At 50.6% G+C, this 55,475-nt stretch carries 48 protein-coding genes; 28 read left to right on the top strand and 20 right to left on the bottom strand.

What is annotated here, in order from left to right; translation table 11 throughout:
• Window positions 1-240 precede the first annotated feature (240 nt).
• The 4 genes from QNJ26_20950 to QNJ26_20935 all read right to left on the bottom strand — a co-directional run bounded on the left by QNJ26_20950 (window position 241) and on the right by QNJ26_20935 (window position 4,433).
• Entirely contained in the window at window positions 241-423 is a 183-nt protein-coding gene (locus QNJ26_20950; GenBank protein ID MDJ0988024.1) for a ribbon-helix-helix domain-containing protein, read from the bottom strand.
• Between the two features lie 259 nt (window positions 424-682).
• Window positions 683-2,083, bottom strand: coding sequence for a penicillin-binding transpeptidase domain-containing protein (locus QNJ26_20945; protein ID MDJ0988023.1), 1,401 nt, complete (start codon window positions 2,081-2,083; stop codon window positions 683-685).
• 45 nt (window positions 2,084-2,128) lie between these two features.
• Window positions 2,129-3,136 carry a transposase gene (locus QNJ26_20940; GenBank protein MDJ0988022.1) on the bottom strand — a complete coding sequence of 336 codons (1,008 nt, stop codon included), beginning with the start codon at window positions 3,134-3,136 and terminating at the stop codon, window positions 2,129-2,131.
• A 97-nt stretch (window positions 3,137-3,233) separates the two neighbouring features.
• Window positions 3,234-4,433: a CapA family protein gene (locus tag QNJ26_20935; protein MDJ0988021.1), complete on the bottom strand. Its 1,200-nt coding sequence runs from the start codon at window positions 4,431-4,433 to the stop codon at window positions 3,234-3,236.
• Window positions 4,434-4,735: 302 nt separating this feature from the next.
• On the opposite strand from QNJ26_20935, the gene QNJ26_20930 reads away from it, so the two are divergent.
• Window positions 4,736-5,074, top strand: coding sequence for a P-II family nitrogen regulator (locus QNJ26_20930; GenBank protein ID MDJ0988020.1), 339 nt, complete (start codon window positions 4,736-4,738; stop codon window positions 5,072-5,074).
• Between the two features lie 39 nt (window positions 5,075-5,113).
• Complete coding sequence (locus QNJ26_20925) at window positions 5,114-6,526, top strand: ammonium transporter (protein ID MDJ0988019.1); 1,413 nt, start codon at window positions 5,114-5,116, stop codon at window positions 6,524-6,526.
• A gap of 99 nt (window positions 6,527-6,625) precedes the next feature.
• On the opposite strand, the gene QNJ26_20920 is transcribed toward QNJ26_20925, so the two are convergent.
• The 4 genes from QNJ26_20920 to QNJ26_20905 form a co-directional block, all read right to left on the bottom strand.
• On the bottom strand, window positions 6,626-7,450 hold the full coding sequence (locus QNJ26_20920) for a DUF3786 domain-containing protein (GenBank protein MDJ0988018.1): 825 nt from the start codon (window positions 7,448-7,450) through the stop codon (window positions 6,626-6,628).
• 209 nt (window positions 7,451-7,659) lie between these two features.
• A complete protein-coding gene (locus QNJ26_20915; protein ID MDJ0988017.1) occupies window positions 7,660-9,186 on the bottom strand; it encodes a hypothetical protein in 1,527 nt (508 codons plus the stop codon).
• Window positions 9,187-10,137 (bottom strand): hypothetical protein, encoded by a 951-nt coding sequence (locus QNJ26_20910; protein MDJ0988016.1) that lies wholly within the window; start codon window positions 10,135-10,137, stop codon window positions 9,187-9,189.
• Between the two features lie 91 nt (window positions 10,138-10,228).
• Complete coding sequence (locus QNJ26_20905) at window positions 10,229-11,629, bottom strand: hypothetical protein (protein ID MDJ0988015.1); 1,401 nt, start codon at window positions 11,627-11,629, stop codon at window positions 10,229-10,231.
• Between the two features lie 332 nt (window positions 11,630-11,961).
• Between QNJ26_20905 and QNJ26_20900 the strand changes: the two genes are divergently transcribed.
• Both QNJ26_20900 and QNJ26_20895 read left to right on the top strand, forming a co-directional pair.
• Window positions 11,962-12,099, top strand: a complete 138-nt coding sequence (locus QNJ26_20900) for a hypothetical protein (protein MDJ0988014.1) — start codon at window positions 11,962-11,964, stop codon at window positions 12,097-12,099.
• Between the two features lie 732 nt (window positions 12,100-12,831).
• Complete coding sequence (locus tag QNJ26_20895) at window positions 12,832-14,187, top strand: glycosyltransferase family 4 protein (GenBank protein MDJ0988013.1); 1,356 nt, start codon at window positions 12,832-12,834, stop codon at window positions 14,185-14,187.
• A 190-nt stretch (window positions 14,188-14,377) separates the two neighbouring features.
• On the opposite strand, the gene QNJ26_20890 is transcribed toward QNJ26_20895, so the two are convergent.
• Window positions 14,378-14,968: a YceI family protein gene (locus QNJ26_20890; GenBank protein MDJ0988012.1), complete on the bottom strand. Its 591-nt coding sequence runs from the start codon at window positions 14,966-14,968 to the stop codon at window positions 14,378-14,380.
• 139 nt (window positions 14,969-15,107) lie between these two features.
• The gene (locus tag QNJ26_20885) at window positions 15,108-16,406 is read right to left on the bottom strand and encodes a ferredoxin reductase family protein (protein ID MDJ0988011.1); all 1,299 of its coding nucleotides are present in this window, start codon (window positions 16,404-16,406) and stop codon (window positions 15,108-15,110) included.
• Window positions 16,407-16,617: 211 nt separating this feature from the next.
• Between QNJ26_20885 and QNJ26_20880 the strand changes: the two genes are divergently transcribed.
• Complete coding sequence (locus tag QNJ26_20880; protein ID MDJ0988010.1) at window positions 16,618-16,998, top strand: VOC family protein; 381 nt, start codon at window positions 16,618-16,620, stop codon at window positions 16,996-16,998.
• Between the two features lie 175 nt (window positions 16,999-17,173).
• Here QNJ26_20880 and QNJ26_20875 read toward each other — a convergent pair whose 3' ends face one another.
• Window positions 17,174-18,172, bottom strand: coding sequence for an AraC family transcriptional regulator (locus tag QNJ26_20875; protein ID MDJ0988009.1), 999 nt, complete (start codon window positions 18,170-18,172; stop codon window positions 17,174-17,176).
• Window positions 18,173-18,350: 178 nt separating this feature from the next.
• Between QNJ26_20875 and QNJ26_20870 the strand changes: the two genes are divergently transcribed.
• Window positions 18,351-20,756 carry a tetratricopeptide repeat protein gene (locus tag QNJ26_20870; protein ID MDJ0988008.1) on the top strand — a complete coding sequence of 802 codons (2,406 nt, stop codon included), beginning with the start codon at window positions 18,351-18,353 and terminating at the stop codon, window positions 20,754-20,756.
• Between the two features lie 393 nt (window positions 20,757-21,149).
• Here the strand turns inward: QNJ26_20870 and QNJ26_20865 are convergent, their stop codons facing one another.
• The 3 genes from QNJ26_20865 to ppdK all read right to left on the bottom strand — a co-directional run bounded on the left by QNJ26_20865 (window position 21,150) and on the right by ppdK (window position 25,401).
• On the bottom strand, window positions 21,150-21,359 hold the full coding sequence (locus tag QNJ26_20865) for a hypothetical protein (GenBank protein MDJ0988007.1): 210 nt from the start codon (window positions 21,357-21,359) through the stop codon (window positions 21,150-21,152).
• Between the two features lie 72 nt (window positions 21,360-21,431).
• Window positions 21,432-21,926 (bottom strand): rubrerythrin family protein, encoded by a 495-nt coding sequence (locus QNJ26_20860; GenBank protein MDJ0988006.1) that lies wholly within the window; start codon window positions 21,924-21,926, stop codon window positions 21,432-21,434.
• Window positions 21,927-22,638: 712 nt separating this feature from the next.
• Complete coding sequence (ppdK, locus tag QNJ26_20855; protein MDJ0988005.1) at window positions 22,639-25,401, bottom strand: pyruvate, phosphate dikinase; 2,763 nt, start codon at window positions 25,399-25,401, stop codon at window positions 22,639-22,641.
• A gap of 582 nt (window positions 25,402-25,983) precedes the next feature.
• Between ppdK and QNJ26_20850 the strand changes: the two genes are divergently transcribed.
• From QNJ26_20850 to QNJ26_20835, 4 genes are all read left to right on the top strand, one after another.
• Window positions 25,984-26,247: a hypothetical protein gene (locus QNJ26_20850; GenBank protein MDJ0988004.1), complete on the top strand. Its 264-nt coding sequence runs from the start codon at window positions 25,984-25,986 to the stop codon at window positions 26,245-26,247.
• Window positions 26,248-26,347: 100 nt separating this feature from the next.
• A complete protein-coding gene (locus QNJ26_20845; protein MDJ0988003.1) occupies window positions 26,348-27,439 on the top strand; it encodes a PAS domain S-box protein in 1,092 nt (363 codons plus the stop codon).
• A gap of 156 nt (window positions 27,440-27,595) precedes the next feature.
• Window positions 27,596-29,449: an acyl-CoA dehydrogenase gene (locus tag QNJ26_20840; GenBank protein MDJ0988002.1), complete on the top strand. Its 1,854-nt coding sequence runs from the start codon at window positions 27,596-27,598 to the stop codon at window positions 29,447-29,449.
• 171 nt (window positions 29,450-29,620) lie between these two features.
• Window positions 29,621-30,871, top strand: coding sequence for an acetyl-CoA C-acyltransferase (locus QNJ26_20835; GenBank protein ID MDJ0988001.1), 1,251 nt, complete (start codon window positions 29,621-29,623; stop codon window positions 30,869-30,871).
• Between the two features lie 73 nt (window positions 30,872-30,944).
• Here QNJ26_20835 and QNJ26_20830 read toward each other — a convergent pair whose 3' ends face one another.
• Entirely contained in the window at window positions 30,945-32,084 is a 1,140-nt protein-coding gene (locus tag QNJ26_20830) for a GGDEF domain-containing protein (GenBank protein MDJ0988000.1), read from the bottom strand.
• 401 nt (window positions 32,085-32,485) lie between these two features.
• Between QNJ26_20830 and QNJ26_20825 the strand changes: the two genes are divergently transcribed.
• Window positions 32,486-32,821, top strand: coding sequence for a PilZ domain-containing protein (locus tag QNJ26_20825; protein ID MDJ0987999.1), 336 nt, complete (start codon window positions 32,486-32,488; stop codon window positions 32,819-32,821).
• Window positions 32,822-33,020: 199 nt separating this feature from the next.
• Here QNJ26_20825 and miaA read toward each other — a convergent pair whose 3' ends face one another.
• Both miaA and QNJ26_20815 read right to left on the bottom strand, forming a co-directional pair.
• Window positions 33,021-33,989: a tRNA (adenosine(37)-N6)-dimethylallyltransferase MiaA gene (miaA, locus tag QNJ26_20820; protein MDJ0987998.1), complete on the bottom strand. Its 969-nt coding sequence runs from the start codon at window positions 33,987-33,989 to the stop codon at window positions 33,021-33,023.
• Window positions 33,990-34,081: 92 nt separating this feature from the next.
• Window positions 34,082-34,465 (bottom strand): cytochrome c3 family protein, encoded by a 384-nt coding sequence (locus QNJ26_20815; protein MDJ0987997.1) that lies wholly within the window; start codon window positions 34,463-34,465, stop codon window positions 34,082-34,084.
• 469 nt (window positions 34,466-34,934) lie between these two features.
• Here QNJ26_20815 and QNJ26_20810 point away from each other — a divergent pair, with 469 nt between their 5' ends.
• The 14 genes from QNJ26_20810 (at window position 34,935) to QNJ26_20745 (ending at window position 49,938) form a co-directional block, all read left to right on the top strand.
• Complete coding sequence (locus QNJ26_20810; protein ID MDJ0987996.1) at window positions 34,935-37,979, top strand: CoB--CoM heterodisulfide reductase iron-sulfur subunit A family protein; 3,045 nt, start codon at window positions 34,935-34,937, stop codon at window positions 37,977-37,979.
• A 159-nt stretch (window positions 37,980-38,138) separates the two neighbouring features.
• Window positions 38,139-38,570, top strand: a complete 432-nt coding sequence (locus QNJ26_20805; protein MDJ0987995.1) for a hydrogenase iron-sulfur subunit — start codon at window positions 38,139-38,141, stop codon at window positions 38,568-38,570.
• Window position 38,571: 1 nt separating this feature from the next.
• Window positions 38,572-39,519, top strand: a complete 948-nt coding sequence (locus tag QNJ26_20800) for a 4Fe-4S dicluster domain-containing protein (GenBank protein ID MDJ0987994.1) — start codon at window positions 38,572-38,574, stop codon at window positions 39,517-39,519.
• 79 nt (window positions 39,520-39,598) lie between these two features.
• Window positions 39,599-40,666 carry a 4Fe-4S dicluster domain-containing protein gene (locus QNJ26_20795; GenBank protein MDJ0987993.1) on the top strand — a complete coding sequence of 356 codons (1,068 nt, stop codon included), beginning with the start codon at window positions 39,599-39,601 and terminating at the stop codon, window positions 40,664-40,666.
• A 27-nt stretch (window positions 40,667-40,693) separates the two neighbouring features.
• The gene (locus QNJ26_20790) at window positions 40,694-41,539 is read left to right on the top strand and encodes an FAD/NAD(P)-binding protein (protein MDJ0987992.1); all 846 of its coding nucleotides are present in this window, start codon (window positions 40,694-40,696) and stop codon (window positions 41,537-41,539) included.
• A gap of 229 nt (window positions 41,540-41,768) precedes the next feature.
• The gene (locus QNJ26_20785) at window positions 41,769-42,086 is read left to right on the top strand and encodes a TusE/DsrC/DsvC family sulfur relay protein (GenBank protein MDJ0987991.1); all 318 of its coding nucleotides are present in this window, start codon (window positions 41,769-41,771) and stop codon (window positions 42,084-42,086) included.
• A 78-nt stretch (window positions 42,087-42,164) separates the two neighbouring features.
• Entirely contained in the window at window positions 42,165-42,569 is a 405-nt protein-coding gene (locus tag QNJ26_20780; protein ID MDJ0987990.1) for a secondary thiamine-phosphate synthase enzyme YjbQ, read from the top strand.
• Between the two features lie 322 nt (window positions 42,570-42,891).
• Window positions 42,892-43,362 (top strand): AsnC family transcriptional regulator, encoded by a 471-nt coding sequence (locus QNJ26_20775; GenBank protein MDJ0987989.1) that lies wholly within the window; start codon window positions 42,892-42,894, stop codon window positions 43,360-43,362.
• Between the two features lie 141 nt (window positions 43,363-43,503).
• Complete coding sequence (locus tag QNJ26_20770) at window positions 43,504-44,307, top strand: nitrilase-related carbon-nitrogen hydrolase (GenBank protein ID MDJ0987988.1); 804 nt, start codon at window positions 43,504-43,506, stop codon at window positions 44,305-44,307.
• 405 nt (window positions 44,308-44,712) lie between these two features.
• Window positions 44,713-46,116 carry an ABC transporter substrate-binding protein gene (locus QNJ26_20765; protein ID MDJ0987987.1) on the top strand — a complete coding sequence of 468 codons (1,404 nt, stop codon included), beginning with the start codon at window positions 44,713-44,715 and terminating at the stop codon, window positions 46,114-46,116.
• Window positions 46,117-46,149: 33 nt separating this feature from the next.
• Window positions 46,150-47,067: an ABC transporter permease gene (locus QNJ26_20760; protein MDJ0987986.1), complete on the top strand. Its 918-nt coding sequence runs from the start codon at window positions 46,150-46,152 to the stop codon at window positions 47,065-47,067.
• Window positions 47,068-47,075: 8 nt separating this feature from the next.
• Complete coding sequence (locus tag QNJ26_20755; protein MDJ0987985.1) at window positions 47,076-47,975, top strand: ABC transporter permease; 900 nt, start codon at window positions 47,076-47,078, stop codon at window positions 47,973-47,975.
• Window positions 47,972-48,979 (top strand): ABC transporter ATP-binding protein, encoded by a 1,008-nt coding sequence (locus QNJ26_20750; protein ID MDJ0987984.1) that lies wholly within the window; start codon window positions 47,972-47,974, stop codon window positions 48,977-48,979. The genes QNJ26_20755 and QNJ26_20750 overlap by 4 nt, the downstream gene beginning before the upstream one ends.
• The gene (locus tag QNJ26_20745; protein MDJ0987983.1) at window positions 48,976-49,938 is read left to right on the top strand and encodes an ATP-binding cassette domain-containing protein; all 963 of its coding nucleotides are present in this window, start codon (window positions 48,976-48,978) and stop codon (window positions 49,936-49,938) included. The genes QNJ26_20750 and QNJ26_20745 overlap by 4 nt, the downstream gene beginning before the upstream one ends.
• Window positions 49,939-49,963: 25 nt before the next feature.
• Here the strand turns inward: QNJ26_20745 and QNJ26_20740 are convergent, their stop codons facing one another.
• From QNJ26_20740 to rarD, 3 genes are read right to left on the bottom strand one after another with little or no spacing between them, the layout of a single operon-like run.
• Window positions 49,964-50,281 carry an XdhC family protein gene (locus tag QNJ26_20740; GenBank protein MDJ0987982.1) on the bottom strand — a complete coding sequence of 106 codons (318 nt, stop codon included), beginning with the start codon at window positions 50,279-50,281 and terminating at the stop codon, window positions 49,964-49,966.
• Window positions 50,281-51,045 carry an XdhC/CoxI family protein gene (locus tag QNJ26_20735; GenBank protein MDJ0987981.1) on the bottom strand — a complete coding sequence of 255 codons (765 nt, stop codon included), beginning with the start codon at window positions 51,043-51,045 and terminating at the stop codon, window positions 50,281-50,283. The genes QNJ26_20740 and QNJ26_20735 overlap by 1 nt, the downstream gene beginning before the upstream one ends.
• 49 nt (window positions 51,046-51,094) lie before the next feature.
• The gene (rarD, locus tag QNJ26_20730) at window positions 51,095-52,015 is read right to left on the bottom strand and encodes an EamA family transporter RarD (protein ID MDJ0987980.1); all 921 of its coding nucleotides are present in this window, start codon (window positions 52,013-52,015) and stop codon (window positions 51,095-51,097) included.
• A 236-nt stretch (window positions 52,016-52,251) separates the two neighbouring features.
• Between rarD and QNJ26_20725 the strand changes: the two genes are divergently transcribed.
• From QNJ26_20725 to QNJ26_20715, 3 genes are all read left to right on the top strand, one after another.
• The gene (locus tag QNJ26_20725; GenBank protein MDJ0987979.1) at window positions 52,252-53,217 is read left to right on the top strand and encodes a nitronate monooxygenase; all 966 of its coding nucleotides are present in this window, start codon (window positions 52,252-52,254) and stop codon (window positions 53,215-53,217) included.
• A gap of 175 nt (window positions 53,218-53,392) precedes the next feature.
• Window positions 53,393-54,199, top strand: coding sequence for a crotonase/enoyl-CoA hydratase family protein (locus tag QNJ26_20720; GenBank protein ID MDJ0987978.1), 807 nt, complete (start codon window positions 53,393-53,395; stop codon window positions 54,197-54,199).
• Between the two features lie 151 nt (window positions 54,200-54,350).
• Window positions 54,351-55,475, top strand: a 1,125-nt coding sequence (locus tag QNJ26_20715) for a CaiB/BaiF CoA-transferase family protein (GenBank protein MDJ0987977.1), incomplete at its 3' end; no start/stop codon positions are given.

Here is a 55,475-nt window from a genome sequence, read left to right as displayed (position 1 = left end):
TCCTTTTAATCATCATTTTCCGGCTTGCCGGACAGCAGCATATAGATGAAAAATGCTAAACCGAAACCAATCAAGCCAAAGCCAATAAATACCATATTATCCAAACCATGACCTCCACAATGATCTCAGACGGGTGCCCTTGCAGGCACCACAGGTCATCCACCACAGACCACCCGATCCACCCATCGTCCACAATCCCCGGCTATCGAAGCAGTTTTCCCGGTTATCAATGGACAGCGCTTAATGCGCCACGGATTCATTGGGCATTTCCAGCGAATCCTGGGATCTGTATTTTTTCAGCAAATCCTGAATTGCCTCTTCAAGGATATCATTCTGGCGCTTGTCCAGCCTGGCGGCCAGCACCTTGATTTCCCTGATGAGCTTGGTATCCAGGGTGGTGTTATACATTTTTCTTGTACCCATAACATTTATCCTCTTATAGAAATATCGGTAACTATAATGGGAACTTTAATAAAAAAATGGGCAACGTCATAAAAATGTTGCCCATATTAGAAAAAGTACTATTAAAATCTTACGCGAGCCCTATTAAAATCCCTTTGAGAGCAGTGAGGCGACATCCAACTGGCGAGTCGGAGGCTTACATATACAAGACACTTAAGGGCGAGGCTATAGTAAACTATGCCTTGCCCTTAATAACGCAGTAGATGAAAGTCTCCGGCCGTCAGCCCGGATTGGCCGCTGCCGGGGATGTCACTTTTGCAAACTCGGATTTGAAATACTTTTTAAATGCCATAATGGCGTACTGGGGTGCGCGGATTCCGATGTATTTTTGATGGGCCACCAGCACCGACAAAATAATCTTGGCGTCACTGTTTTTGTCCTGTGCGTATCCGACAAACCATTCATATTTGATGTCGTCGGTTTTGTTGTTAATCGTGCCTGTTTTGCCGCCGATTTCCAGCCGGGAGATGATTTTATCGCGGTGATATTTGCGAAATGTGCCGCGTACCGTGCCCGATCGAATGGTGGTTTTCATCAGCTCGCGCATGGCGGCCGATGTGTGCGGGGCAAAAGCCTGGGTGACCACAGCAGGCCGGCTTTGGTACAGTTGCGCGCCCTTTTCATCGCTGATGTGATCCACAATGGTGGGCTCAATTAGTTTTCCGCTGTTAAAAACCGTGGCCGATATCAACGCACCGTGAACCGGTGACATCAGGGTCTGGCGGTTAAACCCACAGGCAATCTCCGCCCATTGATAGGGCTCATCGGTAATGACCGTCTGACTGGGTGCCAGATAAACTTCAAAATTAATCTCGCGGTTGAATCCAAAAGACGCGGCATAGGTTTCCAGTTGTGTTTTTCCCAGGTACAGAGTCCCCAGTTTGCCAAAAACCGGATTTACCGATTTGGCAAAAGCCTCTTTTAGGGTAACGGTGTTGGTATATTTGTTTCTTTTTTCCTTGAGTTGCGACTTGTAGAGGGTGTATTTGCGGCCGTTATAGCGCAGTTTGGAATTCAGCCCTAAATTCCCTTTTTCAAGGGCGGCAGCCGCAGTTACGATTTTAAATATGCTGGCGGCCGGAAAAGAGCTGTTCAGACAGGGATTGTTTGACGGATCGGCCTTGTTAAATCCCACTAACGATAAAATCCGGCCATTATCGGGATCCATGACAACGATTCCGATGTGGCTGGAGTTTTTACGATCCAGCTTCTTGGTCAGGTAGCTTTGCAGCGCAAGATCAATGCTGGTTTGCACCCGCAGGCGTTGGTCGTTATTTTCAATTTCAAAAACATTGTCCTGCAAATCTGCAAAACGGCGGCTGTCGATTATCTGATGAATCTGGTCTTTGTCAAAAGACGGCGGCGCAGCCGCTTTGGGGGACTTTACTGGCTGTTTGACATTTTTCGGGGGCGGCGTCGTTTCAGTTTCGTCGAAAAGAGAGCCAAAAGACCCTGTGATGGCAACATAGACGGCCAGACAGCCCACCACAAACGGCATGATATATTTAACATACCGGCGCACATTTTTTTTGCGCTGCTCGCTTCTTTGTGCCCTTTGCAGCCGGTCCTGATAGTCTCGCCAACTCGCCTTTTTAATCTTAGTAATTTTAGGGACGCCCATGAAATTATTACTTTCCACCCGAATCTCGAATGCAAAATTCAGGTACTAGCCTTCGATCAGTTTCAGGTTATGTTCAGAGGCAATCGTTTCGCCGCGCTTGGCGGATTTGCTCACCGACGACTGTGAACAGCCCAGTTTTTCGGCCACGGCCGTGCCGTTCATCCCCAGCTCCCGCACGGCCCAATAACAAAGCACGCTGCGGGCTTTAACGATGGGCGGGTGTTTGCCGGCAGCCAGGACCTGGTCTGATTCTATACCAAAAACGGCTGCAACCCGCTCGACGACCTTTTCAAAATCAAAGCCCTTGGCAGCCAGTTGATATTTTTGCGCCAGCTGCTCCTGCGCTGCCTCCAAAACGGCATAGACAAAATCATTATCTCCCAGGATGCGTTCATCGCCTTTGAGACGCGCATTTGCCCGTCGCAGACCTTTGACGGCGGTCCATCCACCGGCGCTGCGGATCAGCCCGCCACCGATCAGATCCGGCCGGCGTCCGTGTTCGATCCCCTTTTGCACATAAGCCCGGTATTTTTTGCGCGCGACTGAATGGTTTTGACCGAATAAAGCCAGGATCGAGTCGGTATCCTGAAACGCATGCTGTTTATGGCCCAAAAGAATGGTGTGTCCGCCGTAAGCAAACTTGTCCAGCGCTTTATAATTGGGAACAACTCCGGCCCGCAGCGGATTGAGGTGAATATAGCGCACCAGCTCCAGCAAGTATGGTTCCTGCTGGCAAAGGATGGATTTGTAACGATTTTGAAACAGCTGCCCGTGGCGGCGATGGCGCCGATTAAAGGATACCGCATACCCGGTCAGCAAGCGCCGCATCACCGTTGAGATGGGGACATTGCCGCTGCACAGCAGCAAATGAAAATGATTGGGGATCAAAGCCCAGGCGTAGCAACGCGCCGTGCTTTCAGGCAGGACCGTGGTCAACCGGGCCACAAAATTGTCGCGATCGTGGTCATCAATAAAGATGCTTTTGCGTTCGATGCCTCTGACAATGATGTGCTGCAGCGCACCCGGGGCGTCTATGCGCGCTTGGCGTGGCATATACTAATCGTACCACGATATATGATGAAAGAAAAGTTATAATTTCATGGACGTCCCTTAAATAATAAATTTCCCAGAAAACGATTGATGGTCAAATTTATTCCCATTGCAGGATCAAGCGATTATCGGATTCGATTTTCACCCGTGTGTCGAACGATTGCCCTACCCGGTTTAAGGTCTCGCTCAGCCAACGGGTGTCGGCTTGCGAGGCCCGACGAAGTTGAAACTGCTTGATCTGCATCGGTATCATTTGAAGATCCAAAAGATGACCGTTAGACGCATCTAAGGTGGCAAAGTACATCATGGTTAGATCCGCCCTGAATTCCTCATAGCCGCCAATGCCCTCATAATCGTTTAAAAAATCCCCGCAGCCGTAAAGAATAAGCTTCTTGTTATAGACTTCAATCGCTTTGACATGATGCGACGAATGCCCGTGGACGATGTCCACCCCGCCTAAATCAATCAGGCGCTGGGCAAATCTTCTTTGTCGACGGGATATATCATGACCCCAGTTACCGCCCCAATGGATGGAAACGATCACGATGTCACCGCTGCGCTGGTGGACTTGCACCATTTTTTGAATGTGGCGTACGGATTCAGCGCTCAAATCCGGCAGCAGGTTGACGCCCGCCCGGCTGGAAGTAGCGGCCCAACTAGCGGGTATCCCGCTGTCGGGCAGGCCAACTGAAAAGACCTTTACCCTTTGCCGGTCGTTGATGCGGATCTCCGCCGGTGCAGCGGCAGAAATCGCATTTGGTCCGGCACCGGTGGTCTTGATGTGCGCCTTTTTCAGCGCTGCCAAAGTATCCAAAAGGCCGGCAAATCCCCAGTCTAAAACATGGTTGTTGGCCAGGGCACAAACATCGATGCCGGCGGCGCTTAAAGTGGCCGTATTTTGCGGGCTCATGCGGTAGTGGATGCCCTTGCCCTGCCAGTAATCATCACTGGTGGTAATGCTGGTTTCAAGGTTGATCATCCTTACGTGGGGCGCCGCATGCTCAAGCTCCGCCAGCGCATCTCCCCAGATGTAGGCAAAGCTGACCGGCTGCCGGATAGGGCCGTTTGTCCGTTCAGCCAGCTTGACATAACCCCTGGCGTTTTTCATATAGGACTCATGGATCAGCGGATCGACCGGGTGCGGTAACACCTGATCGATTCCCCTGCCGGTCATCACATCCCCGCACATAAATATTTTAATATTGGGCGTCATTTTCTTTTCGTCGGCCATGGAGGGACCGCTGGCGCAAAGCAAACTTGCGGCCAAAATATAACCAAGCACTTTGATGAGCATATCCATTAATAATACCGCATAACAAAATCGCAATCCGTTTTATCGCAGCGGCTGATCGATAAAAAATACATATTTGTCATTACCGTATATTTATATACAAATTTGTAATTATATAAATAATATTATACAATTATGTTATAAATAAAATGCAGCTTCTCTTATTCTTTATGAAAATAAAATATATATTTTCAGTACTTTAGAATTTAAATACCCTTTTATGAATAGTGGCATAAAGGTTGCTCACCTATAAGCCCAATATGAAATTTTCTGTAAATCCAGAACCCAAACCTGTCAAAGGAGGCATTTGCATGAAAGAGATCAAGGCCATTATCAAACCCTTCAAGCTTGAAAGCGTGAAGGACGCCCTGAACGGCATCGGCGTTAATGGGATGACAGTCAGCGAAGTCAAAGGCTTCGGGCGCCAGCGCGGTCACAGTGAGGTTTTTCGCGGCGCTGAGTATCAGGTGGACTTTGTGCCCAAGATCCAGATTGATGTGGTTGTCGATGATAATCTGTGCGCCAAAGTCATCGATATCATCAAAGACAAGGCCAAAACCGGCAAAATCGGCGATGGCAAAATCTTTATCCGCTCGCTGGAGGAAGCCATTCGAATCCGCACCGGTGAGACCGGTTTGAACGCAGTTTAAATGAAAACATTTTCTAATTGAAGGAGGAGTCAGATCGTGATGAAAAAATTATACCTTACATTTTTGTTTGTCGTCATTTCAATAAGCCGTGTATGGTCCGGAGACGAAGCGCCCACCGTTGAATCCAACAAAAACCTGATCGACCTGGTGCAAACCCATGCCGATTATGTCTGGACATTGGTGGCCGCGGCCCTCGTGTTTTTCATGCAGGCTGGTTTTGCCATGGTGGAAGCCGGTTTTACCCGCGCTAAAAATGCCGTCAACATCCTGATGAAAAACCTGATGGATTTTTCGATGGGCTCGCTGGCGTTCTGGGCTGTCGGCTTTGGCCTCATGTTTGGTGCCTCTTCGACCGGCTGGTTTGGAACCTCGGGCTTTTTTCTGTCCGATTTTGAGGTCGGCGGCGATCCGTGGGTGCTGGCGTTTTGGATGTTTCAGGCCGTATTTTGCGCCACTGCCGCCACCATCGTTTCCGGTTCCATGGCCGAAAGAACCAAATTTTCCGTTTACCTGATTTACAGCGTCGTGCTCAGCGCCCTGATCTATCCGGTTTTCGGCAGCTGGGCCTGGGGCAGCCTTTTCAACGGCAGCGGCTGGCTCGAAAACCTCGGGTTTATTGATTTTGCCGGATCGACCGTGGTGCACTCGGTGGGCGGCTGGGCAGCCCTGGCCGGCACCCTGGTGCTCGGTCCCCGCCTGGGAAAATATACCAAAGACGGCCGCACCAAACCAATTCTGGGCCATAACTTGCCGTTGGCGGCGCTGGGTGTTTTCATCCTATGGCTGGGTTGGTTCGGGTTCAATCCCGGGTCAACCACCGCGGCCAACAAAGATATTGCGCTCATATTCGTCAATACCAACCTGGCTGCAGCAGCCGGTGCTGTCCTGGCCATGGTGATGTCCTGGATCCGGTTCGGCAAACCGGAAGTCGGCATGAGTTTAAACGGTGCCCTGGCCGGTCTGGTGGCCATTACCAGTCCATGTGCCACAGTCACCCCGCTAAGTGCTGTCATTATTGGTGCCGCTGCCGGAATCCTTGTGGTGCTGTCGGTGCTGTTCTGGGATAAAATCAAAGTCGATGACCCGGTGGGCGCTATATCGGTTCATGGGGTTTGCGGTGCCTGGGGCACCCTGGCAGCCGGTATTTTTAATATCGGCGGCACCTCGTTGAAAATCATTGGTGTGCAGCTTTTGGGCATCGGGGCCTGCTTTTTGTGGGTATTTCCAACCGCATTTTTGATGTTCAAACTCATCGATAAAGCTGTCGGACTCAGGGTCGCGCCTGAAGATGAATTGGAAGGGCTCGATCTGGTGGAGCACGGCGGCAATGCCTATCCGGATTTTGGCATCTCTTCAACCAGGGGAGTCGGGTATGCAGGTCGACCGCCGGGGCCACCTGACGGCCTCGCCGGTGATTCGGTCGGTCAGCTCAAACCGCTTGAGCAAACTTAAATACCGGTTTTCCTATAACCGCAGAAAAAAAGCCCGCTGATCAGATTCAGCGGGTTTTTCACGTTGTGCAAATGTTGCACGGATGGTTGCTAAAGGGGTCTATTTTATCGATCTGGCCTCGTCAAAACCGTGGCGCAAGGACAGCTTGGAAAACATCTGGGCCAGTCCCACGCCGAGGGTGAAGACCGCATCGGCATTCAGGTTTTGATCGGCGGTCTGGTCAAAAAATACATTCAAACTGGATTCAAGCCCATCTTCAGGCTGCCAGTAACAGATCATCATGGGCACTTTGGGCAGCGGATGCAGCACCACCGAAATGTCGGATTCAAATTGCTCTTCCACCTGTTGGGCGCTGAAAATATGGACCAGGTCGTCAAAGAGTGCGGTGTAGCTGTCAGCCACCTGTTTCATGGCGTCCTCGCAGCGCTTTTTAAAAAGGGCATAGCGTTCCTTGCCGTCTTTTAACTCGCGAAACGAAACCCAGTTGCCGGAGACCGGCAGCCCTTTGCCGGCCAGGATATAAATCAGAAACGGAACCGCCACCCAGGGATTGATGTGGATCTGGGTATACAGATTTCCGTCGGTATCGACGCTAAAATCTTTGCCCAGCACCTTCAGCGTCAGTTTGTTGCCCATAAAATCGGCGCCCACTCTCTGAGCCGCCTCGGGCAAATCAGCAGCGGTAATTTCCTTTTTAAGCTGCTCCAGAAAATCGGCCCCTTCCACAAAACCGGAATTGGCTTCTTCATCCGACCCGGAAAAGCGCGCAATGATTTCGCGATCCAGCTTGGGGCAATCGGCGATATGGCGTTTGCCCTGGAATACGGCGCCGGCAAAGGCCAGGCATGTTTTCTCACCGCACTCCCGGCAGTTGGATTTGTCGAGCAGCTGAAATACCTCCATGGCGTTTTTGGGTTTTGGCATACCAAGCCTCTCCTGCGCCAATCCTCGATTTGCAATAGCAATGGACTGACCAAAGACTTATTCATACGCATGATCTTTTTAGATGTCAATCCATGAGCGGTCGGATCGGCGAACGCCAGCGATCCTATACCAGCGGCCGGGTCTCATTGCCTCCCTGCGCTGCCATCGGTTGAATGGTTCAATCATCGGGCTCAACCGGCAGGCAGATCTTACGGTCTTGCCAGCTCAATCCCCATAAACAGTTCGCCCGGAATCGGCTCATTAGGAGGTGGCGAACCAATTTCCCGTGTGGCCAGCGAGTCGTTTTCAAAGCCAACTTTAAGATCAATACCGGTTTCGTTGATCTGGTGGGCCACAAAATGGCTGAGTTGAAAAGTACCGAACAGGGTCGCATCGGTTTTCACCTTTAGGGTGGCCTCGCTCAGACCGCCCAGCCCCAGTGAGGCCCCGCCGGACAGCTGAACACGAAGTTTTTTAAACGTCACTGTGAGCTCACCGCCACCAACGTTATCCTCCCACTCAAGGGGCAGCAGTTTATCCACGGCAACATTGAGCAACTGGCTTAATACCGGCAGGAAGATGATCATAAACGGCTGCATGGCAACCATCAAAACCGCTGCCAGCACGCTGTCGATACTGACCTGGGCAACCAGCGTCGCGGTGGCCACGAAATCCACCTGCGCCGCAAGAGTTACGGGATCTTTTTTAACGCCGGCATCCAGCTTGACAGCGGCACTGGCATGGATGGTGACTTTTTTCTTTTTACCGAACAAAGCGCCCAAAAACCCGCCCTTGTCGACTTTGATGCGCGCGGAGGCATCGGCATATACGCCGATTAGCGCTGGATTGCCAGTAGGTGTAATTGGGTTAAGAAATTCAACTGCCGCACGCCAGACACCAAAGGTGGCACCGGGAGTCGGTATCGTATTTCTGATTTGATTCTGGGCCAAAAGCAGCGGTATCAGCTGGTTCAGCGGCCGGTTGCTCAACACCACCGCCACGTTAAACGGGCTGCTCGACGGGATGATATCCAGCACGGTCGCAATGTCGGAGGGCGATTGGTTGGCGGCTGCAAAATCAGCCGCCAGATACAAACCGTCGCCGGCTTCGTTGGTGCCCAGATAGGGGGAATCCGTATCAAACAGCAGGGCAAATTTGGCAAAGGCATCGGCAAACTGCAGAATGGGTATCGGAATCAGCTTCAGCGGCGTCAGCACCGTGCGGACCCCTAGACCGATGAAATCTGCCACCAGATTCAGCACCGGATTCAGGCCCCGCAAGGTGTTTAGGCCCCCGGCATCCAGATCAAAATTGGCAAAACCCAGCGAAACCCCCAGCGGCAAGCCGCCGGGTGATACCGGCAGGCTGATGGCCAAATCGTTGATGCTCACAAAAAACGTCTCTCTTAATAAAGTGGTTCCAGGCGGCAACCCCATCAGACTGACATTGACCTCCAGCTCGGCATCGACCCGAAAGCTGGCCAACGTGTTGCCTTCTTTGAAGCGCTGGTTGATGTCAGCGCTGCTAATTTCCGGGATGCTCAGATCGGTTATTTCGACTTCTATGTTGACCCCGGTTGAGGAGCTGCCACTGCCGCTGCCGCCGCCGCCGATCTGATGGGTAAATTTGGTTTTGTTGTCTTTTCTGAGCTGCTCCAGGATGACATCCACAATCACATCCAGGGCTGCGGTTTCTATCTGGGCGATGATATCAAATGCTCCGGGTGTAAAAGCCATTTAGACCACCTCCTTTAAAAGCGTTGCCAGCTCAATCGGGTTGTTGACCTGAACGGCCATGCGCTCCTTGTCGACACAGGGCTCTTCGGGGCCGTCGCTTTCCAGGCAAATGCGGCGCATACCCGCCAAATGTCTTCCCCATTGCAGTTGGACCAGACGGTCGTCGGGGGCCGGCAGGTCGCGCGGCAGGTCTTCGCAATACGCAATTTCCCGCTTGGTCTCTTTGGACAACCGTACCCGCAGCAGTTGTTCGGCAAAATAAATCGGGTGCACAAACCAGATCCTGCCATTTTTGGTTGACAGGTTGACCGCATCAACCAGCAGCTCGGCAATGTCCTCTACTCCCGGCGCTGGAAAAGCGCTCCTAGGTTTGTTGTAGACGACCACGTACTCTACCCAATGAATTTTGGGAGCCTCTGCTTCATACGGTCTGGCGGGCTGAAAACCGCTATCCACTTCAAACACATAAGCGCCCTCTTCGTCTGATGCCGTAAATTCAAAGCCAATGGCCTCTACGGCGGCACTTTTAGGCATTTTTTGGGGTTTCTCCGCTTGCAGCAGATACTGCCAGCCTTTCTGCCAGCGGCCGGGTTGGCTGTCGTCGATGGCAACTTTTTCTTTTTTTGGCGCGCTTTTTAACCGCATGGCTGAAAATTTTTTCGCAAAATCAGGCGGCACAGCCGGGGCGTTCGGGCTGCATTGTATAAATTCATCAAATCGCGCCTTGGGGACAAAGCGTACCTTAAGTTTGGGCCTTTTACCCACATTGTGCGGCCATATGAGGCGATAGGCCGCCTTTTCACCGGGGCTGACAGCCAGCGGCCCGGTCAACACGGTCATTTCGCGCGCTCCCGCATGCGGAAAAGTGTGCACAATATCGTTGCGCAGCTCATGTGCCTTGTAAACGGTTTTATCGCGCTTTATGGTTTTGGATTTGCCTTTTTTGGGCATCGGATTTTCCTTTCTTTTGGTCGGGCCACCTGGCCATTCCATCAAAAATAAGGGCCCACGGGATTAAAAACGGCTCAACAGGCGTCTGGCTCTAGTTGTCAAAATATCGTTTCACCACCTGGATGCTAGATTCATACCAGTATTTTCCGGTAATATTTTCATACGTTTCGCTGTCATATATTGCAGGCTTAAGGATTACATCGGGTGTGCTAAAGTAATGACTCGGGTGCAGGATGCCGGCACCTGTCTTGGGATTATCATCTTTCGGTTCGGCGGGGCGGTTGTACCGGCTATTACCAAACGCATAATGGCGAACTTCCCATTTGGGGGTTTTGACCCCGTTGAGCACCACCCAGCGGATCAGAGCTGCGGTAAACCAGGTATCGAAAATGATATTGCTCTTGATACCGATGCTGGAAATCAGGTCGTAAATGGTGTCATAAACCTTTTTGCCTGCTTTATTCAGCAAATCATTGGACAAATGGTTGGTCAGCCCATCCAGTGCGGCTCCGGCCACTGCTGTGCCCGTGCCGAGTCCGAGCGCAACCCCACTGGCTGCGCCGCTGAACGCGCTGCTTAATTGAGAGAAAGGGTTGCTGACGGCGTTTGACAGGAATCCGGCAAGGATTTCGGCCAGCTCCGTCCATTGATCGGATTCGGTGATCAGGTGGGTGGAAATGTACAGGCTGGTCCCCTCATCAATAAGCACGATCGGCCGTTTGCCAGTGTGCGGCACTGTATTGGGCGGGCGCAGGTAAAAGTGCGAATCGCCCTGGCCGTAATCCACTTCGGCCGGACTTATTTTCAAGCTCTCGGGGCCAATACCGCGGTAGACAAAAGTTCCCTGCAGGATAATATCATCTTTGCCTAATTCGGGTGTTTCCTCTTCGCAATAGAGCCGTTTTACAATTTCGGTAAGATGCCAATCAAATCCAGAGTCGTCGATTTGCTCGCCAAAAATCTCGGCCGGAACGCCTTTTTCAGGTTGTTTGCCGCCATCTGCTTCGCCCGGGTCCACTACAATGATGTTTTCGTTGGACGTTTTGTATTTCTCAAGGGCTTTATCTTTTGAATCAACATCTTCGCCGACGACTACCAGCCCGGCCCCTTTTTGATGCGCAACCACCTCACCGATGCGACCTTTCAAATCGCTGAGGATCTGCCCGACGGCCTCGGTTATATCGTTTTCATCAGCTGGCGGGCTTTCCAGCGTTTGCGCTCTGACAGCCAGGTAACGGTCAAAAAAATCAGATACCTTCTGCGCCGGGATTTTATTTTTATCGTTCCGGGCTTTGGCAATCAGGCTTTTTTTAAATTTATCCAGGGACTCGATTAAGCGGTCATCGTCTGAATCGCCGCGCAACGCTGCCGCAATACGGTTGCTGGCATTATCAACTAGGGCTTTTGAGAGATGCTCAAATCCTTTGGCAAGCGGGATTTCATTGTGAATGGTTTCGCGTAAAAAATCGTGGCTAATAAGGGTAACAGGCATGCCGACCTCCTTTCAATTTGACCACAACACGCTGTGAAGGGCTTTCAAGTTAAATGGAAGTGCGATTATCGTTCCACGGGGTGTTGGACGATAATATTCAAAATGGGAGTATGGATGGCACTTCAGTCGGACGGCATTTGAGCAGGGCTTAGATTATACCACAATGTGGTATATGTCAATAGAAAAATAAATATAAATTTAATAGGTTACAAATTTACAGATGTTTAACACAAGAACCACAGGGGTGATTTAACCGCCCGATTGAAAACCGCGACACGCGGCCGGCGCTGGGGGGATTTTGTATCAAAAGGGCGCTCAAAGGTTGACCGCCCATGATGATTCAAAAGAGATTCAAAGATTTGTTTTGGGGTGGCTTCCCGCGCGGAAGCCACCCCTGGACCGATACCATGAGCTTCTGGGTTGGTGATCATGGCCGAACCCATCTCCACTCCATATCGGCTGGAGAGTAAATTGTCTTATTTACAAAACCTATCTCAAAAATAGTAGATCACGTCCCCCGCATGAATGTGGGATTTCACATCTGATCTAAGCACATTAAGGTGTTCAACAAAGCAAGGCGTATACCGATTCGTAAGTGGCGTCCGCCTCCGGCGGAATAATATTCGAGCATTTCGAATCGGTTTAATGCACACCATACTTTTCATAAAATAGACGTGTAATCCATTTATCCTGGATAACGCAGCCATTGAGCATTAGATACATTTTTGAGATAGGTCTAAAAACAGTTTCGGGGTGGCTCCTGAGAACCACCCCGATCGTGTGAGTACGTCGCACCATCGTGAGACCATACTCAATCAAGGTTATCGGTATGTCAGGCATTAACTTAAGGATTATATGAAACTCTGGGGCCAGCATAGTTGGGAAATGAATTACATAATTTCAGGAAAAACCTTACCGTGCGCGCATCATTATGCATCTGGTGCCATTATAAATAATTGTTTTCATTATATTATTTTTTTAACTTAAACAAACTACTTTAGCATGAATTTTGCAAAGATTAGCGCCAGGGGGGTGATACGGGTGTTCCTTTGCGTCCACAACATCTCCTTTGAGGAATTACATCATCACATTGCATCATTGATGCAAACAATCCCGCCAATTGTTTCACAGGAACACATTCTTGTGGATCATCTAACCCGTATCACAGGCAAATTCATAAATAAGGTCGGAGGAAATGCGGAATGGTTAAGAACATCGGTTTTGTATCGACCCGTTTTGCGGGTTTAGACGGGGTTTCTCTGGAAGCGGGCAAGTGGGGCGATGTGCTGGAAAGCGAGGGATTCAACTGCTTTTGGTTTGCCGGCGAGCTGGATAAAGATCCGGAAAAAAGCTATTTAGCACCAGAGGCGCATTTTAAGCATCCCTACAATTTATGGATAAACCGGCAGGTTTTCGGAAAAACAAATCGAGCAGCATCGGTCACCGGATCGATAGAAAACCTGAAAAAGGTTTTAAAGACCCGGCTGCAGGATTTTATCGATCAATTCCATATCGACCTGCTCATTGTTGAAAATGCGCTGGCCATTCCCTTGAACATTCCCCTCGGTTTGGCCCTAACAGAACTGATAGCCGAATCTCAGGTACCCACCATTGCTCATCATCATGATTTTTACTGGGAGCGAAAGCGTTTGCAGACCAATGCCGTCGGCAAATACCTACAAGCGTGCTTTCCACCCAAACACGCCAGCATCCAGCATGTCGTCATCAATTCGGTTGCACAAAAGGCGCTTGCCCGCCGGTGCGGCATTGCGGCCGCCATTATTCCCAATGTGCTCGATTTTGATAACCCCCCACCCAGCCGCCGTAGGGGTTATACCAGTTTTCTGGCATCCTTTGGACTAAAACCGAATCAGAAAACAATTTTGCAACCCACCCGCATTATTGAGCGCAAGGGTATCGAGCATGCCATCGATCTGGTCAAGGGTTTGCAAAGTCCGCGGTATAAACTGCTTATCTCCCACGAAGCCGGAGATGAGGGCTGGGATTATGCGGCTCGCATTAAACATTATGCCCTCGACAGCGGTGTCGATCTGCGCCTGGCCCAAAAACCGATTGCCAGCCCCTGGCAGCATGCCAGACAGCGCGTAAATGGGCATAGCCTCTGGAACATCTACGCCCATGCTGACTTTGTGACGTTTCCCAGCCTGAATGAAGGTTTTGGCAATGCCCTTTTAGAAGCCATCTATTTTAAAAAGCCGATGCTGGTTAACCGTTACGCCACCTTTGTCAGCGATATTGAGCCCAAAGGATTTGATTTGCTGACCATGGACGGGAACTTAGGCGCAGAAACCGTGCAGGCCGTCAGAGACATTTTGGAATCGCCCCACAGAGAAGCAGAAATGGTGGCCCACAATTATGCGGTTGCCAGAAAACACTTTTCCTACGGAGTTCTCAAAGATCGGTTGGTTTCGGTGATGGAACAGACATTGGGACAACAGCATGTGATGCAGGCAGCGGCCGTTTCGGCACAACGACCGCAAACAGACAAGTTCAAGATCTGGCCTCAGGTGGTTCAATTTGCCTATTTGAAAAATTAACACCAGCGTACTGAGTGCCAGTACGCAGTACAGCGCTCTCCATGCAAGGGGGGATGGGATATGGTCATAAAACTTTATCGTTTCATGATATTCGTTGCCTGGTCTGCGATGTTGACCTGGGTGGCACTTGAACTTGATAAGATGCAATTTTTTAAATTTTAACAGCGATCTTATGTGGGGTGATATGCGGTTATCTGACCACCTCCAGGGTAACCAGAATATCAACCTGATTGCCGATGGTGCCCATCTCAACGTATTTGCCCGGTCCCACCCCGTAATCCAGCCGGTTGATGGAAAAGCGGGCTTCAAATCCGGCAACCTGCTGCCCCTTTTTTAAGGGGTTTTCCCGCGAGCCAAAAAACGTAAACGGCATCGCGACTTTCCGGGTTTTGCCCTTAATGGTCAGATCCCCCTCTACAAGGTACTGGTTGCCCTCCTTCTGTTTGACCCCGCTGGACACAAAGGTCATGGTCGGGTATTTTTTGACGCCAAAAAACTCATCGGCGCGCAGATGATTGTCCCGATTGGCAATCCCGGTGTTGACGCTTTTGGTGCGCACCTCAAGGCTGATGTTGCCCATTTCCATGTTGTCGGCATCAAACTGCACCGATCCGGAGTAATCCTCAAATTTCCCCCTGACCATTGCATAGGTGTGGCGGACATCAAAATAGACGTTTGAATGGCCTTTATCGATGTCCCATTTTTGAAGTTCAGCCGCTGCATCACTGACAGTAAATGAAATGGCCATGACCGTAATAATCGCATAAAGCATCGGTTTCATGTTTTTCTCCTCTTTTCAGGCGTCGCTTCGGTCTTCATACCGGTTGGATCGGTTGCTGTTCCTTATGTTGAAACCCAGGTTTATCTGGCATTAATAAAAAAATGATAAGGATCGCGGTGGCGGTGTCAACGATGGGGACTTAAAGACTGAAGCTTTCCATGAAAACGACGCGCCGCTCAAATCCCAGCGACACCAGAAAAGAGCGCACGGCTTTCATCATTTGATCGGGGCCGCAAACGAATACGGCTGCGTTGCGGCTGCAATCGGAAAGGAACCTTTTGAGCATGGGCCGATCCAGACGCCCTTGTTCACCTTCAAATTCAGCAACCCGGGTCATCACATGCACGATACGCAGCCCGTTCAATCGTGCTGCCAGCTTTTCAAACGTATGCGGCAAAACGATATGCTCCGGGCTTTGATTGCTCCAGATCAGCGTTATCGTGCGCGGGTCATTGTGGTCGGCCATATAGCGCAACATGCTGAGCATCGGAGTGATGCCGATGCCGCCGGCAATCATAATGAGTTCTGTTGAGTCGGCAACCCGCAGATGACTGAACAGCCCGTAGGGGCCGTCGAGGTAAACCCGGTCCTGGGGCTGTAAGTGTTTTAATTGAGCGGTCCAATCTCCGCTGGTGCGCACAATGAATTCAAGGCCATCGGCTTTGGTTGGGCTGGAAACGATGGTAAAGGGGTGCGCCTCGCTTGAAACTGCAGCGGATGAAAGGGTGATGAAACCAAACTGTCCGGGCAGATGAGCCGGCAGGTGCGGGTCATCTGCAACCAGCTTCAGACGCAGCGCATCCGCAGCAGCGTCTTCAACAGCTGCTACCTGCAGCGGTTTGCGCCGGTTTCTGAGGGTACGGGTTCGGATCCACAAAAAGATCAGCCCGCACAAAATAAGGGCTGCAATCGCCAGCATCTGCGGCAGCCTTTGCTTGAAGGTATCGTTGACCGACAGCACATGCACCCCGAATGCAATCACAGCGATGATCGCCGCCCAGCGGTGAATCGGCCACCAGCGGTGAAAAGCAAGCCCCAGCCCAATTCGCCAAACACTGGTCACTACCATGATTATGATCAGCAGCATCAGAAACAGGCCCACAAACTCCGGCCAGTAGCGCCATTGCAGGGGGATGGAAATGCGGTCATCGGCAATAAATATCGTTATCGGGTGGATGATCACCATAACGGCAATGATGATTCCGCTCAAGCGATGATATCGAAACAAGCGGTCGAGACCCAAAACCCGGTCCAAAAATTTTAAGCGTGCGGCCAGGATCACCTGGATCAGCAGCAGACAGCCCGCAACCAGCCCCAGCACTTGCCCCGTGAGCAACAGAACGCGGTCAACACCGAATTTGTAAAGAATCGATGAGGATTCAAAAAAGAAGGGAATGGAAGCCGCCCCTGCGATCACCAGCAAAAAAATGAGCGCCATCAGGAAACCGAAAATTCTGCGATGTCCGTACGATAGTATTTTTAGAGGATCTTTGCGGCTATTCGGCTGCATCTTGTATGGTTTAATTCAGTTTCTTTAGGGGTTGCTTGCCGTCCCGATAGAAATTATATAAAAAGAAGCCCTGCTGCAACGAATATTCCCGTTTCTTTATTTTTTAACTTGTGGTCGATTACAATTTGGGGGGTTGCTTATGTCTTATCGCTTTCATCATGTTCATATCATCTGCAAGGATCTTGAAGGAATGATTGCCTTTTTCACGGAAGTCCTGGCGGCCCGGTTGATCGATCGCCGAAAATTCGGCACCGCCGACGGGGCATCACTTGAGCTTGACGGCGCCACCATTAACCTCCGCGTGGCCAGAGAAGACGAACAAATGGCGGGAGACGCTTCTCAATCGGCATATGGCTTTGACCATATCGGTCTTGAGGTGGAAGATGTCCAAAAGGCCTTTGAAGACCTCACAGCGAAGGGCTATTCCTTTTTTATGCCGCCCAAAGAAATACCCAATATGAAAATCGCCTTCTTCAAGGGTCCTGAGGACATTACCATCGAGCTGTGCCAGCCGCTTTAAATTCACCAATATAATGAGAATGATGTATGATGGGGTAGGAACATGATAAGTATTTGATTTTATATTAAAAAATTATTAAAACCAAGCCATTTTGGGTCTTATTTTTAGCTCTTTTATAAAATTATTAATTACTTACCGTGGCCCGACCCCATTTAGTTTTTAGTTTAGTTAGAAGTCACGAAGCCTTGCGATATTTGTACGGAGATACCCCCATCCAGCGCTTGAACGCCCTGGAAAAGGCGCTGGATTCTGAAAAGCCCAGCAAAAAGGCAATTTCAGTCATGCTGGAATCTTTTTCTCTTAAATATTTTTGCGCCAGATCCTGACGTATCTCATTCAAAAGCGTATTAAAAGTCGTGCCGGCACTTTGAAGTTCGCGCTGCAAACTGCGGGAACTCATATTCAATGCCCGGGCCACAGTTTCATTGGTGACGCCCCCCGAAGGAAGCTGGTCGATGATCATTGCTTTGACCTTATGGGCAATTTCATCTTGATCCAGCTTTGCAAGGTACTCGATCATGACCTGATCATTGAGCTCGGCAAGTTGCGGGTTTGAACCCGGCAGAATTTTATCAACCGCTTCCATAGGTAATGTTAAGCTGTAAGCGGGCCCTTCAAATAAAACCGGCGAGCGGAAATATTCAAAGTACCTGGCCGAACAGGAAGGCTTGGGATGTACCAGGGTCACCGACACCGGTGCCAGATCTTCGATATAGTTCATCCGGCACATGCTCAATGTAACCGCCAGCGCAGCGTCATTTTGCTCAGGCTTCTCAATATTTGTATGGCCCATGACCAAAGTGAGCCTGAGTCCTTCTTCAGTCTCATCTAACACCACGAAATCTTCATCCGAGATAAAACCGATATAACGAACCATCCGATCAAGTGATGTCCTTAAAGTGTTGCTGGCCAGCATGGCATACCCCAGGGCGTCGAAATTAGAAGGATGCCATACCTCAGCGGCTTTGAGGCCAAAACACGGATCGTCAATAACCTCAGACGCCTTACGCCATACTTTATCGATATTGTCTATTTTGTATTTCCCCCCGGGTTTTCGCATCAGCGCAGGGTTTAAGGCCGCTTCCTGAAACAGCGGTTTAGGATCGATTTTATAGGCTTCCAGTATATTCCACAAAACGTGCATTATACTGGCCTTATTTGCGGGGTAAATCATGTGGCCATCCCTCCTGTGGGCAAATCCTCTGTGTGTAAAAGCGGTCTGGTCTTGCCGATCTATCAATTTTGGCGCTTTAAGTCAAAACATTGTCGTTGACAGTCAAGCATTTAATGGTCTTGTCAGCTATTTTCTCTCCAAATTCGTTTGATAAATAAATATTGTCGGAGATGAAGATATGCGTAAAGCTTTTATCAGCTACAGTCGGATAAATGAAGATTTCGTCAAAAAGCTCTACCGCAAGCTTGCCGGGGAGGGTGTGGATTGTTTTTTTGATAAAGAATCTATTGCCTGGGGTACCGAGCGGATAGTCGATCTTGAAACGGGTCTTGCGGAATGCGAGGTGGTGGTTCTGGTTTTGTCACCCGATTTCTGTTACACCGAATGGCCCAGAATCGAGTTCACGATGGAAATGGTGGGCAATGCGGCGCACTTCAGCCAGAAGCTGCAGCTGCTGCTTCTGGAGCCATGCGAAGAAGATTTAACCCGCTTTCTTAGAAATTGCCAGCACATAGATATCTCGACAGACGAAAAATTTAAAGAGGCCTATCCCGGAATTTGCCGCGCCCTTGGCGGCACCGTTACAAAAAAAGACCAGACCGTTGATCTCGACAGCCTTCCTCCCGTGCGCAAACTTCCAAAACGGCACAGGATGCCTTACCGATCCCTTGGCAATAACTTTGCGGGCAGGATAAGCGCTCTTTGGAATGTGCATGATATTTTGCAGCACCACAAGACCGCTTTGGTCGAGGGGGTGGGGATTGTCATGGGCGCTGGCGGAATCGGTAAAACCCAGCTGGCCATTGAATACACACACCGCTTTGGTGCCGATTATCCGGGCGGCGTTTTTTGGATAGACGCCGAGCAGGGGTTGTCTGAGCTCATTCTCCAGGTGACGCAAAGCGCCAAAATCGAGGTCGATGGCACCCTCCGGGAAGACCGCCAATTGGCACAGATGTGGCGCAAAATGAGTGGTTTGGGGCCTGTGCTGATCGTGCTTGATAATTTCCCTGCAGGTGAAATACTTCAAACCTGGCTGCCTCCCGTTGGCGCGATCCACGTGCTAGCCACCACCCGGCGGCGCGATCTCGCATACTCGCGAATTTCGCTGGATTTTATGACAGAGGCGGAAGCGCTTGAACTGCTCAATTCAGGAGAAAAAGATTTTGACCACGAGGCATACCAGCATATGGATGCTTTGGGAGGGCTGCCTTTGGCGCTTGAGCTCGCCAGAGACGTTTTAAACCAAGAGGCTGCCCTGACCATCGAAGATCTTTTGCAGAAGATAAAGAAGGCCGAAGAAACCACGACCGTGCGCAATTTTGCCGATAAATATGCCGATCAGCTTCCAATGGGCTGCAGCAAACAAATTGCTGCCATGTTCAAGGTCAGCTGGGATTTTGCCCCGTCAACTGCAAAAGAAGTGCTCCAGTCGCTATCGTTTCTTGCTTCCGTGCCTGCTCCCAGAAGATTGCTAGGTAAAATTCTGGCCATACCTGCCGACAGTGCCGACCAAGATCCGCTTGATGAGGCCATCGATGTACTGGAAAATAAGCTTTCGCTGGTAAAACTGGATAAGGACAACGATCCTTGGGCGCACAGAATCATATCAGCTTTCGTACGAGAGACAACCGATGCCCCCGCCAACCTCTGTGTGAGTGTTTGCAAAGCGGTGGCCGAAGAGATGGAACGGGTCAACGAGGAATGCGACATTCTCTCCTATGAGCGGCTGGAAAAGATCTTACCGCATGCAGAGCTGTTGACCTGCTCTGAAGCCAAACAGGCAGAGCAAGCCATAGATCTTACAAACTGCCTTTGCGTGGAATTTTGGAAACGGGGAAGATTCAGAGTAGCTGAAAAACATGGCCGCAAGGCAGTTAACATCTCCAAGAAATATCTTAAGCCCGGTCACCCGAAAACCGCTACCAGTCAATCGAACCTGGCGGCGGTGCTCAGAGATTTAGGCGAGCTTAAAAACGCTCGTGATCTTTTACGCACTGCCCTGGAAGCAGATAAACAATGCTTTGAGCACGGGCACCCGATACTTGCCATCAGGCAATCGGTGCTGGCTTTGGTGCTCCAGGATCTGGGAGAGCTTGAAGAAGCACGGGATCTTTTGCGCAAAGCCCTGGAGGCGGATGAAAAATTTTTTGAGCCCGGCCATTCGAATATTATCACAAGGCAATCGAATTTGGCGGCCGTGCTTCATGATCTGGGAGAGCTTGAAGAAGCACGGGATCTTCTGCGTATGGCGCTGGAAGCTGCTGAAAAAAACCTGGCGCCCGGGCACCCTAAAATTGCCATCAGTCAATCGAACCTGGCGGCAGTGCTCCATGATCTGGGAGAGCTTGAAGAAGCACTGGATCTTTTGCGCAAGGCCCTGGAAGCGGATGAAAAAAACTATGCGTCCGGGCACCCTAAAATTGCCTTAAGTCAGTCAAACCTTAGTGAGGTGCTTAAAGTGCTGGGAGAGATAGAAGAGGCAAAGGATTTAGCCGGGCAAGCTTACAGGAATTTTCTGGACAAGTTCGGTCCGGGGCATCCGTATACAAAAACGGCCAAAAGAAACTGGGAGTCCTTTTGACTTAACAGTAGCAATGGGCAACCCCATTTGCCTTTCAACAGCTCATGGCTAAAAATGACAACTCATGGAAGCGCCTGTGGGGGTGAGAATGAGAAGCCCTATGAATAAGGGTATTTGATTATATTAACTAGCGGGAGCATATGGACGTCCGTAACTTAACAAAGTTTGACAGCATTTGACAGTTTCGGGGAGGAAATTAAGTCATTGAAGTGATGATGGGCCTCACGCAAAGACGCAAAGTTTTGTTTAGATAAAAAAGAAAACAAAAGTATAAAAATTAGAGGCTGGCTGGCTTGATGTGTGACGAGACAGGTGAGAGAGAGAAAAAAAATTGCCGCGGGGGTGCTCTTGGGGCACCGCCGCGGCGATTTGCAATACGGGGGGTGCTATGGTCTAGCTGTTTTTGAGCTCCTGAAACTTATCGTGCCAGGAGCATTTTTCGCAAAAGACTTCGGTGTCGCTTTTGACCTCAGCGCTGTCGGATTCAGCGACCTCGGGATCAAAGACGACACCCTCCCCTTTCAACTCAAATTCATAGGTTTCATATTCATCGTCGGGGTCTTTGACGAAAAAATTCAGACTGCCGCATACGGGACATTTCATAATAAATAAGGTTCCAAGGTTCAGGGTTCAAGGTTCAGGGTTCGATGAATTTTTGATACAAATTCATCAATCCTAATCAACTTTGAAAAAGGCTTTCTTTTTGGCTTTACACACCGGGCACTCATCCGGAGCTTCATCTTCGCAGGTGTAGCCGCAAACTTCGCAAACCCAGTAATCGGTGGCGGCCATGCCGTCCATATTGGCCAGCGCTTTTTCGTAAAGGTCGGCATGAACTTGTTCAACGGCATTGGCATACTCAAAGCTTCGCAGCGCAGCTTTGTTGTCTTCGGCCTTGGCGTCTTCGATCATTTCCGGGTACATGTTTTTAAATTCGTGGGTCTCACCGGCAATGGCCTCTTTCAGATTGTCAGCCGTGCTGTTAATGCCCTTCAGGGTCCGCAAGTGGGCATGGGCATGCACGGTTTCAGCGGCCGCTGCCGCACGAAACAGTTTGGCCACTTGGGCGTAGCCTTCCTGGTCCGCTTTTTTGGCAAAAGCCAGATATTTACGGTTGGCCTGTGATTCACCTGCGAATGCTTCTTGTAGATTTTGTTCGGACTTACTCATACGGTTCCTCCTTTTTTTATTTTAGAAGCTATCTAAAATGGTTGAGCCCGTTACCCGTTTGCCGGTTGAGCCCGTTAAGGATAACAGCTGGTGACCGTTATTTGGACAGCTTCCAGTTAATTAGAAAACCATTTTCTATATGATTTTGGGGTTTATTAAAGGCATTTCGTTTTGTATCAGGTTCATTGATAAAACAAGTTTTATGCCAACTGTTGGGCAATAATGCAATTAAATAAAAATCCTATTAATACCGACATGTTACTAATTCAACAGCCTATCTTGGATACGATTGCTGACTGCATCTTGTGCCCCATATTGAGACAATCTGTCTCATTACCCCGTATAACTGGCACAGAGATCGCTATTACTTTTAACAGGCTAAACCGGCTCAACGGGCTCAACGGGCGCAACCTGATAACCGAATGACACCTGATCCAATAGTGTCTCATGGAACACGACAAGCCCATGTAATATTCATTAGGCAATTCCCAATACAGACGGCGATCCATTCACTCTTATAGAACTAAAATTCAGTAGATCAAATCCCAAATCCCAATGAATCAAATTCCAAACATGTTTGCGTCATTGATCATTTGAATTTGAGGATTGTTTGTGATTTGTTTATTGGTGCTTGGAATTTTCTCAATTAAAAACTTAGTTGATTTATATTTCCCACCCGACTGTAGTGTTATAACTCTAGAAGACATACCCCTTAGGCTACTTTTTGGTCCTGCTCGGCTGCCTGTTTCTCACGTAAAGCAGCATGAGCCGCCGCCAGGCGGGCGATCGGCACCCGGAACGGCGAGCAGGAGACATAGGTCAACCCCAGCTCATGGCACAGCTGAATTGAAGTCGGATCCCCGCCATGCTCACCGCAGATACCGCATTCCAGATCGGGGTTTTCAGCACGCCCTTTGGTCACTGCGATACGCATCAATTCCCCCACCCCATTGCGATCGATGGTGGCAAAGGGGTTGTCCGGCAAAACACCGGTGGAGATGTACTCTATTAAAAAACCGGCTTCAGCGTCGTCCCGGGATATACCATAGGTGGTCTGGGTCAGGTCGTTGGTGCCAAAAGAAATAAATTCTGCATAATCGGCGATTTCGTCCATGGTCACGGCCGCGCGGGGGATCTCAATCATGGTGCCAAATTTATAATCAATTCTCATATCCTGTTCCTTCATCACCTTTTTGGCCTCGCTTTCCAAGGCCTGGCGCTGAATCTTGAGCTCGTTGACATGGCTGGTCAGTGGAATCATGACTTCCGGGTTGACATCGACCCCATCTTTGGCCACCGCGCAGGCAGCCTCAAATATGGCCCGCACCTGCATGGTGGTCAGCTCCGGAATCTGGATGCCCAACCGTACCCCGCGCAAACCCAGCATAGGATTGGCCTCATGCAGGCTTTCCACCCGTTTGAGGATGGTCTCTTTGAGGCGAATTTGTTCGAGCAAATCATCCACCTGGGCCAGGTTGGCGGCCTGCTGCAGCCGAATCTTCAGATCTGAAAGCTCGTGCATCAGATCAAAGCGATCGGGTAAAAACTCATGCAAAGGCGGATCGATCAGGCGAATGATCACCGGCAGCCCGTCCATGGCCCTGAAAAGCCCGGCAAAATCCTCGCGCTGGAACGGCAAGATGGCATCCAGGGCCTCCTGCCGTTCGCGCGCCAGATCGGTCATGATCATTTTCTGAACGTGCGGCAGGCGCTCGGCCTCGAAAAACATGTGCTCGGTGCGACAAAGCCCGATCCCCTGGGCACCGTATTCACGCGCCCTTTCAGCGTCCTTGGGATAATCCGCATTGGCCCAGACGCCCAGGCGCCGGAATTCATCGGCCCAGGACAGCAGCTTCAGCAGCCAGGGATCGTTGATATCCGGCACCATGGTCTCCAGCTGACCCAGGAAGACCTCGCCGGCGGTGCCATCAATGGAAATCCAATCGCCTTCTTTTATTTCATGAATCCCCACGTCCATTTTTCGATTGGCCAGATCAATTTCGAGGGTAGCAACCCCCACAACCGCCGGTGTACCAAACTGCCTGGCCACCAAAGCCGCATGACTGGTGCGCCCGCCGCGGCTTGTCAGGATGCCTTCGGCGGCCAGCATGCCGTGGACATCGTCAGGCTTGGTCTCGGGTCGCACCATGATGACATCTTTGCCCCCCTCCTTGGCCCACTGTTCGGCGCGATCGGCGTCAAAGGCCACAATACCGACTGCAGCGCCCGGCGACACATTCAGCCCTTTGGCCAAAAATTTTCCTCCGCTATGGGCGTTTTGTTTGGCCTGGACATCAAATTGGGGATGCAAAAAGAAATCAACTTGATCCGGAGTGACACGCATGACCGCTTCTTCTTTGCTGATCAGGCCTTCTTCGACCATATCCACCGCAATACGCACAGCTGCCTGGGCTGTGCGCTTGCCATCACGGGTTTGCAGCATCCAAAGCTTGCTGTTTTCAATGGTAAACTCCACATCCTGCATCTCGCGGTAATGCTTTTCCAGTTTTTGACAGATATCCTCAAACTCCTGGTAGGCCGACGGCATCTCATCTTTTAATTTTTGAATATCGTCGGTGATGCGGATGCCGGCAACCACGTCCTCTCCCTGGGCGTTGGTCAGATAATCGCCTTCAATTTGCTTCTCGCCAGTGGAGGCATTGCGGGTCATGGCCACCCCGGTGGCGCTGGTGTTGCCCATATTGCCAAATACCATAGTGACGATATTCACCGCTGTGCCCAGGTCATGAGCGATACCGGCGGCATTGCGGTAGTCAATAGCCCGCTTGCCGTTCCAGCTTTTAAATACTGCTTCGGTGGCCTTGCGCAACTGGGCCAGCGGATCGGAGGGAAAATCATGGCGGGTATACCGTTTGTATATGTTTTTAAATTCCGTTGTAACCGCCTGCCAGTCATCCGCGGTTAGATCGGCATCGTTTTTGACACCCGCTTTGCGGCGCGCATGGGTGATGACTTCTTCAAAAGGCTCATCGGGAATCCCGATAACCACACAGCCAAACATCTGCACCAATCGCCTGTAAGCATCATAGACAAAACGTTCATCCTTGGTTAGCTTGATCATGCCTTGGACAGTGTCATCGTTGAGCCCGATATTGAGAACCGTATCCATCATGCCGGGCATCGAAAACTTGCCCCCCGAACGGCAGGAAACCAGCAGGGGGTTTTGGGCATCACCAAATTTCTTGCCGGTGTCCGCTTCGATTTTTTGCATGGCCTCCAGCACCTGCTCCCACATGCCGGCGGGAAAGCTTTCGCCGGCGGACAGATAGGCATTGCAGGCTTCGGTGGTCACCGTAAATCCGGGCGGCACCGGTATGCCGATGCGCACCATTTCAGCCAGGTTGGCGCCTTTGCCGCCCAGAAGCCCGCGTACCGCCTCCCAGTCTCCGCCGACATATTTTTCAGCTTGATCGACTTCGTCAAAATCATAAACCCATTTGCTCGAGCTGCTCATCGTTACACCCCCAGTCGTAAAAGGTGATTGGTAAGATCAATCAATAGACATTTTAAAAGTGGTTAACAGACTCCCAGCTTAGGGCTTACCTGGGACGCTTGCGTGTTAGATCACTGCTGTGGATCGAAGTGAGTCGGATGCCGGATTGGTATCGGGTAATTTTGCGCAGAAAGTTTCAATGCAGGCGGGTATACAGCCATTGGAAACCATCGCAAAGGATTCCACCTGCTTGAACAATCGATGTGCGGATTCACACTGGCGGCATCCTATCTGATAAAAGCCATTAACCCCGTGTGAAGTCAAGTATTTTCTTAACGGCGGGACGCATCAAAAATGCACGGGCCGGGGCGCAAAATTGATCTAAAAATATCGCTCCAGCATGAGCCCTTGATTCGGCTGAATCGGGTATTATATTAAAATAATTGAATTAATGGCCATTGTGCGTTACCATAAGATGAGTTACAGCATTGTTCACAGAGCATTCATATCAACCGCTGCAAAGGTTGGAATTCATCATCGCAGGTGGGCATCTGACCACAAACCGCTACTGCCAAAACGCATATTCACGTTTGGAGTTAAATTATGGAGAACTGGGAAAAGCAGCTTTCATGTGCTGAAGCGTGCAGCCGGTGCAACAGATCGTTGAAAAATAAGGAGCGCAGGATCTTATCGGTAGTCGATCATCAACCGATCTGTATCGATTGTAAAAAAGAAGAAGAGAAACAATCGGACTATGAAGATGCCTCCCGGCAAATGATGGCCGAGTGTATGGAGGAAACCGGCCGGCCCTATGGGGATACGGCCAGTTATTGTTTTCATCATTTCATACCCTTCAAGTGTACCTGAATCTTGCATGAAAAGTAGAAGCTATCTCATAAATGCATCTATCGCAATGATCGCCGCATACAGCGTTTAATCTCAGCCTGAGTTAGCCGAAACAAATCCCATGGCCGCAGACACTGACCATAAAGCGCTTCTGGAAAAAATCAAAGCGCTGGAAAACGAGGCTGCTGCCCGCAAAGAAGCAGAGGCACAGCTGAAAAAGCAATCCGCCTTCTTGAATTCGGTGCTGGAGTCCCTGGATCATCCGTTTTATGTGGTTGATGCCAAAGATTACACGATCAAACTGGCCAACACAGCCGCATTGAAAAGCGGTGCATCCGGTGCATCCACCTGCCATGCGCTTTCCCATAATCGGAGCACACCCTGTGACTCCAGCGAACACACCTGCCCCCTGGAAATCATCAAAAAATCGAAAAAGCCGGTGCAGGTCGAGCATGTTCATTATGACAGCCAGGGCCGTCCCAGAAATGTTGAAGTGCATGGCCATCCGATTTTTGATAGAAACGGTCATGTCACCCAGATGATCGAATACAGTTTTGATATCACCGAGCGCAAACAGATTGAAGCAACGATCAGGGAATCGGAAACCAAGTTTCGGCGGGTGGCTGAATCGGCCAAAGATGCCATCATCACTGCAGATCGAAATGGTAAAATTGTCTTCTGTAATAGCGCGGCTGCGGAAATGTTCGGCCACCCGGCTGACAGCCTCATCGGGCAGTCCATCAGCATTTTAATGCCGCAACGATTTCGTGAAGCCCATGAGCGCGGTATGGCCAAAGTGGTGGCCAGCGGAACCTCAAAACTGATTGGCGAAACCGTCGAGCTGTTTGGCATCACCAAAGACGGCAAAGAATTTCCTGTCGAGCTGTCATTGTCAACCTGGCAATCAGGTGCTGAGCAGTTCTACACCGGTATGATTCGCGACATTTCCGAGCGCAAGCTGCATGAAAAGGAGCTGAATTCCTTGATCAGCAGTCTAAAAGAATCCCTGGCCCAGGTCCGGCAACTCAGCGGCATGCTGCCCATTTGCGCATCATGCAAAAAGATCAGAGACGACAAGGGCTACTGGAATCAAATCGAAGAATATATTCGAAGCCACTCGGAAGCTGAGTTCAGCCACGGCATCTGCCCGGAATGCTCCCAAAAACTCTATCCGCAATATCACCAGCAATTAAAAGCCAACAAAGACCAATGATTCACATTGTCTAAAGACCAACCATCCGCATTGCATGGCCTTCCAAAAAGCATTTGCTTGACAAAGGCTGAGCATATCTCTTACAAAACCAATCTGCATCCATGATAACCGGCCGTAACCGGTACATTGCGAATATCGTATTTGAGAGGATAACCAATGGCTCAGCTTCTTTCCGACCGCAGGGACATCGACTTTGTGTTGTATGAACAATTGCAGGTCGCAGATCTCGCTAAATCGGAAAAATATAGCGATTTGAATCGTAAAATGTTTGATATGGTCATCACCGAGGCCCGTAATTTGGGCATCAAAGAAATACTGCCGACCTACTCCCAGGGCGACCGCGAGGGCGTCAAATTTGAAAATGGCCGGGTAACCGTACCGCAGTGTTTTCATCGCCCGTATAAACTATTTGCCGAAGGCGAATGGATAGCCATGGCAGAAGACCTGGAAGTCGGCGGCCAGGGGTTTCCCTGGGTCATCCGGCAGGCGGCCTTCGAATATATTATCGGAGCCAATTTTGCCATCGCCGGTTTTGGCAACCTGGCCCATGGCACTGCCAAAATGATCGAGCTTTTCGGCACCCAACTGCAAAAGGAGCTGTTTTTAGAAAAGGTCTATTCGGGCCAGTGGGGTGGCACCATGCTGCTCACAGAGCCTGAAGCCGGTTCGGATGTAGGTGCTTTGACCACAACGGCAGTCAAGAATCCGGACGGCACCTATTCCCTTAGCGGCAACAAAATCTTTATCACCTGCGGCGAGCACGATCTGACCGAAAATATCATCCACCCGGTTTTAGCTCGTATTGAAGGCGCCCCTGACGGAACCAAGGGCATTTCATTGTTTATCGTCCCCAAGATCTGGGTCAATGATGACGGCAGCTTGGGAGAGCCAAACGATATCGTTTGCAGCGGTGTGGAAGAAAAAATGGGCATCCACGGCAGCCCAACCTGCAGCATGGCGCTGGGCGGCAAGGGTAAATGCCGCGGTCTTTTGCTTGGAGAGGAAAACAAAGGGCTGATGGTCATGTTTCATATGATGAACGAGGCCCGCCTGGATGTCGGCACCCAGGGATTTTTAAACGGTTCAGCCGCTTATTTGTATGCGGTCAACTACGCCCGTGATCGCTTACAGGGCAAAGATGTCGCCAGCGGCAAAGACCCACAGGCACCCCAGGTGCCCATCATCCGCCACCCGGATGTGCGGCGCATGCTGCTGCAGATGAAAGCCTATGTGGATGGTATGCGCAGCTTTGTATACTATGTCGCTTATTGTTTTGACAAAAAAAGAACCGCCGAAACCGCCGAGGAAAAGGCGCACTACAATGATTTTATTGAATTGCTGACACCGGTGATCAAGGCCTACTGCAGCGAACGCGGCCAATTTGTCTGCGAGCAGGCCATTCAGGTATATGGCGGCTACGGCTATACCAAAGAATATCCGGTCGAGCAGCTTTACCGCGACTGTAAGATCACGAGCATATACGAAGGGACCAATGGCATTCAGGCCATGGATCTGCTCGGGCGCAAGCTGGGCATGAAAAAAGGGACGGTTTTTATCAATTTTTTAAATGAGATCAAAACCAGCATTGATCAGGCGGCCGAAAATCCGCACCTGGCGGATCTTGCCGATCGGGTTGCCAAAGCGTTAAATCGCCTCAGTGAAATCGCGCTGCAGATCGGCAAAACCGCTTATTCAAAAGACCTGAAGCTGGCACTGGCTTACGCCCACCCGTTTATGGAAGTCGTCGGTGATGTGGCCATGGCTTGGATGCTGCTTTGGCGGGCGACAGTGGCCGCGCCAAAACTGGAAAAACTGGTCGGCAGCAGCGACGCAGCGGCCATTCAGTCAAAAGTCGCCAAGCACAAAGACGCCGCTTTTTATGACGGCCAGCTAAAGGCCGCTGAATTTTTCATTCATGCGATCCTGCCGGCCACTATCGGGAAGATGAATGCTATCGCCCTTCCCAACCCAGCTGCCATCGATATTCATGAAAGATCATTTGGGGGGTAATGGGAAATAGGTGTCAGGTGTCAGGTGTCAGGGCATAACGTGTCTTGCACTAATCAAAAATCTCTCCGAGGCAGTATAAACATTATAGCCTTTAGAGAAAAGGAAGGCCCCTCGGGCCTTAAGCTGACACCTGACACCTATAATTAGAAACTCGCAACAAAGGAGCCAAAAATGAAAGACGTTGTGATCGCTTCCGCCTGCCGTACTGCCATTGGTGCTTTTGGTGCCACCTTAAAAGACAGCCATGCCGCCACCATCGCCAGTGTGACGATGAAAGCTGCGGTGGAACGCGCCGGTATCGATGCGGCCTTAATCGATGACGTGCGCTTTGGTTGCTGTTTGGAGCCGGTGGACACCTTAAACGTGACCCGAATCGCCGCGCTTTTGGCCGGCATACCGGATAGTGTGCCGGCGGTGACGATCAACCGGGTCTGTATCTCCGGTATGGAAGCTGCGCTATCAGGGATGGCTATGATCCAGACCGGTATGGCGGACATCATACTGGCCGGCGGTGTTGAACATATGTCAGGAGTGCCTTTCTCACTGCCCGGTGCCCGCTGGGGATACCGCCTGCAGGATCAAACCTGTATCGACAATCTGATCCGCAGTTTGCACTGCGGGTCCCACATCATCCCCCACCCCGAAGATGGTCCGGTGGATGCCAGTAAACCGCCACTGTCCTTTTTTAAAGGCAAACCCTATATCATGGGACATACGGCCGAATTTGTGGCCCAGCATCTAAACATCAGTCGCGAAGAAATGGACGAGGTGGCGTTGCGCAGCCACAACAATGTGGAGCGCGCCACCAAAGACGGCACGTTTAAAGCTGAAATCGTGCCCATAGAAGTTCCGCAAAGAAAGAAAAAGCCCATCATTTTTGACAAAGACGAGCATTTCAGACCGGGGCTAACCCTGGCTGACCTTCAAAAGCTGCGGCCGGCATTTGTGCCTGACATCGGCACAGTAACAGCCGGAAACGCCAGTGGCATCAATGACGGATCAGCCGCAATGGTCATCATGTCGGCTGAAAAAGCCAAAAATCTCGGTATTCAACCGTTGGCCCGCATTAAGGCCATCGGCAAAGGCGGCTGCCATCCATCAATTATGGGGCTGTCTCCGGTGCCGGCGGTCAACGATCTGTTAAAGCGCAGCGGGCTCAAAATGCCGGATTTTGAATTGATCGAAATCAATGAAGCCTTTGCCGCCCAGTACCTGGGCTGTGAAAAGGAGCTGGGCTTGAAGCGGGATATCACCAACATCAACGGCTCCGGTATCGGTCTGGGCCACCCGGTGGGGGCCACCGGTGCCCGGATTATGATCACACTTTTGTATGCCCTCAAAAAACAAAAGAAGAACCTGGGTCTGGCCACTCTCTGCGGAGGCGGGGGGGTGTCGATGGCCTGTGCCCTCGAGATCGTCTAATCCACTCCATTGAATATAGCGAACCGCAGTTGGGAAAATCGCAACCGTTCAACACAGATGAAGATGATGCTCGTCAATCCTGGCAATCATACGAGACGATCTTGCCGATGCGGTTACCGTCTTCTGTGGTTTCATAGGAAATGCTGCAAACCGAGTCTTTGCCCCTTTTTTTGACACTGAACATGGCCTGATCCGCCAGCGCCAATAGCTCGGTCAGTGTTTCGGCATCATGGGGGAAAGTGGAGACGCCCAGGCTGGCATGTACACGAACATTTAAACCTGTTTTTTGAAGGTAAACAGTATCTTTGATTCGCTGCCGGGTGGTGTCCGCCATTTCCAAGGCCTTTGGCTTGTCAAATCCGGGCAGCACCAACACAAACTCATCTCCGCCATAAGCCACCCCGAAAGCCGGATCCGCCAGGGCGGCCATCAAGGTTTGCCCGATTTCTTGCAGCGTCTTGCTGGCATTCAGATGTCCGTGGGTGTCCACCACCTGTTTAAAATCATCGATATCCATAAAGACCAGTGAAAACACTTCGTGGTTGGCAGCGCTTTTTTTGATCAACGCCGGCAGTGCGGTGTACAGATGGCGGGTGTTGAAAAGCCCGGTCAGGTTATCGTGAATCGCCTGCTCTTTGAATTTTTGTTCACTTTTTCGCAGGGCTTTTTGAACCTGTTTAAGGTGTTCTTCGGCTTCCATCTCTTTTGTGACGATTGTTAGATTGCCCAGCGAAACATAAATTTGATCCGATTCATAGGATTCCAATTTGGCCTGGTCTTTCAGCCAGTAGGTTCGACCGTCGGCGGCCTTGATTTTATAGACCGCATCCAAATCCCCGCTATTCATTACGGCGTCTCGCAGTTCAGTTTTGCGCTCCAAAACCTCATTGCTATTCAGAATAACCTCCTGAGGTTCTTCAGGTGGGTCCCTTTTTGAATAGACATGGCGCTCAACCATACTGGTTCTGAATGTTTCTGATGCATCCGCGTAATCGCAGCCCAGCAGCTGAATCAGCTGCCTGCCGACAAATTCATACCAGATGACCTGCTGGGTTTCTTTCCAGGCCGCAATATAAGGGATGGCAGGGGCACCCAGTTGATCATATCCCTCACAATTCCGGATGCAGCGCGAGATGTGTTCCTTAAGGGTGCGACTGTAGTTACCTTTTAAAATATGACCATAATAACCGTCGGGTATGATGGGTTGTGACATGCAGGTCGTCCAATTCTCCTGAATTTAGCGGTCGAATTCTGCTACGCTGGTTCTCTCATAGGGGGCAAGTCTCGGAAGTGGAACCGGGTGTGTCGCCACAGACGAATGAATAATACGAGATATAGACGTTAATTAATGATTTATATACCATATCTTGTGCCGGATCAAGTTTAAAATGTGCAACCGATACGGATCCAGCCTGGCTCGCCATTTGATTCCGAAATCACGGATACGACCAACCCCGTAAGGCCATATGCACACTATATATGGTAGGTAAACACGAATATTGACTGCATATTGTGTCTATGATATAAATTTTATAGTGTTGTCATCCGTTGACAAAAGGCAAAACAGCACAGACAACCTGTTAAATGGCGACAAACCCTTATTAAGGAATGATTATGCCCCACGAAAATGTGGTCTATCTGCATGAAAGAGCGGCAAAACCCTTCATTAATTTGAGAAAATTCACCCGCAAACCGTTTCGCCGCGCCACCATTTTTGCCTGCCAAAACCGTTATTATGCCGGCTTGACCCAAAATATCAGCAAGGGCGGTGTTTTTATTGAAACACGCAATCATTTCGCCGAAGGACAGATTATTACGCTGGTCATTTCGCGCACCAAAATCGAAAAAGGCATCATGCTCAAGGGTCAGGTGGTGCATCTGAACCGGCGGGGGTTTGGTCTGAAGTTTTTGAGCTTGATTAAGAACGGTAAAGAATACCAACTAAATTGAGCGTTTCAAATTAAAAATATTAAGAATACATTCTTATTCAAAGGAATCCTATCGATTATAATATTTTTAATTTGAAACCCTTCGGGCTTGCCGATATTACCGCATCTACTGTGTTAGATAGAGTTCCGCATAGTTTACTATAGCGGAACGCCATCTGCCGTGTAGCTGCAGCAATCTCGACAAGCGCTCAAATTAGTTCCTAAATTGAGCGTTTCAAATTAGGTTTTACTCTTTTGACTACACCGATAAATCTATCCACCAACTGAATCATCTCTTCGATCCGCTCTGGCGCAACCCAGACAATGTCGGCATCCGCGTTGAACCAGGTCATCTGGCGCTTGGCGTAGCGCCGATGATCACGTTTGAGGGCGCGCGCGCACTCTTCCGGCGTTAGCCGGCCCTGGATGGTGTCCACCATGTGACGATAGCCAATGGATTGCATGGCTTTAAGGTCGGCGCCGTACCCTTTTTTGAGCAAGTCTTTTACCTCAGACAGAAAACCGGCTGCCAGCATGGCATCAACCCTCTGATTGATGCGCTCATACAACATTTCACGCTCCATCTTCAGGCCAATTTTTAAAGTTTCAAACGGTTGTTCTGCAAAAGCATGCTCCCGGTGGTGCCGCGATATGGGTTTGCCGGTGGCTTGCACAACCTCAAGGGCCCGCAGGATGCGGTAGGTGTCATTGGGATGCAGGCGCCGGGCGGTTCCAGGATCCATGCGGCTCAGGCGCTGGTATAGCGCGTCAATACCCTGGCTGTCAGCTTCCGCTTTCAGTTTGGCGCGAATTTGCGGATCAGAAGCATCGTCCTCAAACAGGCCGTAGATCAATGCCTTGATATACAGGCCGGTTCCCCCGACCACAAAAGGCAGGATGTGCTGTTCGCAAAGCTCGGCAATAATTTGGCGGGCACGTTCGGTGTAGCGGGCCGCATCAAAGGGCTCATCCGGGGCAATGATGTCCACCATATGGTGAGTTACGCGCGCCTGCTCGTCAGCCGTGGGTTTGGCGGTACCGATATCCATGTATTTGTAGATCTGCATGGAATCTGCGCCGATGATGTGGCCCTTGAAGTGCTGCGCCAACCGGATGGCAACGCTCGTTTTGCCGATACCGGTGGGCCCGCAGATGATGATGATTTTGGGCTTGGTGGTAGTAGGATTCATAGGTCGACAATTGTTATTAGAACTTGACAATGATTATCGATTTTATGGCTCCAGACAATGAACCCATAACCAATAACAAATAACGAATAACCCTAATCCCTAACATGACACTGCCCACACATCAACGGCCCCCGCTTTTGCTCACGATGACAGTTTTTGCAGTTGGTATGAAAAGCCTTGACCAGACCAGGTTTGGAACCGACATCCTGCAGTTCATGGCAATCCGCGCAGCGCTGATCCTCGGAAGATTCATCCTCCAGGCGTTTGCCGTCCTCATAGACATGGTGGCATTCATTGCATTCTTCGATCTGGGCCAATTCATTATGATCGTCATGCTTGAAAACAGCCGGCGGGCGTTGTGGGTCTTCAAAAACCGAGTTGTCAATTACAACCATATCTTCCTGGGCCAAGGCGACGGCCGCAAAGCAACAAAACAGCATAATTAGCGCGCACGTTAATAAAACCTGAATCCGCATTCAGCGATCTCCCTATGAATGTCTCATTGCATTTAACGCATGTACCATGTCATGCAAACCTATCATCAAAATCGCCATTAACGACTGATCCAATATTTCGGATCAAATTGTATAGCCGATCCCACAAACGATTGCAACCTAGCCCAGTGAATTGAAAATGATCTGAATGCGACAGATCCCGCTTTGCGCCGATCACGGCCGCACAAATAAGATCTTGCGACAAAGTTGAGGAGCACCCGCAGAGGTGCACTGAAGCCCATTTATTTGTTGACTAAGAATATGAAATTTAAAGCAATTCTAATAATCGTAATCCGTTTTTTTTGCGTCTGATGCCCCCAAAATTCATTGACAAAAGCAGACTAAATTTATATTCTGCCTTCTTTGCCTAAAGCTGGCAAGGGGTCATTCATCTTAAAAAAAACGTTAAGTTTGAGATAATTTATCAAAATTTTTCTAGGAGAAACAGTCAATGCCAAAAGAAGTAATCGGATCAGCAATGGTGGTCGGAGGCGGTATTTCCGGAATGCAGGCGGCGCTGGACCTGGCGGATTCAGGCTACTATGTCTATCTGGTCGAGAAGGACTCATCCATCGGCGGTGTGATGTCGCAGCTGGACAAAACCTTTCCCACCAATGATTGTGCCATGTGAATTATTTCACCCAAACTGGTCGAGGTCGGCCGGCACCTGAATATAGAGCTTAAAACCCTCAGTGAAGTTAAAAACATCAAAGGCAGCGCAGGCAACTTTGAGGTCGAACTGATTCGGCAACCGCGCTATATCGATGAATCTTTGTGTATTGCCTGCGGCGCCTGCGCAGAAAAATGCCCCAAAAAGGTAGTGGATCCCTACAACGCCGGGATTGTTAAACGCAAATCCGCCTACGTGCAATATCCCCAAGCGGTTCCGTTGAAATATTGCATCGACGGAGACAGCTGTATTTACATCCAAAAAAAGAAATGCGGCGCCTGCAAAAAAATCTGCCCCACCGATGCGGTCGATTTTGACCAAAAGCCCCAGACCGAAACCCTGCAAGTGGGCTCGGTAGTGCTGGCACCGGGGTTTGCGCCATTTGATCCGTCTAAATTTGATAACTACCAGTATTCCAAACTGCCCAATGTGATGACCTCGCTGGAATTCGAGCGCATCCTGTCCGCATCCGGACCGACCATGGGGCATGTGACCCGGCAGTCCAAAGACAAAGCCGAACCCAAAAAAATTGCCTGGTTCCAGTGCGTGGGCTCCCGGGACATGAACAAATGCGACCATTCATACTGCTCTTCGGTATGCTGCATGTATGCCATCAAGGAAGCGGTCATCGCCAAAGAGCATGTTGGTGATGATTTGGATTGTGCGGTCTTTTACATGGACATTCGCACGCCGGGAAAAGATTTTGAGCGCTTTTACGACAACGCCCGTGAAAAGCACGGCATTCGTTTTATTCGCAGCCGGGTGCACTCGGTGGATCCAGTTTTGGGAACCGATGATTTGGTCATCCGCTATGTGACCGAAAGCGGCGAGATGATCAGCGAAAATTTTGATCTGATCGTGCTGTCAATCGGGATGGAAACCTCACCTGAGGTCATCGAACTTGCCAAGAAACTCAAAATCGATCTGACTGAGAGCAATTTTTGCCAGACCTCCAGCTTTGAGCCTGTGGCGACTTCCAGAAGAGGGATTTATGTCTGCGGCGCCTTCCAGGGGCCCAAAGATATTCCCCAATCAGTGGTGGATTCCAGCGCAGCCGCCAGTGCCGCCGGCGAAATTCTCAGCTCGGCCCGCAATACGCTGATCAAAAGCAAAGAAGTAGTGCCCGAGGTCAATGTGGTCAATGAGCGTCCCCGCATCGGCGTATTTGTCTGCCATTGCGGTATCAATATTGCCGGGGTGGTGGATGTGCCGGCTGTGGCCGAATACGCCGCAACCCTGCCCTATGTTGAATTTGCAACCGACAATTTATATTCCTGCTCCCAGGACACCCAGGATACCATGGCCAAAATCATCGCGGAAAAGGGCCTCAACCGGGTGGTGGTGGCGGCCTGTACGCCCAAAACCCATGAGCCGCTGTTTCAGGAAACATTGATCAACGCTGGCTTAAATAAATATCTGTTTGAAATGGCCAATATCCGTAACCAGGATTCCTGGGTTCATAAAAACAATCCCGAGCTGGCCACCAAAAAAGCCAAAGACCTGATCCGCATGGCGGTTCACAAAGTCGCCTTAATGGCGCCACTCAAAGAGGCGGAGCTCGAAATCAATCAAACTGCCATGGTCGTCGGCGGCGGCATCTCCGGGATGGCAGCCGCCAGAAGTCTTGCGCGTCAGGGGTATCAAACCCACATCATTGAAAAAGACACCCAACTGGGCGGTCAGGCCCGCAAGATTTACCGCACCGCATCCGGCGACAGCGTACCGGAAAAACTGGCCGGGCTGATCGATGAGGTCCAGAAAAATAAAAACATTCACGTTCACCTTGAGACCGAAATCAAACAGGTGGAAGGGTTTGTGGGCAATTTCGAAACCACCCTGGCGGTCAACGGTAACGAAAAGATTCTGGATCACGGCGTCGCCCTGATGGCCACCGGCGGCAAACCCTATCAGCCCGAGGAATACAACTACGGCAAAGATCCGCGTATCCTCACCAGCCTGGAGCTGGATCAAAAATTCATCAAAGATGATGCGGCCCTGAAGGGTTTGAATACGGCCGTATTCATTCAGTGCGTGGGCTCCCGCGAACCGCAGCGGCCGTATTGCTCGCGAGTGTGCTGTACGCATTCGGTTGACAATGCCCTGGAGCTCAAAAAACTCAACCCGGAAATGGATGTGTTTGTCATGTACCGCGACCTGCGGACTTATGGTGAGCGCGAAACGCTGTACAAACAGGCGCGTGAAGCCGGCGTGATTTTTATCCGCTTCAGTGTGGACAATAAGCCCGAAGTCGTCAGCGAGGGGGACAAACTGTTTGTGCGGGTCATCGACCATGTCATTGGGCGACCGGTTGAGATTGAAACCGATCTGATCAGCCTGGCGAGCGCCATTTTACCCAACGATGCGAATGATCTGGCCACCTTTTTCAAAGTGCCCTTAAACGAGGACGGATTTTTTGTCGAACGCCATGCCAAACTGGGGCCGGTTGAATTTGCCACCGACGGCGTATTTTTATGCGGCATGGCGCATTATCCCAAGCCCATCGATGAATCCATCGCCCAGGGTCAGGCGGCCGCCTCCCGCGCTGTAGCACTGCTGGCTCGCGAGACGATTTTTACCAGCGGCACCATCGCAGAAACGGATCCGACGCTGTGCAGTGAGTGCGGGGTGTGTGTCTCGGTTTGCCCCTATTCAGCGCCCTCCTTTACCGAAGAGGGGCCTTTTGCCGGCCGCGCCCAGGTCAATCCGGTGCTCTGCAAGGGATGCGGGCTGTGTGTCGCGTCGTGCCGTTCCGGAGCCATTCATCTGAAAGGCTTTGACAACGACCAGATTTTTGCCCAGATTTTTGCATTAAGTAAGGCAGTATGATATTGAACACCAAAATTGACTAAAATGAACTAAAGTGTGGAGTGACTAAAGTTATAGTGTCGCTCCGCTCCATCTTTAGTATAAATGATAGCATTCCTTCACTTTAGGCACTTTAGATCATTTCCAACTTTAGCGCACTTGTTAAAAGGAGTTTTAGAAATGTCTGATTGGGAACCCAAAATAGTTGCCTTTTTGTGCAACTGGTGCAGCTATGGTGCTGCCGACCTGGCCGGAGTTGGGCGAATGGAATATCCATCCAACATCCGCGTGGTTCGCATCCCCTGCACCGGCAGAATGGATCCTAAGTTTTTTATGGCCGCCTTGCGTGAGGGCGCGGACGGCGTCTGGGTATCCGGGTGACATCCCGGCGAATGCCATTACCTGGAAGGTAATTACTACGCCCGACGCAAGTTTGCCCTGTTTCAAAATCTGATGGAGCATATGGGAATTGAACCCGGCCGCCTGCAGTTTTCCTGGGTCTCCTCGGCAGAATCCACCAAATTTGTCCAGGTGGTCACCGAAGTCACCCAGGCCATCAAAGAACTGGGACCGAATAAAACATTAGTCAAATCCATGCCAGAGGTTGCTTAAGATGTTAAGCTACATTGATAAAATCAAGGAAATCTCCAAACGGCTCTTGGAAGAAGGCCAGGTGGAAATGATCATCGGGTTCCGCAAAGGAACCATCTCGATGATGAATGAGCCCCATTTTGCCAGATCCCCTGAAGCGGTTAAACACTTCGTCTGGGACAGCAATTGCGGTATTAATCTGTGCAATTATCTGACAAACCGCACCGAGAAAATCGGCATTCTGGCTAAAGGATGCGATTCCCGCAATATCGTGACCCATATCATTGAAAACAAAATCAAACGAGACCAGGTCGTCATTATCGGTGTCCCCTGCAAAGGGATGATCGATCGACGCAAAATGTCCGCTATGTTCGAGCAAGAGATTGATGACGTCACCGAAGATGAACATAATATTACCGTCAAAGGCGCGGGATTTGAAAAAATATTGAACAAAAAAGATGTGCTCCAGCAAAATTGCTTGGTGTGCAATCACCGCAATCCGGTTATTTATGATGAACTGGTCGCCGATTTGGTCGACGAGCAGACCGACGTAGACCGTTATGCAGATGTGCGCGAAATTGAAGCCCTGTCAACACAGGAAAAAGCGGCCTACTTTGAAAAATTGCTGGAACCCTGCATCCGGTGTTACGCCTGCCGCAATGCTTGCCCGCTGTGCTATTGCCCAACCTGTTTTACCGATGAATCCCGACCGCAATGGGTGGGCAAGGGCCAGGACGCCACGGATGTGAGCACATTTCATTTTTTAAGGGCTTACCATTGCGCCGGCCGCTGCACCGATTGTGGCGCCTGTGAGCGCTCGTGCCCGGTGGGCATCAACATGCGTGTTTTTACCAAAAAGCTTGAAAAGGATTGTCTGGAGCTGTTTGGCTGGGAAGCGGGTCTGGACCCGGATGTACGTCCGCCTCTGGACACCTATAAACCCGGCGATCCGGATGATTTTATTAAATAATATACGTCCGTTGTCCGTCGCGTGTTGTCCGTTGCCATCCCAACTAACAACTAACAACTGACAGACTAAGGTAGTCATTATGACAATCGTTAAGATAGACAAGGAGAACTGGGAAGGCGGTATCAAAAAATTATTTGAGGCGTATCGTCTGTTCGGTCCGGTCAAGGAGGCGGATTTCCACAATTTTAAGCAGCTCGAAGCCGGGCAATTGCCGGATTTAAGCTGTTTAAATACGCGCCTATCACCTAAATCGATCATTTATCCCCAAACGGAAGTGATGTTTGAATATTCTCTGGATGAAAACGACGAAGACCACCACATCCTCAAGGAAGTCGATAAAAATTATTCCCCCCAAGCAGTAATCGGCATCCGCCCCTGCGACGCCAAGGCCTTTGAGCTGGTCAGGCTTAATTTTGACACAAACGATTATAAGGATCCGTATTGGCTGAATGCATACGAAGCCACCACTCTTGTGGGGTTGGCCTGTGAATCACCGTGCACCACCTGTTTTTGCACCACTGCCGGCTGCGGCCCCTATCATGAAGAAGCGTTGGATGTTCTGCTGATTGACAACGGCGACCAATACTGGGCCAAGGTTCTCAGCGACAAGGGTGAAGCCTTTCTGGCAGCGGCCGGATGGACAGAAGCGGTAGACGAGCAGCCCGCCGTAAAAGAAATTGAGGCCAAAAAGAAGGCCGCCGAAGAAAAAATATCGGCTTTTGTCAAGACTGACAACCTGCGGCAAATCGACACCAACGAATTATACGCAGCCAAATTCTGGGAGGAAGTTTCCTTTTCATGCATCAACTGCGGCACCTGCACTTATGTGTGCCCGACCTGCTGGTGTTTTGATATCCAGGATGAAAACCGCGGCAGCAGGGGTTGTCGCATTCGCAACTGGGACAGCTGCATGTACCCGCTGTTTACCCTGCATGGTTCCGGTCACAATCCCCGGGGCACACAGTTGCACCGGGTTCGTCAGCGATTTATGCATAAGCTCAAATATTATGTCGATAAATATAACGCCGGCATACAATGCGTCGGCTGCGGCCGCTGCATCCGTCTTTGCCCGGTAAATATCGACATCCGCCGCGTTTGCGGCTATATGAACAGCCACGTCGCTTCAGCAGATGCATGCGAAGTTTAATGGTTTGAATGGTTAAGGGGGATCATCGTGTTAAATCCATATCTACCTTATCCGGTTCGCATTGATAACATCAGTGTTGAAACCGAAGATAAAAATTTGAAAACGTTTAGATTTGTTTTCTTGAATCCGGAAGATGAAGAAAAATTCAGCTACCGCGCCGGTCAGTTTGCCGAACTGTCTGTGACCGGCAAAGGCGAAATACCGATCGGAATTGCCTCATCGCCGACGGAAAAAGGCTACGTTATGTTTACCGTCAACAAGGTGGGGCTGGTATCGTCATATCTGCACGCCATGAAAGAAGGCGATATCATGGGTATTCGCGGTCCCCTGGGCAACTGGTATCCATGGGAGCAAATGGAGGGTAAAAACGTATTGCTGATCGGCGGCGGATTTGCTTTCACCACCCTGCGTTCATCGATCGTTTACATGCTGGATCCGGCCAACAGATCTAAATTTAAGGATATTCATGTTATCTATGGTGCTCGCACACCGGGCATGTTGATGTACTGGGATGAGCTGATTGAGTGGGAAAAAAGAGATGACATCAACATGCACATTACCGTCGACGGCACCGATGATCCCAACTGGAAATACAACACCGGTTTTACGCCGACCATCACCGAGCAAAAAGCGCCCCCGGGCGGCGAAGACACATATGCCATCGTGTGCGGCCCGCCCATCATGATAAAGTTTACCCAGCCGGTGTTGGATAAAATCGGTTATACGGATGATCGCATTATCATGTCACTTGAAAATCGCATGAAATGCGGTATCGGCATGTGCGGCCGCTGCAATATCGGCAAGGAATTCGTTTGTAAAGACGGGCCTGTTTTTACCCTTGAAGAAATCAACAAAACCCCCCGGGAGTATTAAGGCACAAAATCCCCCCTCGTTTTTTATTAACCAACTAATATTACTTGTTATTATAATTTAAAGGACATTGAAAACAGTCGGTTTGCAGTTTGAAAACAAATGTGCATCTTTTATGTTGACAATGTGATGCCAATTACGATAAAAAATGCTTTTTAAATTTAAGCTCAAAAGGCTGCGGCCGCAATAGATAACCTTTTACATATTAATCATCAACAAGGAGGATGTTTAAATGCCAAGTGTAGAATTCATGGGAAAAGAATTTACGGTCGACGAAGACGGATTCATCGATTCATATGACAACTGGTGCGAAGAGTGGGTCCAATGGGTTAAAAAAGAAGAAGGCATCGAGGAGCTGAATGAAGAGCACCAAAAAGTGATCGATGTGCTGCGCGACTACTATGAGAAAAACGGTATTGCCCCGATGGTTCGCGTGCTTTCCAAAGTCACCGGTTTCAAACTGAAACATATCTATGAATTGTTTCCATCCGGACCGGGTAAAGGCGCCTGTAAGATGGCCGGCCTTCCAAAACCCACCGGATGTGTCTAATCTTCCGAAATCCTGAACACATTTTATTTTCAAAAGGCCCTGCAGCTTGTGCAGGGCCTTTTTGTTTAGGAGGGCCTTATGATTTTAAGCGTGAAAACCTCAACGCGCACCGAGTTGATTGATATTACATCCCAGATTGCAAAAGCGGTTAACAAATCCGGCATTCGCGACGGCCTGTGCATGCTGTACGTGCCTCACACCACCGGCGCGGTGACCATCAATGAGAGCGCCGATCCAAGCGTGCGCGGTGATATTATGATGGTCTTAAACCAGATCGTTCCCTGGGAAGCCAATTATAAACACATGGAAGGCAACTCGCCGGCGCATGTGAAAGCAACACTGGTCGGTGCATCTGAGTTGATCGCCATTGAAAACGGCGCTCTGGTGCTCGGCACCTGGCAGGGAATTTTTTTCTGTGAATTTGACGGGCCGCGAACGCGCAAGATCCATGTGCACATAATGGATGCAAAATTCCAATCCTAATTGCATGGAAATTAATGAGAAGCAAAATTTACAAATAGTTGCAGCGCATTAAAAAACCGACACAATAGGCCAAATTAGCTATCAAGGAATAAGGATGAAAATCTTTATTATCGCATTAATTTCCACCCTGTGGGCGAGACGGAGGCTTCCATCTGCCGCGTTATTAAGGACGAAACATAGTTCTCTATAGCTTCGCCCTTAAATGCCTTGCATATGAAAGCTTCCGACTCGTGCAATATTCAAAAGGACATTAAGCCATGAATCCATGGAAATTAACATCATTTCATTAATTTTCATGCAATAATCATAAGGATATTAGGTTATGAACAGTCCTGCTGAAGTGAACATCGATGATGTCGACCGCGCAATTTTAAACCGGATTCAGTCCGATTTCCCCCTGACCCCCCGGCCTTACCGCACCATCGGCCAGGAGCTGGAAATATCGGAGGATGACGTTTTAAAGCGCGTCCGACGGTTGAAAGACGCTGGGATTATCCGTCGAATCGGCGGCAATTTCACGCCGCCCGCGTTGGGATTTGTCAGTACCCTGTGCGCTGCCAAAGTGCCGCCCGATAAAATCAAGCAATTTGCCCGAGTCGTAAACCGTTATCCGGGGGTTACCCACAACTATCGTCGCGAAAATTCGTTTAATGTCTGGTTTACGTTTATTGCCCCCAGCATGGATGAAATAGAAGCCAACCTGAAACAAATCGCAGCGGAAACCGGTGTTACCGATATCCTTAATCTACCGGCAACTGATGTGTTTAAGATTAAAGCGGAGTTTAAAATATAGGTTCAAAGGTTCTGGGTTCAAGGTTCAAAGGTTCAGAGTTCTTAACCTCTGAACCCTGAACGCGGAACCCTGAACCTGATAGTTAAATAGGCGTTGCTGGCTTTAGGAAGCAGCCCAAATCATTGAAGAGCCTTGTTGAATATGAAGGATTTACGCATTGCTGCTGTTATATTGAATTGCCCGATGGGTCGAATTGCCGATAATCTGGATCGCATGGCCGGGTGGGTTGAAGCCGCCCAAAAAGAGGGCGCGCAATTGGTTTGTTTCCCCGAGATGAACATTACCGGGTACAGCACCCGCGCCAATATACAAAAGGTAGCCGAGCGCGTGCCGGGGCCCATCAGTGAGTCGGTAGCGGCAATGGCACAAGAATTTGATATCGCCGTTCTGGCCGGATTAGCCGAGGCCGACCTTGCCGGCCGCGTGTTTGCCAGTCACCTGGTAGCCACCACCCAGGGCATCGTTGGCGTATACCGCAAAGTCCATATCGCCCCTCCCGAACAGCAAATTTTCACGGCAGGCGATACCATCCCGCTGTTTGACATCAACGGGTTCAAACTGGGTATCCAACTCTGCTATGATGTCCATTTTCCCGAACTTGCCACACGCATGGCCCTTGACGGGGCCGATGCGCTCTTTATGCCGCACGCCTCTCCGCGGGGCACACCCGTTGAAAAATTTGATTCCTGGATGCGGCACCTTTCCGCGCGCGCCTTTGACAACGGTCTATACGTGATTGCCTGTAATCAGACCGGCGACAATCAAAACGAGCTCAAGTTTCCCGGTCTGGCGATCGCGCTGGATCCGGCCGGCCACATCCTCAAAAAAGATACCGGCGGCACCGAAAATATGATTGTCGCTGACCTTAAGGCCGAGGAGATAGCAAACGTCAGGGGCCACCGCATGCGCTATTTTCTGCCCAATCGCCGACCGGATCTCTATTGATCGGATCAGTGGTCAATATACCAGCTGCGGGTAAGCTGTCTCTGCCATATCGCTCACAAACGATCATCAATCGCCAGCCGTTAGGTAAGAACGCCGCGACTATTATCGCACACAAATCCTGATTTTCAGTTGACACCGCTTTGTGACCAGTGATAGCCATTTAGGCATCTGCATTCCTATGGGTTACCTCCGGGGAGCCGCAGTACACTTGCGGAGTGGGGTGATCAAAAAACTTTCCAAATCGCATTTCAGCATGACACAACGAAAGGAGGACTTTTATGACAGGAAAACTGTGTAAGGTACTCGTTTGCGTATGCATTTCACTGGCGTTTCTGACAGCGGCCGTATCACCGACTCTTGCCGGTAAATAAGGACGACACCCTATATTTCTCATGGAAAAAAGAATTGGAGAGCTTGGACCGTTACTTTAATACCGCCCGGGAAGGCATGATCGTCAGCCGGCAGATTTGTGACGACCTTTTGTACCGCGATCCGGACACGCTGCAGTACAAGCCCCTGCTGGCCAAATCATACAAATGGCTTGATAACACCACCATGGAATTTGAGCTGCGCCAGGGCATCACCTTCCACAATGGTGAAAAATTCGATGCGGATGATGTGGTCTACACCATCAATTTTGTCAGCAATCCGGACAACAAAGTTTTGGTGCAACGTAATGTTAACTGGATCGATCGTGCTGAAAAATTAGGCCCCTATAAAGTCAAGCTGTATTTGAAACAGCCCTTTCCGTCCGCTCTCGAATATCTGGCCGGCAATATCCCCATCTATCCGAACGAATATTATGCCAAAGTGGGCCCCAAGGGTTTCGGCATCAAACCCATTGGCACCGGACCTTACAAGGTCGTGGAGCATGAGGTGGGCAAGCGAATCGTTTTTGAAAAAAATGAGAATTACTTCAAAGACAGCCCCAAAGGGCAACCCTCGATCGGCCGTCTGGTCCAGCGCACCATTCCGGAAGACACCACCATGGCAGCCGAATTGATGACCGGCGGGCTCGATTGGATCTATCAGGTTCCCAAGGATCAAGCCGACAGCCTGGCCAATGTTCCCAACGTCCAGGTGTTGAAGGCTGAAACAATGCGGGTGGGCTGGCTGGTAATGGATGCCGCCGGTCGCACCGGTGAGAATCCGTTTCAAAAAGCCGCGGTCAGAAAAGCCGTCAGCCATGCTATCGATCGTGAAGCCATCTCCCGCAATTTGGTCGGCGGGCAATCGCGGGTGATTCATTCGCACTGTTTCCCAACCCAGTTCGGCTGCACCGCTGATGTCGTCAAATACGATTATAACCCCGCCAAGGCAAAAAAACTGCTGGCCGAAGCCGGCTATCCCAATGGCTTTGAAATCGACCTGCATGGGTACCGCAATCGTCCGTATGCCGAAGCCATGATCGGCAACCTGCAGACGGTGGGCATCAAGGCCAATCTTAAGTTCCTGAAATATTCCGCCCTGCGGGAAAAAGTGTACGGCAACAAAGTCACCTTCAACTTTACGACCTGGGGCTCGTACGGTGTCAATGACATCTCCAACATTACCGGTCGCTTTTATAATTTTACCGAAGTGGACTTTGCCAGAGATGAGCAAGTGCGCGATTGGCTCAAAGAAGGCGACTCAACCATTGATCGTGACAAGCGTAAAGCCGTTTATAATAAGGCGCTGAATCGAATCGCCGAGGAGGCTTACGTTCTACCGCTGTTTACCTGGGTAGCCAATTACGCTTTTTCCAAGGAACTGGATTTTAAACCGTACCCGGATGCGGTACCGCGTTTCTTTCTGGCAAAATGGAAATAAACCGCTAAACCGCCCGAACGGGAGCACCGCAAGATGCTCGTTTATACCGGAAAGCGAATTCTGCTGGCCTTGCTGGTGGCCGTAGTGGTCTCCTTTATAAGTTTTATGATTCTGAATCTTTCAGGAGACCCTGCCATTGCACTGGCCGGCGCCGACGCAAGCCCAGAAGAAATCAAATTCGTTCGGGAAAAATATGGACTCGACCGTCCGCTTCTGGTCCAGTACCTGGAATGGGCCGGTCGAGCCATAAAGGGCAATTTCGGCGAATCGCCCTATTTCAACCAGCCCGTCAAAGATATCATCGGCGACCGCATCGGTGTCACACTCATTTTGGGGATGTGCGCATTTTTGTTTGCTGTTTGCCTGGCCATCCCGCTGGGTGTGATTGCCGCCATCCGACCCAACACCTGGATCGACCGCATGGCCTTGACCATCTCGGTCTTTGGTCAGGCCATGCCCAATTTCTTTTTCGGTCTGATTCTCATTATTGTATTGGGTGTAATACTGCGTTGGCTGCCCATATCGGGCGACGATAGCTGGAAACATTTTATTATGCCGGCCATCGCACTGGGCTACTATGCCTCACCTTCCCTGATGCGTTTGACCCGCACCGGCATGATGGAGGTGTTGGCGTCCGATTACATTCGGACCGCTCGATCAAAAGGATTGCGGGCGGGCCCGGTTTTATTCAAACATGCCCTGCGCAATGCCATTATTCCCGTGGTATCTTTGGCCTTTGTGCAGTTCGGATATATGCTGGGCGGCGCCTTTGTAATTGAATATGTCTTTGCCGTCAACGGTGTGGGCTTTCTGGCCGTACGCTCCATCGAGCGCGCGGATTTGCCCGTTGTGCAAGCCATCGTCTTATTGCTGTCGGTCATTTATGTGACCATGACATTACTGTCCGATATTTTAAACGCGTATCTGGACCCGCGCATACGGGTCAAGTGAGCAACACAATGAACACGGACATCAGCAGCCCCTTCAAGGAAATCAATTTTCCGACGCCCCACCAGATGACCTTGCGCCAAGCCAGACGTCATTTGGGTTTTCTGTTGGGCGGCCTCGTTTTGCTGCTGATCATTTTGATGGCGTTGCTGGCACCGCTGCTGGCACCGCACGACCCCTACCATCAGAATCTTTCCAAACGCCTCACACCTCCCATATGGCATGACAAAGGAAGCTGGGACCACCCTCTGGGGACCGATAACCTGGGGAGAGACTATTTAAGCCGCCTAATGTACGGTGCCCGCATTTCGCTGATTATCGGAGTGGCGGCCATGCTAATCTCGGGTGTGATCGGAACCACCATGGGGGTGTTGGCCGGCTATTTTGGCGGGCGGGTGGACATGGTGGTCAATGCCATGATCTCCATTCGCCTGGCGCTGCCGATTATGCTGGTGGCGCTGGCGGTGGTCGCTCTGGTGGGCGGATCGTTGCTGATTGTCGTGCTGGTTTTAGGCCTGATGATATGGAACCGCTTTGCACTGGTGATGCGCGCCTCAACCCAACAATTGCGCTCCATGGACTATGTTAGTGCCGCCAAGGCCGCCGGCTGTTCAACCCTCAGAATCATCCTGACCGAAATCATGCCCAATATCCTCAACAACCTGATTGTGGTGGCCACCCTGGAGATCACCCGGGCCATATTGATCGAAGCATCACTGTCGTTTTTGGGCATGGGGGTCCAACCACCGCTGCCCTCCTGGGGCCTGATGGTCGCAGAGGCCAAAGGGTTCATGCTCTTTAGCCCTTGGATGATTGCCGTGCCCGGTGCAGCCATTTTTATACTGGTCCTTTCCATTAACTTACTCGGCGACGGTATCCGAGACATCACGGCTCCGGAGGGACGATCGTGAGCGCTTTGCTTGAAGTCAAAGACCTGCATGTGGACATCCCCCTGGCAGCCGGCGTTTTGCATGCGGTCCGCGGGGTGGACTTCTCCGTCCAGCGCGGCCAGACGCTTTCGTTGGTGGGTGAATCCGGTTGCGGCAAATCGTTGAGTGTTCTGGCCGTCATGAATCTTTTGCCCAAAAAAGCCAAATGGCATGCGGACACCATTGCCTTTGATGGTCAACCGATGGATGGCATCAGCGAGCGTCGCATGGCCGACATTCGCGGCAGTAAAATGGCCATGATCTTTCAAGAACCCATGACCTCTTTGAATCCCTGCTATACCATCGGCAACCAGTTGGAAGAAGCTTTGCTGAGACATAAACAGACCTCTCGCCATGAAGCCCGGGAACGCGCGATATTTTTGCTTGAAAAGGTTGGCATCACGGCAGCCGCCAGCCGCTTAAAACAATATCCCCATCAACTGTCCGGCGGTTTGCGACAGCGGGTGATGATCGCCATGGGGCTGATGTGCGACCCGCCTCTAATCATCGCCGACGAGCCGACGACAGCGCTGGATGTCACCATTCAGGCCCAGATCCTGGCCCTGCTGGCATCATTACAGGAAGAATTCGATATGGGGATGATTCTGATCACCCATGATCTGGGCGTGGTCGCCCGCATGGCCGATCAGGTCGCAGTGATGTACTGCGGTCAGGTGGTCGAGACTGGCAAGGCAGCCGATCTGTTTGAAAATCCACTGCATCCCTATACCCAGGGGCTTTTGGGGTGCATCCCCATTCCGGGGAAAACCGAGCCCGGCGAGCACCTCGGGTCCATTCCGGGAATTGTGCCAACACCCATCGGTCAGCAGACGGGGTGTGTTTTCCAAAATCGGTGTGCATATGTGTTTGCTGATTGCACTTCAGCAGAGGTTGGGCTGATTCAGATTTCAGCCGGCAGAGAATATCGCTGCCTGCTGGACACCCGAACCTGCCAACAGAACATGAACGAAGGCCAATCCAGATGACAGCAGCCTTATTACATACTGAGGACGTCACCAAGGTCTATCAGGTTAGCGCCGGTCTTTTCAGAGGCAAGCTGCCGCTGACCGCCGCCAACGGTGTCAGCATTCAGGTTAATCAAGGGGAGGTCGTCGGGCTGGTGGGGGAATCGGGATGCGGCAAGAGTACGATTGCTAAAATCATCCTCGGTCTTGAAGGGGCAACATCCGGTCAGGTCTATTTTGACGGGCAACCTCTGGCCAATATCGACCGTAAGGAAAGGGCCCGTCGCATACAGCCCATTTTCCAGGATCCGTATTCTTCCTTAAATCCGCGAAAATCGATCGGCTCGATTATTTCGCTCCCCTATCGAGTACATCAAATCGGCAATAGATCCGAAATGGACGCAAGGGTTTCTGAAATCATGGAAACCGTGGGGTTGCCGCCCCGCTTTATGCACAGCTATCCCAATCAACTTTCCGGAGGTCAGCGACAGCGAGTCGCCATCGCTCGGGCGCTGGTCATGAAACCCGAATTGGTCATTTGTGACGAGCCCACTTCGGCCCTGGATGTATCGGTTCAATCCCAAATCCTGAACCTGCTGCTGGACCTTCGCAAAACCCGCGGGTTGACATACCTGATTATTACCCACGACCTTTCGGTTGTCGAACACATTGCTTCGCGGGTGGCGGTGATGTACCTGGGCCGCATTGTGGAAGAGGCCGCCACCGAAAAGCTGTTTAGGAATCCCCGCCATCCATATACCCGGGCGCTGCTCGCTTCTGTTCTGACACCGGAACCCAGGCTGGGATTGCCGGAAACCCACCTGGGCATTGCCTACCCCAACCCGATTGATCCACCACCGGGGTGCACCTTTCATCCCCGCTGCCCCGAGGCAACGGAACGCTGCCAGAAAGAATCCCCTCAGGCGGTGGTTGAAGACGATCATATGGTGGCGTGTTACCTCGCCCACACTTCTCATTAATTTTCTTACAAGATTCAAGTACGAATTAGAGGGGCTCTATAAATACTCTCAGCTTGCCACCGCAGACATCACCGCCTTTGGTGCCCAAGTCATCTGTGAGGTCAATTTCAACGATCTCAGGCTGCCGCGTGACCAGGGTGCTGCGCAAGGCGGCGCTGCGCGCCTGGTTTTCCCCGCAGCCGCCTCCGATCGTCCCATAAATGGTGCCGTCCACGCAGATCAACATCTTGGCGCCAACCTCTCTGGGTGTGGAGCCCGATGTTTCAACGATCGTGGCCAAACAAACCGCAACATCCTGTTGTTTGAGCTGCGATAGCTTTTTAAATAGTTCCAGATCGGTCATTATTCAATACCTATGGCATTCCTTAAGGTGCGCGCCTGAGCCGGGCCTTTTCGGCGGACACACACCAGCTCGGAGACAATCGACAGCGCAATTTCTTCAGGCGATTCAGCGCCGATGGGCAAACCGATGGGTGTAAACACTTCGTCTAACCTTTTTTGCGGAAGGCCCTTTTCCGCCAGTGCTTCAAGTACAAAACGCACCCGGCGGCGGCTGCCGATAAGGCCAACATAAACGGTTTTCTTATTGATAATTTCAACCAAACAGTCCACATCGTGTTCATGGCCCCGGGTGATGATCACGACATAGGTGGCGGGGCCAAAGGACATGTTGTGCAGCGCAACAGAAAAGTCCTCGGCAATGACTTTGCAGCCCGGAAAACGAGCAGGGCTGGCAAAATCAGAACGATCGTCAAGGACTGTGACTTGAAAGCCCAGTTTTTGTGAAAATTGGGCCAACGGAACAGCAATGTGGCCTGCGCCGCAGATCACCAAATGCGCATCCGCGCAAAGGACGTTCAGAAAAATCCGGCAGTCGGAATCAATATTAACAATCGCGCTTTTATTCTCCTTGAGCGCCTGTTGCGCAAGGCGTCCGACTCGCGAATCCAGTTGTTTGGCATCCAGCGAGCCCTCCATAGAACCATCCTGACGGACAATGGCTTTTTGACCGGGATCGATACCCGGCATCTTTGATTCCAGGACGGTTGCCAGACAGAAGCTTTCTTGTTTTTCTAAAAGCTCAACTATACGCGCATGCACATCCATAAGTTCACCGAATTGAGCACAGTCGATTAATTCTACCGACCGCGAATTGTTACCCGTTATGACGATAATAACGCACGGAGTCCGTCGAGTAAATAGCCAGCGCAATCCAAATCAGAATAAACGTGACCACCTGGGCGCTTGCAAAAGGCTCATCATAGAAGAACACCGCCAGGATAAACATGCAGCTGGGGGCAATGTACTGCAACAACCCCAGGGTTGATAGATACAGTCGCCGGGCGCCCAGAGTAAAAAACAGCAACGGAAAAGCGGTTACCACCGCGCAGCCCATCAGCATCAAGTCGAGTTTGAAACTGACGCGAAAAATCGCGCCCTGCCCCAGGCGATCGAGATAAACAAGGTAAACCAGAGCCGGGATCGAAAGCCACAGGGTTTCAACGGTCAAACCGACCACCGAGCTGACAGGCGCAACTTTACGGATCAGCCCGTAAAATCCAAAAGATATGGCCAGCGTTAAGGCAATCCAGGGAAACACGCCAAAGTAAATGGTTAGATACAATACGCCGGCAGTGGCCAGGGCTACCGCCACAATCTGTGGTGTTCGCAATCTTTCTTTCAGAAAAACCATTCCCAGGACCACATTGACCAGGGGATTGATGTAATACCCCAGACTGGCCTGCAGCAGGTGATCATTGTTTACCGCCCAGATATACAACAGCCAGTTTCCCCCCACAATCAGCCCTGTAAATAAAAGGATCAGTAGTGTGCGCGGATTTTTAAGGACCGCCACAAATTCCTGCCAGCGCCGCATCAATATAATCAACGGCACCAGCAAGAAAAAAGACCAGACAATGCGGTGTAGAATAATTTCGATTGCCGGTACCGACCGCAGAGCCTTCCAGTATATCGGGCTGATGCCCCAGATCAAAAAGGCGGCTACGGCATAGATAACACCCCACAGGGAATCCGAAGCGGTTGTTAATTGTGCTGTTTGGGTCTGATGGGTTTGCAAAGGATTGGTTTCGCCTTTCAGAATTACTTAAAATTTTAAAATCATATCCGTCTGAATCCGTCGTGCAGGCACCATACGCTAACACATGAACGGCGTCAATTAGCTTTTTGGGGACCCGAAAAGAGGTTTGACTTTAAAAAATGAATCTCCTATTTATCGTAATAGCTCGGGACATACTATAAAATAAAACCACGACGAGCACGAAGCGCACGAAAAAAAAATTCAGGGAGACACAAATGATGGAAACCAAGGTAACCCGGATGCTGGGAATTAAGTATCCGATCATCGGCGGCACCATGATGTGGATCAGCGATGCCAATTTTGTGGCGGCGGTCTCAAATGCCGGCGGACTCGGTGTTCTGGCTTCGGCCATGTACGATTCGCAGGAGGCGTTCGCAGATGCCATCGATCGCATCAGAGAGCTGACCGACAAGCCCTTTGCGGTCAACATCAATCTGTTTCCCGCCATGCGCCAGATGGACAATGAGGTCTACATGTCGGTCTTAGAAGAAAAGGCCGTCAAAATCGTCGAGACCTCCGGTCATTCAGCCCCGGAGGCGCTTTGCCGGCGTTTCAAACAGGCTGGAATGATCTGGATTCACAAATGCGTCGGCGTGCGCTATGCCCAAAAAGTGCAGGATCTGGGAGCTGATATCGTCACCGTTGTGGGCTATGAAAACGGAGGGGCCACCGGGAAACTGGATATCGGCACACTGGTCCTGGTGCCGGCGGTGGTGGATGCGGTTCGCATTCCGGTCATCGGCGGCGGCGGTGTTTCCGATGGCCGCAGTTTAATGGCAGTGCTGTCGCTGGGGGCGGGAGCCGCCATCATGGGAACCCGTCTGCTGGTCACCCGGGAGTGCCCGATCCACGACAACCTGAAAAATGCCCTGATCGGCGCCAGCGAGCTGGACACTACCCTGATTATGCGCTCCCTGAACGCCACCCACCGCGTCTGGCGCAATCCGGCTGCGCAAAACTGTGAGGACCTTGAGGCCTGCGGCGCTGATTTTCCGGAAATCATGGAAGTGGTCTCCGGTCTGCGGGCTAAGAAAATGTATGACGAGGGCGATCTGGCCGAAGGGGTCCTAGCATGCGGGCAGGGTATCTGTTTTGCCCGAGAAATTTTACCGGTAAAAACACTTTTTGACGGTATCATGTCACAGGCCGATGATATCAGAAATAAGATGCACGCCGCCTGATAGCAAACGAAGAATTGAAAGCGTCTCACGCAAACCCGCCCGCCTCGCCTTGCTCGCATGGCGGGCGTGGGACGCTAAGGCACAAAGACTAAAGTTAGTTATCAAAAATGAGCTTGGCGGCTTTGCGTGAGGTTTTATTTGAATAGATCAATTTAGATCATTGAAAGGATTATATATGCCTGCAACATCAAATTTTAAGGTGCAGATAGATGGCCACGCTGCCTGGCTGATTTTAAATCGACCTGAAAAGCGCAATACTATGGGCATGTCATTTTATACTGAAATGGAGGAATTGCTCGATGATCTGGACCGGGACACCCGTGTCCGCGTGGTGATTATAAAGGGCGAAGGCAAAAGTTTCAGTGCCGGGACCGATCTTGAAGAGGCCGCGACGCTGCTTGCCCAAAGCTCTGCGGATGGCCGTGAACGCATGCGAAAAGATATCACGGCCCTGCAGCGCGCATTTACAAAAATAGAACAATGCCGCAAACCGGTCATCGCGGCCATTCACAGCCATTGCATCGGCGGAGCCGTTGATATGATTTGTGCTTGTGATATTCGTCTGGCAACAAGTGATGCGCTTTTCAGCATTCGCGAAACACGCATGGGTATTATTGCTGATGTGGGTACGCTTCAGCGTTTGCCGTATATCATCGGTCAAGGCTGGTTTAGAGAACTGGCCTTCACCGGACGAGATTTTACCGCCCAGGAAGCGCATCAAATGGGCCTGGTGACGCGTCTCTATGAAGACCGCCCTGCCCTGTATGATGCCGCAAAACAACTGGCAGACCAGATCGCAGCCTGCCCGCCGCTAACCGTTCAGGCAACCAAGGAAGTCATCAATTTCAGCCGCGATAACGGTATTGCCGCCGGTTTAGCGTATGTGGCCCAGAAAAATGCGGCCGCGATGCCGTCTGAAGATCTTATGGAAGCCATGGCGGCATTTAAGGAAAAAAGAAAGCCGGTGTTTAAGGGAAAATAAATTCTGTGCTACCGCACAGAATTTAGTATTAGTTATTGGTTTATCGTTATTAGAAAAGATCGCGGCTTGAGTAAAGCTCGATATGATTAATTTTTTACCAATAACAAATAACGAATAACAAATAACTCTGAGACATAGCGAGATAAATACCATGCCAAAACAGAAGATAGGTGCTTTAGACGGCGTCACCGTGATTGACTTGTCGCGACTTTTACCCGGCCCTTACTGCTCGATGATCCTGGCGGATCACGGTGCCCGGGTCATCTCAATTGAAAGTCGCAGATTCATCGACGATGGCCTCTTTTTCGACACGGTAAATCGCAATAAGGAACACATGACGCTCAACCTCAAATCCCGAGAAGGCCGACAAATTTTTTATAAGTTGATTGAGAATGCAGACGTTATGCTGGAAGGCTTCAGGCCCGGTGTGGTTGAACGGCTGGAGGTTGACTACGAACGTGTCAGCCGCGTAAATCCCAAAATCATTTACTGCTCCATAACCGGCTTTGGCCAGTCCGGCCCTTTTGTCGATCGCGTCGGACATGACGTCAATTATCTGAGCACATCCGGTGTGTTAAATCTGATGGGCGAACCGGATCGTCCGCCGTCGATTCCCGGAATACAAATTGCCGACATTGGCGGCGGCGCCATGAACGCGGCCATCGGCATATTACTGGCGCTTTATGCCAGGCAAAACACCGGCAAAGGTCAATACATCGATATCTCGATGACCGACGGTCTGGTGGCCTTTTTGCCCGCGGTTTTGCATTTCCAACAAAAGGACAGTCAGGAGCCCCGCCGGGCTGATGCCATTTTTTCTCACCGCTACGCCTGTTACAACACCTATGAAACCGCCGATGGACGGTTCCTATCCATCGGTGCTGTGGAAAACCGTTTCTGGCAAAAGCTGTGCGACCATTTGGCGGTTCCCGAATATGCTGCGCTGCAATATGATGACAGTCACCGCCAGGAAATCACAGAATTTATGCGCTCCGCCTTTAAAAAGAAAACCCTGGCAGAGTGGGAAAATGAACTGGCAGATCTGGAAATATGCTGGAGCCCGATTCAAACCTTTTCAGAAGTGGTCGCGGATCCGCTGTTTAAAGAACGTGAGATGATTTTGGATGTGGCGGAAAAAAGCGGTAAAAAACAGACGGTCATCGGGGTGCCCGTAAAGTTAAGCGACACGCCGGGGTCGGTTCGCACAGCCGCTGTGGACTTTGGCCAAAGCACCGCTTCGATATTGCAGGAGCTGGGCTACTCTGAAAAAGAAATT

Source organism: Desulfobacterales bacterium (genome assembly GCA_030066985.1).
Classification (GTDB): domain Bacteria; phylum Desulfobacterota; class Desulfobacteria; order Desulfobacterales; family JAHEIW01; genus JAHEIW01.
This window is presented reverse-complemented; position numbering and strand designations above follow the sequence as displayed.

Bases quoted from the DNA above. Each gene is read 5' to 3' on its own strand.
- QNJ26_20950 (MDJ0988024.1), bottom strand. From the start codon at position 423: ATGGGTACAAGAAAAATGTATAACACCACCCTGGATACCAAGCTCATC.
- QNJ26_20945 (MDJ0988023.1), bottom strand. From the start codon at position 2,083: ATGGGCGTCCCTAAAATTACTAAGATTAAAAAGGCGAGTTGGCGAGAC.
- QNJ26_20940 (MDJ0988022.1), bottom strand. From the start codon at position 3,136: ATGCCACGCCAAGCGCGCATAGACGCCCCGGGTGCGCTGCAGCACATC.
- QNJ26_20935 (MDJ0988021.1), bottom strand. From the start codon at position 4,433: ATGGATATGCTCATCAAAGTGCTTGGTTATATTTTGGCCGCAAGTTTG.
- QNJ26_20930 (MDJ0988020.1), top strand. From the start codon at position 4,736: ATGAAAGAGATCAAGGCCATTATCAAACCCTTCAAGCTTGAAAGCGTG.
- QNJ26_20925 (MDJ0988019.1), top strand. From the start codon at position 5,114: ATGAAAAAATTATACCTTACATTTTTGTTTGTCGTCATTTCAATAAGC.
- QNJ26_20920 (MDJ0988018.1), bottom strand. From the start codon at position 7,450: ATGCCAAAACCCAAAAACGCCATGGAGGTATTTCAGCTGCTCGACAAA.
- QNJ26_20915 (MDJ0988017.1), bottom strand. From the start codon at position 9,186: ATGGCTTTTACACCCGGAGCATTTGATATCATCGCCCAGATAGAAACC.
- QNJ26_20910 (MDJ0988016.1), bottom strand. From the start codon at position 10,137: ATGCCCAAAAAAGGCAAATCCAAAACCATAAAGCGCGATAAAACCGTT.
- QNJ26_20905 (MDJ0988015.1), bottom strand. From the start codon at position 11,629: ATGCCTGTTACCCTTATTAGCCACGATTTTTTACGCGAAACCATTCAC.
- QNJ26_20900 (MDJ0988014.1), top strand. From the start codon at position 11,962: ATGATGATTCAAAAGAGATTCAAAGATTTGTTTTGGGGTGGCTTCCCG.
- QNJ26_20895 (MDJ0988013.1), top strand. From the start codon at position 12,832: ATGGTTAAGAACATCGGTTTTGTATCGACCCGTTTTGCGGGTTTAGAC.
- QNJ26_20890 (MDJ0988012.1), bottom strand. From the start codon at position 14,968: ATGAAACCGATGCTTTATGCGATTATTACGGTCATGGCCATTTCATTT.
- QNJ26_20885 (MDJ0988011.1), bottom strand. From the start codon at position 16,406: ATGGCGCTCATTTTTTTGCTGGTGATCGCAGGGGCGGCTTCCATTCCC.
- QNJ26_20880 (MDJ0988010.1), top strand. From the start codon at position 16,618: ATGTCTTATCGCTTTCATCATGTTCATATCATCTGCAAGGATCTTGAA.
- QNJ26_20875 (MDJ0988009.1), bottom strand. From the start codon at position 18,172: ATGATTTACCCCGCAAATAAGGCCAGTATAATGCACGTTTTGTGGAAT.
- QNJ26_20870 (MDJ0988008.1), top strand. From the start codon at position 18,351: ATGCGTAAAGCTTTTATCAGCTACAGTCGGATAAATGAAGATTTCGTC.
- QNJ26_20865 (MDJ0988007.1), bottom strand. From the start codon at position 21,359: ATGAAATGTCCCGTATGCGGCAGTCTGAATTTTTTCGTCAAAGACCCC.
- QNJ26_20860 (MDJ0988006.1), bottom strand. From the start codon at position 21,926: ATGAGTAAGTCCGAACAAAATCTACAAGAAGCATTCGCAGGTGAATCA.
- ppdK (MDJ0988005.1), bottom strand. From the start codon at position 25,401: ATGAGCAGCTCGAGCAAATGGGTTTATGATTTTGACGAAGTCGATCAA.
- QNJ26_20850 (MDJ0988004.1), top strand. From the start codon at position 25,984: ATGGAGAACTGGGAAAAGCAGCTTTCATGTGCTGAAGCGTGCAGCCGG.
- QNJ26_20845 (MDJ0988003.1), top strand. From the start codon at position 26,348: ATGGCCGCAGACACTGACCATAAAGCGCTTCTGGAAAAAATCAAAGCG.
- QNJ26_20840 (MDJ0988002.1), top strand. From the start codon at position 27,596: ATGGCTCAGCTTCTTTCCGACCGCAGGGACATCGACTTTGTGTTGTAT.
- QNJ26_20835 (MDJ0988001.1), top strand. From the start codon at position 29,621: ATGAAAGACGTTGTGATCGCTTCCGCCTGCCGTACTGCCATTGGTGCT.
- QNJ26_20830 (MDJ0988000.1), bottom strand. From the start codon at position 32,084: ATGTCACAACCCATCATACCCGACGGTTATTATGGTCATATTTTAAAA.
- QNJ26_20825 (MDJ0987999.1), top strand. From the start codon at position 32,486: ATGCCCCACGAAAATGTGGTCTATCTGCATGAAAGAGCGGCAAAACCC.
- miaA (MDJ0987998.1), bottom strand. From the start codon at position 33,989: ATGAATCCTACTACCACCAAGCCCAAAATCATCATCATCTGCGGGCCC.
- QNJ26_20815 (MDJ0987997.1), bottom strand. From the start codon at position 34,465: ATGCGGATTCAGGTTTTATTAACGTGCGCGCTAATTATGCTGTTTTGT.
- QNJ26_20800 (MDJ0987994.1), top strand. From the start codon at position 38,572: ATGTTAAGCTACATTGATAAAATCAAGGAAATCTCCAAACGGCTCTTG.
- QNJ26_20795 (MDJ0987993.1), top strand. From the start codon at position 39,599: ATGACAATCGTTAAGATAGACAAGGAGAACTGGGAAGGCGGTATCAAA.
- QNJ26_20785 (MDJ0987991.1), top strand. From the start codon at position 41,769: ATGCCAAGTGTAGAATTCATGGGAAAAGAATTTACGGTCGACGAAGAC.
- QNJ26_20780 (MDJ0987990.1), top strand. From the start codon at position 42,165: ATGATTTTAAGCGTGAAAACCTCAACGCGCACCGAGTTGATTGATATT.
- QNJ26_20775 (MDJ0987989.1), top strand. From the start codon at position 42,892: ATGAACAGTCCTGCTGAAGTGAACATCGATGATGTCGACCGCGCAATT.
- QNJ26_20770 (MDJ0987988.1), top strand. From the start codon at position 43,504: ATGAAGGATTTACGCATTGCTGCTGTTATATTGAATTGCCCGATGGGT.
- QNJ26_20760 (MDJ0987986.1), top strand. From the start codon at position 46,150: ATGCTCGTTTATACCGGAAAGCGAATTCTGCTGGCCTTGCTGGTGGCC.
- QNJ26_20755 (MDJ0987985.1), top strand. From the start codon at position 47,076: ATGAACACGGACATCAGCAGCCCCTTCAAGGAAATCAATTTTCCGACG.
- QNJ26_20745 (MDJ0987983.1), top strand. From the start codon at position 48,976: ATGACAGCAGCCTTATTACATACTGAGGACGTCACCAAGGTCTATCAG.
- QNJ26_20740 (MDJ0987982.1), bottom strand. From the start codon at position 50,281: ATGACCGATCTGGAACTATTTAAAAAGCTATCGCAGCTCAAACAACAG.
- QNJ26_20735 (MDJ0987981.1), bottom strand. From the start codon at position 51,045: ATGGATGTGCATGCGCGTATAGTTGAGCTTTTAGAAAAACAAGAAAGC.
- QNJ26_20725 (MDJ0987979.1), top strand. From the start codon at position 52,252: ATGATGGAAACCAAGGTAACCCGGATGCTGGGAATTAAGTATCCGATC.
- QNJ26_20720 (MDJ0987978.1), top strand. From the start codon at position 53,393: ATGCCTGCAACATCAAATTTTAAGGTGCAGATAGATGGCCACGCTGCC.